A 56313-nucleotide genomic window follows, 5' to 3' on the forward strand; every position below is an offset into this window, starting at 1 on the left:
CGGCCCGGTCCGCGCCAACTTCAAGATCGTGCAGGAGCTGGAGGCCCAGTTCCGCGGCGCCGGCTGGAACGTGGTCAAGTCCCTGTGGGGCAACGCCTGGGACGAGCTGTTCGCGCTCGACACCACCGGTGCCCTGGTCCGCCGCCTCCGCGAGGTGCCGGACGCGCAGGTCCAGACGTACCAGACCCGCGACGCCGCCTACATCCGCGAGGACTTCTTCGGCAAGGACCCGGCGCTCGCCGAGATGGCGAAGCTGCTGAGCGACGACAAGATCCTCGAGTGCTTCCACCTCTCCCGCGGTGGCCACGAGCCGCGCAAGGTGTACGCCGCCTACAAGGCCGCCCTGGAGTTCAAGGGCGCGCCGACGGTCATCCTCGCGCAGACCGTCAAGGGCTTCACCCTCGGTGAGGGCTTCGCGTCGAAGAACGCGAACCACCAGATGAAGAAGCTCTCCACGGACGAGTTCAAGAACATGCGCGACCTTCTTGAACTGCCCATCTCCGACAGCCAGTTCGTCGACGGCGTGGTCCCCTACGGCCACCCCGGCGCCGACTCCCCCGAGGTCCGTTACCTCCAGGAGCGCCGCGCGGCCCTCGGCGGCCCGGCCCCGGCCCGCCGCGTGCACCCGCTCGCCCCGCTGCCGGCCCCGGCCGAGAAGGCCTTCACCGCCTTCGACAAGGGCTCCGGCTCGCAGTCCGTCGCCACCACCATGGCCTTCGTGCGCCTGATCAAGGACCTGGTCCGCGACAAGGAGACGGGCAAGCGCTGGGTCCCGATCGTCCCGGACGAGGCCCGCACCTTCGGCATGGAGTCGCTGTTCCCCTCGCTCGGCATCTACTCGCCGAAGGGCCAGACGTACGAGCCGGTCGACCGCGACCAGCTGATGTACTACAAGGAGGCCGTCAACGGCCAGATCCTGAACGAGGGCATCACCGAGGCCGGCTCCATGGCCGACTTCATCGCCGCTTCGACGTCGTACGCGACGCACGGCGAGGCGATGATCCCGTTCTACATCTTCTACTCGATGTTCGGCTGGCAGCGGACCGCCGACCAGATGTGGCAGCTCGGTGACCAGCTCGGCCGCGGCTTCCTCGTCGGCGCGACCGCCGGCCGCACCACCCTGACCGGTGAGGGCCTCCAGCACGCCGACGGCCACTCCCCCGTCATCGCGGCCACCAACCCGGCGGCGCTGACGTACGACCCGGCGTTCGCGTACGAGGTCGCGGCCATCGTCAAGGAGGGCCTGCGCCGCATGTACGGCGAGGCGGCCGAGGGCGAGGACCGGGACGTCTTCTACTACCTCACCGTCTACAACGAGCCGATGCCGCAGCCGGCCAAGCCGGCCGGTGTCGACGAGGGCATCATCAAGGGCCTGTACCGCTTCAACACCGCCGAGTCGGCCGGTCTGGAGCTGCCCGCCAACGCCGCGCGCATCCAGCTGCTCTCCTCCGGCACGGCCATCCACTGGGCCCTGCAGGCGCAGAAGCTGCTCGCCGAGGAGTGGGGCGTGGGCGCCGACGTGTGGTCCGCCACCTCCTGGACGGAGCTGCGGCGCGACGCGCTGGAGGCCGACGCGGCGCTGCTGCGGGGCGAGGAGCGCGTGCCGTACGTCCGCAAGGCCCTGGAGGGCGTCGAGTCCCCGGTCCTCGCGGTCTCCGACTACATGCGCCAGGTCCCGGACCAGATCGCGCAGTGGGTCGAGCAGGACTGGTCCTCGCTGGGCGCCGACGGCTTCGGCCTGTCGGACACCCGTGACGCGGCCCGCCGGCACTTCGGTGTCGACGCGCAGTCGATCGTCGTCGCGGCGCTGGCGCAGCTGGCGCGGCGCGGCGAGGTCGCGGCGACGGCCGTGAAGGAGGCGCGCGAGCGCTACGGCCTGTAGGCCGGAGCCGGGAGGACCGGCTGTCGGTGGCGGCGCGCATGATGGGGTCATGCGCGCCGCCCGCCTGATCAAGATGGTCCTGCTGCTCCAGTCGCGTCCCTCCATGACCGCCGCCGAGCTCGCCGCCGAGCTGGAGGTGTCGGAGCGGACCGTCACCCGTGATGCCCTCGCCCTCTCGGAGGCGGGGGTTCCGGTGTATGCGGACCGGGGCAGGAGCGGCGGATACCGGTTGGTCGGCGGGTACCGCACGCGGCTGACCGGGCTGGCCCGCGGTGAGGCGGAGGCCCTGTTCCTGTCGGGGCTGCCGAGCGCGCTGCGGGACATGGGCCTGGAGGACGCGGCCTCGGCGGCCCGGCTGAAGGTGTCGGCGGCGCTGCTGCCCTCGCTGCGGGACGCGCCCGCGTCGGCGGCCCGCCGCTTCCACCTGGACGCGCCCGGCTGGTACCAGGAGCCACAGACGCCCGAGCTGCTCGCCCCGCTGGCCGAGGCGGTCTGGGACGACCGCAGGGTCGAGGCCCGCTACCGGCGCGGGGACGGTACGGAGGTGGAACGGGACCTGGAACCGTACGGGCTCGTCCTGAAGGCGGGCGTCTGGTACGTGTGCGCCCTGGCCGGCTCCTCGCACCGCACCTACCGGGTGGACCGGTTCACCGGGGTGGCGGTCGGCGAGGAGCGTTTCGTCCGGGATCCGGAGTTCGACCTGGCGGCGTTCTGGGCCGAGCGCGCGGCCGAGTTCGCGCGCTCGCTGCTGCGCGCGGAGGTCGTGCTGCGGCTGACGGAGGCGGGGGCGGGCCGGCTGCCGTACGTGACGGATCGCGCGGCGGCCGAGGAGGCGCTGGCCTCGGGGACGGCCGACGCGGAGGGCCGGGTGACGGTGCGGCTCGCCGTGGAGGACGAGGAGGTCGCCTTCGCGCAGCTGCTGGCGCTCGGCCCGGAGGCGGAGGTGCTGGCCCCGGCCGCGCTCCGCGAGCGGTTCGCGGAGGCGGCGCGGGGCCTGGCGGCGCTCTACCGGTAGTCGTCCACGGAGACGGCCGGGTCGGTCTCCTTGGCGATGATGTAGCCCCAGGCGTCCGGCCGGGAGCCGTCGGCGTCGGTGAAGCCGTACTCCTTCGCGAGCTGTCCGCTGGAGAGCGACTGTCCGTTCCAGCGCGCCCGGCCGGGGTCGGCGGCGAGGGCGGCGACCGCCCGTCCGACGTAGACGGGGGACTCGGAGCTGGCGAAGTCCGGCAACTGGGCGACGGCGTCCCGCCAGTTCTCCTCGGTGACGCCGAAGTGGTCCAGCATCTGCTCGGAGCGGAGCCAGCCGGGGGTGAGCGCGACCGCCGTGCAGCCGGCCTCCTTCAGGTCCTCGGCGAGACCGAAGGCCATCCGGATCGGGGCGTTCTTGGCCAGGTCGTAGAAGACGTTCTCGCGGAAGCGGGTGCCGTTGTACGCGGCGGTGCCGTCGGTGACCTCGATGTGGAGGCCGCCGGGGTGGCGTACGAGCAGCGGCACCGCGAGCCGTGCGGTGATGAGGTGGGTCCGCACGCCGAGTTCGAGCATGCGCAGGCCGCCCGCGAGGTCGGTGTCCCAGAACCGGTCGCCGAACTTGATCAGGTGCTCACCGCCCCACACGTCGTTGACGAGGACGTCGAGCCGGCCGTGGTCCCGGTCGATCCGCTCGACCAGGGCCCGCACCTGGTCGGGTTCCAGGTGGTCGGTGGGGACCGCGACGCCCTCGCCGCCGGCGGCCGTCACCAGTTCGGCGGTCTCCTCGATGGTCTCGGTGGACCGGCCGACCTCGCTGATCCGGTCGCGGGTGGTGCGGCCGGTGACGTACACGGTGGCTCCGGCGGTCCCGAGCTGGACGGCGATGGCCCGTCCGGCGCCCCGGGTGGCCCCGGCGACCAGGCAGACGCGTCCCCGCAGGGGTGTGTTCTCTGTCGTCATGGTCCCAGGCTGACAGGGAAAGGAGACATCTTCTGTCCGGATTCATTTCGGGCATTCCGGGTGCGTCGCACCGGCCGAACCGTGATGCTGGAGCCGTGATGGACGAGACCGAGTTCTGGGAGATCATCGACGCCGCCCGCGCGGAGGCCGAGGGCGACCCCGAGGAGCAGGCCGAGCTCCTCGTGGAACGGCTGACCCGGCTGGACCCCGACTCCGTGCTCGACTACGCGCGCCACTTCGAGGCCCGCTTCAACCGCGCGTACCTCTGGGACCTGTGGGGCGCCGCGGCCGTGCTGTTCGACGGGGCGGGCGAGGAGACCTTCGACTCCTTCCGCTGCTGGCTGATCGGGCAGGGCCGGGAGGTGTACGAGGGGGCGGTGCACGACCCGGACGCGCTGGCCGAGCTGCTCGACGAGTTCGATCCGGAGATCGACGGGGACGGCGAGGAGATCGGCTTCGCCGCGGACGAGGCGTACGAGACGCTGACCGGCGCCGAGACGCCGGAGCTGGGCGTCCCGATGCCGGGCGGAGAGCCGTTGGGCACCCCGTTCGACCTGTCGGACGACGCGGTGCTGGCCTCCCGCTTCCCCCGGCTCTGGGCCCGCTTCGGCGGCGCCTGAGAGGAAACCGGGGCCGCAGCGGCCCGCGGCCTCAGAAGTGGGTGCCGCCGTCGACACGGACCTCGGTGCCGGTGATGAACGCGCCGTCCTCGGAGGCGAGCATCGCGACGACGCCCGCGACGGTCTCGGGGCCGGCGAAGCCCTGGCCGAGGGCGGGGGCGAGCTTCACGAAGAGGGACATGTCGGCGTCGGCGGGCAGGCCGGGGCCGACCGACCGGCGGCTGGCGCCGGAGCCGTCCGTCATGCCGGAGGAGATGGAGCCCGGCTGGACCGCGGTGAAACGAATGCCCTGCTTGGCGTACTCGGCGGCGAGCGCGTGGGTCATGGACTGGATGCCGCCCTTGCTGGCCGCGTAGGCCGCCATGTAGGGGTGGGCGAACATCGCGGACGTGGACGAGAAGTTCACGACGGCGGGGCCGTGGCCCTCCAGGAGGGCGGGTATCGCCTCACGGATGACGAGGAACGTGCCGGTGAGGTTGATCCGGAGGATCTGCTCGAAGGCGTCGAGACTGGTCTCGTGGGTGTGCGAGGAACGCAGCACGCCGGCGGCGTTGACCAGGACGTCCAGGCCGCCGAGCGTCTCGACGGCGGCGGCGACCCCGGCCCGTACGGAGGCCTCGTCGGCGACGTCCAGGACCAGGGTGGTGAGGCGGTCGGCGCCCTCTCCGGCCCGGGCGGCGGTGTCCTTGAGGCCGTCCTCGCTGATGTCGGCGGCGACGACGCGGCCGCCCTCGGCGAGCATGCGCAGGACGGTGGCCTGGCCGATGCCGGAGCCGCCGCCGGTGACGAGGGCGCGGCGCCCGGTGTAGCGGGTCAGCTGGTTCATGGTGACGACCTCTCGGTGTCGATGTGCGGGAACGCCTGCCACCGTACGCCCGAGTGGCACGTTTTGCCACTATGACAGAACGTGCACACTCGATGCCCGCAGGCGTACGCTTCGTACGGTGAGCACCAAGCCCTCCCTGACCGAGCGCCGCAAGGCGGCCACACAGCTGGACATCGCCCGCGCCGCCGCCGAACTCTTCACCGAGCACGGCCCCGACGGGACCACGGCCGAGGACATCGCCGGGCGGGCCGGGGTCGCCCTGCGCACCTTCTACCGCTACTTCCGCTCCAAGCAGGACGCGGTCGCCCCGCTCCTGTCGGTCGGCGCCGACCGGTGGCGCGAACGGCTCGCGGAGGCCCGGCCCGGCACCGCCGTGCCCGAGGCCCTGGAGCGTTCGATCGCCGAGTCGCTGACCCCCGCGACCGGCGCGGACGAGGAAGGGCTGCGCTGGACCCGGGGCCTGCTGCGGGCCTCCGCCGGAGACCCGGCCCTGCGGGCGGTCTGGTACCGGGTCAACCAGGAGTCGGAGGAACGGCTGCGCGACATCGTCGCCGGGCTCGCCGGGCCGGACGCGGACCTCCTGGAGGTCCGCCTGGCGGCCGCCGCCGCCACCGACGCCATCCGGATCGCCCTGGAGACCTGGGCCGAGACGGACGCCCCCCTGCGCGGCGAGGGCTCCCCGGCCGCCCTCGCCGTGCGCTGCCTGCGCGAACTGACCGACGGCACGCGCCTCCTGGGGCGGTCACGGGACGCCTAAGGGGTCAGCGAACGGCCCATCAGGACGTCGTCGACCGAGACTCCGTCGATCAGGAACTCCCCCGGCAGCACACCCTCCACCACGAAGCCCTCGGAGGCGTACAGGGCGCGGGCCGGCGCGTTGTGCCCGAGGACCCGGAGGGTGAGACGGACGGCGCCCTCCGCGCGCGCCCGGTCCATGGCCGCCCGCAGCAGCGCCCGCGCCACGCCCTGCCCTCGGGCCGCGTCGGCGACGGCGAGGCCCTGGATCTGGCGGACGTGGGCGTTGGTGGGCAGCCGGGTCGGCGGCACCACCCGCACGTAGCCGAGGATCTCCTCCCCGCGCACGGCGACGAGGTGGTCATCGGGCCGGTGCCGCTCGTCGAAGAAGGGCGCGTACGGCCCCGTGGGCCGGGGCAGCACCGCGTGGAGGGGGGACCAGGTGTCCCGGTCCAGCCGGCCGAGGGCGTCACCGTCCGCGTGGACGGCGGGGCGTATCCGCGTTTCCTGCGTGATCATGCCGGTCACTGTGCCACGACCCGGGCGGCGGGGGCAGGATGGGCCCATGCAGCGATCCGCTCCCCGCACGTCCGCCGCCCGCAGGCGCGTCGCCGTCACCGGCGCCTCCGGCCTCATCGGTTCGGCCCTGGTGCGCTCCCTGCGCGCCGACGGCCACGACGTCCTCCGCCTGGTCCGGCGGCCCGCCCGGACCGCCGACGAGGTGGAGTGGGACCCGAAACGGCTGTACGTGGACGCCGCCGGCCTCGTCGGCGTGGACGCCGTGGTGCACCTGGCGGGCGCCGGGGTCGGCGAGCGCCGGTGGAACGAGGCGTACAAGAAGGAGATCCGCGACAGCCGGGTCCTCGGCACGGCGGCGATCTCCCAGGCCCTCGCCTCGCTCGCGGACCCGCCCGAGGTGCTGGTCTGCGGGACGGCGCTCGGCTGGTACGGGGACACCGGCAGCCGGGCGGTGGACGAGAGCGCCCCGGCGGGCAGCGGCTTCCTGCCCTCGGTGTGCGTGGAGTGGGAGGCCGCGGCGGCCCCCGCGGAGGAGGCCGGCATCCGGGTGACGTACGCCCGGACGGGCCTGGTGGTGGCGCGCGAGGGCGGGGCGTGGGGACGGCTGTTCCCGGTCTTCCGCGCCGGTCTCGGCGGGCGGATGGGCGACGGCCGGCAGTACTGGTCCTTCATCTCGCTGCACGACGAGGTGGCCGCCCTGCGCCACCTCGTCGACACCCCGTCCCTGTCGGGCCCGGTGAACCTCACCGCCCCGGACCCGGTCACCAACCGCGAGGTGACGGCGGCGATGGCCCGCGTCCTGAAGCGGCCGGCCCTCCTCACCGTGCCGGCCCCGGCCCTGAAGCTGGTCCTCGGGGATTTCGCGGGGGACGTGCTCGGCAGTCAGCGGGTGCTGCCGGGACGTCTGACGGAGTCCGGCTTCACCTTCGCCTTCCCGTCGATCGACGACGCGATCCGGGCAGCCGCGCACTGATCCACCGGCCCCCGGCGGGGGCCGGCCCCGGCGCCGCCCGCCCCGAGCTCCCCCGGCACGCGCCGTGTGCTCCCCCGTGCACCGCGCACCCCGGCACGCGCGGACGTCGTCCGTGGGAGCGCTGCCTAGGCTCGATGCCCACCGCCCGGCGTCCACCGCTCGAAACGACGGCGAACTCCGGCATTCCGCAGTCCCGTTGAGGGCATAAGGCCTCCCACCGGTGGCCGCGACCTGGGGAGGGGCACGTGCTCAGTACCGCGAACAGCGCACAGCGGGGGGACGTCGTGGAGGAGGTCGACGTCGTCGTCGTGGGGGCCGGGATCGCCGGTCTCGCGGCGGCCCGCCGGCTGACCGGCGCGGGGCTCACCGTCGCCGTCCTGGAGGCGGAGCCGCGGGCCGGCGGACGGCTGGCCACCGATGCCGTCGACGGCTTCCGGCTCGACCGGGTGGGACCGCTGCTCACCCTCTCGCCCGGGGAACTGCGCGCCACGCCCGGCCTGGACGGTCTCCCGCTGCGGTCCTTCGCGCCCGGGGTGCTCGTCCACAGCGACGGGCGGTACGGGCGGTGGGGGGCGCCCCATCCGCGCCGGGGCGGCGGACACCGGAGCGTGGGGGGAGCGTTCAGCGTGGCGCGCGCCCTCGCGAGCGCCCCGCGAAATCCGGCCGCCTCGCTCGACCAGGCGCGGCTCGGCGCCTCCCTGGTCCGGCTCGCCACGACCCCGCCGCCCCGGCTCCTGGCCCGGCCGGAGCGGACCGCGCGGGAGGCGCTGAACGCCCGGCTGCCCGCCCGGACCGTGCAGGGCGTACTGCGGCCCCTGCTCGCCGCGCTCCTCTCCGACCCGGACCTCGGCATGTCGAGCCGCCAGGCGGACCTGGCGCTGCGGGCCTTCGCGCGGGGACGGCTCGCGGTGCCGGAGGGCGGGTCGGCGGCGCTGCCGGAGCGGCTCGCGGACGCGTTGCCGCCCGGGACGGTCCGTACCGGCGTCCGGGTCACGGACGTGTCCGTCTCCCGGGTCGCCACGGCGGAGCACGGGGTGTTCGGCTGCCGCTCGGTGCTGCTGGCGACCGGGGCGCGCACGGCGGCGGCGCTGCTGCCGGGGCTGCGGGTGCCGGACTTCCACGCGGTCACCGTCCTGCACCACACGGCGCCGGTGGCGCCCACCGAGGAGCCGACGCTGCTCCTGGAGTCCGACCCGGACGGGCCGGTGGCCCACACGGCGGTGATGAGCGCGGTCGACCCGAGCCGTGCCCCCGCGGGCCGGCCCCTGATCACCTCGACGGTGCTCGGTACGCCGCCGGACGACGCGGAGCGCCGGGTGCGCAAGCACCTGGCGACGCTGTACGGCACGTCCACGGACGAGTGGGAGCTGCTGGCCCTGCACCACACCCCGGACGCGGCCCCGGCGATGCGCCCGCCGCACGACGTGCGCCGCTCGGTGCGGCTGCTCGCGGGGCTGTACGTGTGCGGTGACCACCGGGCCACCGCGACCCCGCAGGGCACGCTCGCCTCGGCCCACCGGGCGGCCGACGCCCTCCTGTCGGACCTGGGTGTCCGCCTCCCGGACGGGGCCGGGAGGGCGGAGGAGGAGGCGGCCTGACGCCCCGCCGGGCCGGCCGGCGCGGCGTCAGAGGAGCGCGGAGACCCGGTCCCGGTAGGTGCGGACGGGAGCGGCGTCGCGGTACGGCTCCAGGCGGCGCTCGAAGTCCCGGACGTACTCGAGGGCCCGGGCGGAGCGCATCTCCGAGGCCTGCTGGGCCGCCTCGGCGCCCAGCGCGCAGGCCTGCTCCAGCTCGCCGAGGGCGAGCCGGGCGGTGGCGAGCACGACCCGGCAGAAGAGGCGGCTGCGGGCGAAGCCGGGGGCGCGCAGCTGGAGGGCGCGCTCGGCGTGCTGGGCGGCGGGCCGGTACTGCTGGAGGTCGCGGTGGCAGTGCCCGAGTTCGTCGGCGAGCTGCGCCTCGTCGAAGGTGCGGGCCCAGTACGGCACCTCGTCGCCGGGCCGGGCCCCGTCGAGCGCGCGCTCGGCGCGGGCCAGGGAGGCGCTGCACGCCCGCGCCTCGCCGAGGACGGCGTGACCGCGGGCCTCGACGGCGTGGAGCATCGCCTGGACGACGGGCGGCGCGGCGGGGCCGACGCCCTGCTGCGCGACCCGGGCGAGCTGGACGGCCTCCCGCCCGTGGCCGAGGTAGACGGCCTGGCAGCTCATGGTGAGGAGCACGTACGAGCCGTAGGCCCGGTCCCCGGCGGCCTGGGCGAGGCGCAGCGCCTGGACGAAGTACCGCTGGGCGAGCCCGTGCGCGGCGATGTCGTACGAGGTCCAGCCGGCGAGCCGGGTGAGGTCGGCGGCGGCGGCGAAGAGGCGGCGCCCGGTGGCCTCCCCGTAGGTGCCGCGGAGCATCGGCTCGGCCTCGTGCTCCAGGTAGCGGACGAGGGCCTGGCGGGCGTGGCCGCCGCCGTAGGCGTGGTCGAGGGTGCGGAAGAGTTCGCCGACGGAGCGGAGCGCGGCGATGTCGCCGCTGGAGACCCGCTGGCCGGGGCCCCGGTCCGTGCCGCGCTGGCGCGGGACGGTGAAGCGGCCCTGGGGCGGGACCCTCGGGTCCCGCGCGGCCGTCCCCCGGACCGGCGGGCCGTGCGGCGGCTCGCCGCGGGCCACCCGCTCGTCGGAGCGGCCGATGAGCCAGTCCCGGCTGGGCACGACCAGGCCCGCCGGGGTGAAGGCGATCTTGCGCAGCTCCGCGTGGCTGCCGGAGTCCTTGCGCCAGAGGCCGCTGACGATGTCGACGGCCTCCTCGGGGGTGGCGGCGAACTCCAGGCCCGCGTAGACGGGCGCGCAGGCGTCGAGGCCGAGGTCCTGGGCGGAGAGCCGGCGGCCGAGGCGGCGGGTGAAGACCTCGGCGATGAGGGCGGGAGTGGTGCCGCGCGGCTGCTGGCCGCGCAGCCAGCGGGTCACGGAGGTCTTGTCGTACCGCAGGTCGAGCCCGTGCTCGAGACCGAGCTGGTCGACGCGTCGGGCGAGGCCCGCATGGGAGAACCCGGCTTCGGCGATGAGCGCGGCGAGCTGGCGGTTCGGGATGCGCTGCGGCGGTCGTTCCGTCATCGGCTGTGCGGTCTCCTGCCTTCCGGGCCCAGGTGGCAGCCCGTTCGGACCCTCAAGGAACGGCGCGAATTTAGCGGTCCGCACGGCCCGTACCGCCAGCTTCGCCCCACATTCATCCGATCGTGTGAGGATTGGCAGGCGCTGCTGACGCGCCGCGCGCGGAGGTGCCCCCGTCACCTGCCGGAGGGGCGTCCCGGGCTCCGCCGTACAGTGGCATGGGCGCGTACAACGCAGGGTGCCGGGCCGGCTCCCACCCCGGGACGATCCCCGGAACCCGGCTCGCGGCACCCAGGAGGAGGCATGGCCGTGAGTGAGCTGCGATTCGTCCGCCTGGGCTTCGGCGCGGACGCCGTCGACTACCAGGTGGCCTGGGACAAGCAGCGCGAGGTGCACGCCGCACGGTTCGCCGACGAGATCCCCGACACCTGTCTGCTCCTGGAGCACCCGCCGGTCTACACGGCCGGCCGGCGCACCCTGGACAGCGAGCGCCCGCTCGACGGGACGCCGGTGGTCGACGTGGACCGCGGCGGCAAGATCACCTGGCACGGGCCGGGCCAGCTGGTCGGCTACCCGATCATGAAGCTGCCCCGCCCGGTCGACGTGGTCGCGCACGTGCGCCGGCTGGAGGAAGCCCTGATCCGTACCGCCGCCGACCTCGGCCTGGAGACCACCCGGGTCGAGGGCCGCAGCGGCGTGTGGGTGCTGGGCGACCCGGTCGAGCAGCGCCCCCGCATCGGCGGCCTGTCGCTGGACTTCGACCCGCGCCTCCAGGACGAGGAGTTCGACCCCCGCCTGAACGGGCCCGAGTACGCCCCCTCCAACGCCGGCCAGCGCCGCGAGGACCGCAAGCTCGCGGCGATCGGCATCCGGGTCGCCAAGGGCGTCACCATGCACGGCTTCTCGCTCAACGTGAACCCGGACAACGCCTGGTTCGACCGGATCATCCCGTGCGGCATCCGCGACGCGGGCGTGACCTCCTTCGCCAACGAGCTGGGCCGCGACGTCACGGTCGAGGAGGTCCTCCCGGTCGTGGAGCGGCACCTGCGGGACGTGCTGGAGAACGCGGACCCCAAGCCGCGCGAGATCGAGACCGCCTCCGCCTGACGGAGCGCGGGCGGCGGGCGCCGACAGGGCGCCCGCCGCCCCGGGGACGGGGCACCGACACACACCGGCGCCTCAGGAATGCAGGGCCTTGGCCATGGGTTGGCCACAGGTGAGGCATGAGAAGCAACGGGCGTACCCTGGTGTGCGCCGAAGAATCGAAGCTACAGGAGCCGATGTGTCCGCAGTCGCACCCGACGGACGCAAGATGCTGCGCCTGGAGGTCCGGAACGCCCAGACCCCCATCGAGCGCAAGCCCGAGTGGATCAAGACCCGGGCGAAGATGGGGCCCGAGTACACGAAGATGCAGGGGCTCGTGAAGAGCGAGGGCCTGCACACGGTCTGCCAGGAGGCGGGCTGTCCCAACATCTTCGAGTGCTGGGAGGACCGCGAGGCGACCTTCCTCATCGGCGGTGACCAGTGCACCCGGCGCTGCGACTTCTGCCAGATCGACACCGGCAAGCCGCAGGCCCTCGACCGTGACGAGCCGCGCCGCGTGGGCGAGTCCGTCGTCACGATGGACCTGAACTACGCCACGATCACCGGCGTCGCCCGCGACGACCTGGAGGACGGCGGCGCCTGGCTGTACGCGGAGACCGTGCGCCAGATCCACCAGCAGACCGCGGGCCGCGCCGACGGCCGTACCAAGGTCGAACTGCTCGCCCCCGACTTCAACGCGGTGCCGGAGCTCCTGGAGGAGGTCTTCGCCTCCCGCCCCGAGGTCTTCGCGCACAACGTCGAGACCGTGCCGCGGATCTTCAAGCGGATCCGCCCGGGCTTCCGCTACGAGCGCTCGCTCGACGTCATCACCAAGGCCCGTGACTACGGTCTGGTCACGAAGTCGAACCTGATCCTCGGCATGGGCGAGACCCGCGAGGAGATCAGCGAGGCGCTCCAGCAGCTGCACGACGCGGGCTGCGAGCTCATCACCATCACGCAGTACCTGCGCCCCTCGGTCCGGCACCACCCCGTGGAGCGCTGGGTCAAGCCGCAGGAGTTCGTGGAGCTGAAGGAGGAGGCCGACGAGATCGGCTTCTCCGGTGTCATGTCGGGCCCGCTGGTCCGCTCCTCGTACCGCGCGGGCCGCCTGTACCAGCAGGCGATCGAGAAGCGCGGCACGGCGGTCGACGCCTCGCAGGCGGTCTGACACCCGCCCGGTCCCCCGCGGGGGCCGGGCCGATCCGGCCGGGGTCTCCCTACGGTCGCTCCGGTGGGGTCCGTACCGCCCCTCCGGAGCCCCGGGGCCGGGCCCGGCGGAGCCCCGCTTCCGCTTGAGGCGCGCTTGAGCGCCGCACGAGGCCGGCCGGGCGCCCGTGTGAGTCGCCGCACACGTCCTGACCGGCCGGTCGCGGCCGGTCGCACGCGGCCCGTACGCCCTCCGCAGCTCAGCGGGGCGTGCGGGCCGCGCGGCCGTTGCGGGGGCTGGGCCGCATGGCCGCATCGGCGTTTCATCAGTGTTTGACCGCCCGGCCATGCCCTGGTAACACCAGTGAGTGAGCCTGGTTTCACGCACCGCCACCACCGCTCCTACCCCCCGCCACGTCTCTCACCCCTATCGAGGGAGGACCCCGAGATGCCGGCCGCACCGACGCATCTTCGCGTCACCGCGATCCCGTCCGTCACCGACGCCCTGAAGGCCGTGGAGTCCCTTCTCCTCGGCGCGGGCCAGCGCACCGCCCGGCGCAACGCCTGGACCTCCGTCCTGGAGGACCGCCGGCGCGCCAAGGACCGCGTGGAGGCCCAGCACGTGCTGGAGGCCGTGTCGGGCCGGACGTCCCGGGCCACGTAAACTTCAGGACATGGCGAGGAAGGCAAACACGGGCGGCGCTGACGCCGCGAACCCCGGGCGACTGAAGCAGATCGCCCTCACGTACCAGATGACCCGGAAGGCCGACCCGAAGGTCGGACTCGTCGTCGCGGGCGTGGGCATCGTCGTTCTCGGTGTCCTCCTCGGTATCGGCTTCCTGATCGGACACCCGGTCTACCTGGGCATCCTGGGCTTCGTCCTGGCGATCCTGGCGATGGCCATCGTCTTCGGGCGGCGCGCGGAGAGCGCCGCCTTCGGGCAGATGGAGGGCCAGCCGGGCGCGGCGGCGGCGGTACTGCAGAACGTCGGACGGGGCTGGACCACCACCCCGGCCGTCGCGATGAACCGCAGCCAGGACGTGGTGCACCGCGCGGTGGGCCGCGCGGGCATCGTGCTCGTCGCCGAGGGCAACCCGAACCGGGTCAAGAGCCTGCTGGCGGCCGAGAAGAAGAAGATGAACCGCATCGTGGTGGACGTGCCGGTGCACGACATCATCGTCGGTGACGGTGAGGGCCAGGTCCCCCTGAAGAAGGTCCGCACCACCATGCTCAAGCTCCCCCGCGTGCTCACCGGCCCGCAGGTCACCGCGGCCAACGACCGGCTGCGCGCGATGGGCGACCTCATGAGCAACATGCCGCTGCCCAAGGGGCCGATGCCGAAGGGCATGCGGATGCCGCGCGGCGGAAAGATGCGCTGACGCGCCCGAGAGCACAGACGGAGAACGGCCCCGGACCTCAGTGGTCCGGGGCCGTTCTCCGTGTGCGCGGTACGTGTGCGGCGGCGCCGCTCAGACGCGGACCTGGACGGCGCCGGAGAGGCGGTCGTGCAGGCCGCGTCCGTCCCGGTCCCAGATGAGGGCCGGAATCGCCAGGCAGACGAGGAGCGAGCGGAGCGCCACGCGCGGGAGGCTCAGCCGGCCGCCGTGCGCCGACGCGACCCGCAGGCCGAAGATCCGCTTGCCGGGGGTGGAGCCGATGGTGCCGACGGTCAGCACGCTCATGACGAGCAGGATGCCGAGCGCCCAGTTGCCGGTGGCCTGGCTGTAGCCGTCGGTGATCAGACCGTATGCGATCAGAAGGCACAGGCCCCAGTCGACGGCGAGGGCACCGAGGCGCCGCCCGGGGCGGGCGATCGAGCCGGGCCCCTCCTCGGGCAGCCCCAGCTGCTGCCCCCGGTACCCGAAGTCCACGCCTGCTTGCTCCGCCGCGGCACGGGGGCCGGAGAGCCACGATCCGAGTGCTTGCCTGTTGTCCACCCGACCACGGTACTGCGCCCCTTTTCGATCACTTCGGCCCGGGTGGGGATGGGACCCGACACGGCGGGGTACGAGCCGTCCCGGTTAACTTCGACGAAACAAATGGGTCATGCTGGAGAAATCCCGTCTGCCTATGGTCGGGACCGAGCGTGTGCCACCGCACCGGCCGCACGACCGAGCTGCAACCCCCGCCCCTCCCCGGGCCGGGAGTAGGAGGAGTTGGATGTCCAAGCACGGGTTCCAGAACGCCGACGAGGTCGCAAAGTTCATCAAGGACGAGGACGTCAAGATGGTCGACGTCCGCTTCTGCGACCTGCCCGGCGTGATGCAGCACTTCTCGATCCCGGCGACCGCCTTCGACCCGTCCGAGGAGCTGGCCTTCGACGGCTCGTCGATCCGCGGATTCCAGGCCATCCACGAGTCCGACATGGCGCTGCGCGCCGACCTGTCGACGGCCCGCCTGGACCCGTTCCGCCGGGACAAGACGCTCAACATCAACTTCTTCATCCACGACCCGATCACGGGCGAGCAGTACAGCCGTGACCCGCGGAACATCGCGAAGAAGGCGGAGGCGTACCTGGCCTCCACCGGCATCGCCGACACCGCGTACTTCGGCCCCGAGGCCGAGTTCTACGTGTTCGACTCGGTCCGCTTCGAGACCTCCGCGAACCAGGGCTTCTACCACATCGACTCCGAGGCCGGCGCCTGGAACACCGGCAAGGAGGAGGACAACCGGGGCTACAAGGTCCGCTACAAGGGCGGCTACTTCCCGGCCCCGCCGGTCGACCACTTCGCCGACCTGCGCTCGGAGATGTCCCTGGAGCTGGAGAAGGTCGGCCTGCAGGTCGAGCGCCAGCACCACGAGGTGGGCACCGCCGGCCAGGCGGAGATCAACTACAAGTTCAACACGCTGCTCGCGGCGGCCGACGACCTGATGCTGTTCAAGTACATCATCAAGAACGTCGCCTGGCGCAACGGCAAGACCGCGACCTTCATGCCGAAGCCGATCTTCGGTGACAACGGCTCGGGCATGCACGTCCACCAGTCGCTGTGGTCGAACGGCGACCCGCTGTTCTACGACGAGGCCGGCTACGCGGGCCTGTCGGACACCGCCCGCTACTACATCGGCGGCATCCTCAAGCACGCCCCGTCGCTGCTCGCCTTCACCAACCCGACGGTGAACTCCTACCACCGCCTGGTCCCGGGCTTCGAGGCGCCGGTCAACCTGGTCTACTCGCAGCGCAACCGCTCCGCCGCCATGCGCATCCCGATCACGGGCTCGAACCCGAAGGCCAAGCGCGTCGAGTTCCGCGCGCCGGACCCGTCCTCGAACCCGTACCTCGCCTTCTCCGCCCTGCTCCTCGCGGGCCTCGACGGCGTCAAGAACAAGATCGAGCCGATGGAGCCGATCGACAAGGACCTCTACGAGCTGGCTCCCGAGGAGCACGCGAGCGTCCCGCAGGTCCCGACCAACCTCGAGGCCGTCCTCAAGGCCCTGGAGGAGGACAACGAGTACCTGCAGGCCGGCGGTGTCTTCACCTCCGACCTCATCGAGACCTGGATCGACTACAAGCGCACCCACGAGATCGCCCCGATCCAGCTCCGCCCGCACCCGCACGAGTTCGAGCTCTACTTCGACCTCTAAGCCGTGAGGCGCACCAGAAGCATAGAGGGCCGCCACCCCGCAGTCGGGGGTGGCGGCCTTTGCCGTGTCCGGGGCGGGAGGCGCCCCGCGCCGGGGTCAGCGGCCGTAGCGGATGAGGGCGCGGACCATGCGGCAGGTGGTGTCGGACGGCGGGTGGATGCCCAGGCTGTGCGCGGTGTTCCGTATGGTCGCGTCGGTCGCCTTCGACGGGATGTACACACCGGAGTCCAGCAGGGCGATGGCCAGACGCATCGCCTTCAGGCGCCGGTTGTGCGTCACGTACCACTCGCGGGGGCGGCCCGGGGGAAGCGGCTTCTTCGGAAGGGGCGTCCAGGGTTCGGGGGACGGTGTCCGGATCACGGCGAGAGCCATGGGCTACCTCCTGGCGAACGGTGGGCGGGGGCCCTCCCCGGGGCCCTCGCTCTCACCCCCCATTTTAGTGGCCCCCACTGACAATCGCCCCTGGCCAGAGGGCGTTTGGGGGGTGGTGGAAGACGGTCGGGGGGGTACCGTACGCCCATGGAGATCTGGATCAATCCCGCCTGTTCCAAGTGCCGTGGCGCGCTCGGTCTGCTCGACGAGGAGGGCGCCCGGTACACCGTGCGGCGCTACCTGGAGGACGTACCGACGCCCGACGAGATCCGGGAGGTCCTGGACCGGCTCGGGCTCGAACCGTGGGACATCACCCGCACCCAGGAGCCGGTCGCCAAGGAGCTCGGGGTGAAGGAGTGGCCGCGGGACGCGGAGCACCGGGACCGGTGGGTGGAGGCGCTGTCCGCGCACCCGAAGCTCATCCAGCGGCCGATCATCACGGCCGACGACGGCACGGCGGTGGTCGCCCGGTCGGAGGAGGCCGTACGGGACGCCCTCTCCCGCTGAGGCCGGTCCGGCCCGCCCGGCGGGAGCCCTTTCCACCGGGCGGAACCGGTCAGGGGGCGGGGGTCGTGTTCTCCGCCTCGGCCAGGATCTCGGTGAGGCGCAGACCGAAGCGGGCGTCGCAGGCGTGCGGGACGCCGGTGCGGGCGGAGGTGACGAGGGCGTCGACGGCCGCGCCGAAGGCGTCCACCGCCCCGTTCCAGCCGGGCAGTTCGGCGCGGCCACGGGTGCCGTGCAGGGTGAGCGAGGCCCCCGCCGCCTGCGCCGGGGCGCCGAGCGTGAGCGTGGCGGTGCTGCTCGCGCCCGAGGCGTGCCGCAGGACCAGATGGTGGAGGTCACCGGGGCCCCGGACGGCGGTGAGGCCGGTGACGTCGCCCAGGACCGGCAGGAGGACGGAGAGGACGTGCGGGCCCACGTCCCACAGGCCGCCCTTGGTGCGCCGCCAGGGCGAGGCCGCGTACGGACTGGCGGACCCCGGGCCGTAGAGGGAGCCGAGCCAGTGCGCCTCGCCCAGGAACCAGCCGCCGGCCCGCGCCTGCGCGTCGATCCAGCCGGCGGTGGGCTCGGCGAAGCGGAGGGTGCAGAAGACGACCGACGCCACCCCCGCGGCCTCCACCGCCCCGGCGACCTCTCGGGCGGCCGGTACCGTCGTGGCGACCGGCTTGTCGAGGAGGACGTGCCGGCCGGCCCGCGCTGCCCGGACCGCCAGCGGCGCCTGCACGTCCGGCGGGAGGGCGAGCGCGACGGCGTCGCAGGCGTCGAGGAGCGCGTCCACGTCCTCGTACGCCCGCGTGCCGGAGGCGGCGGCGAGCTCGCGGGCGGCCTCGGGGCGTCTGCCCCACACGCCCGCGAAGGTGACGCCCGCGTGCGCGGCGAGCGCCGGGGCGTGGGTGCGCGCGGCCCAGGGGCCGGTGCCGAGGAGTCCGATGCGGGGCTTCGCGCCCGGGTGGTCCGCCATGCCCCCCAGTCTGCCGTGCCCCGCCGACAGCGGACGCGGGGGCCGGGCGGCGGCCCCTGGGGCCCCCGGCGCCGGGAGGGTCGAGTAACACGGGGTTCACAAACGGGCAACCGAAGGGAAATCCCGTGTTGCCAAGCTGCGCGCAGAACGAGACCGCAGCTTCTCGCAGCGCAGCGAGCCGCCGCGAGTACGAGAACCCGCAGCAGCACGCCAAAGGATGAGACCCGTGACCTTCAAGGCTGAGTACATCTGGATCGACGGCACCGAGCCGACCGCCAAGCTTCGCTCGAAGACGAAGATCATCGCCGGTGAGGGTCTCGCCCTGGAGGAGCTGCCGATCTGGGGCTTCGACGGTTCCAGCACGAACCAGGCCGAGGGCCACGCCTCGGACCGCGTGCTCAAGCCGGTCTTCTCCTGCCCGGACCCGATCCGCGGCGGCGCCGACATCCTGGTGCTGTGCGAGGTCCTCAACACGGACATGACGCCGCACTCCTCCAACACGCGCGCCGCGCTGGCGGAGACGTACGCCCGTTACGCCGCGCAGGAGCCGATCTTCGGCATCGAGCAGGAGTACACGTTCTTCGAGGGCACCCGTCCGCTCGGCTTCCCGGTCAACGGCTTCCCGGCCCCGCAGGGCGGCTACTACTGCGGCGTCGGCGTGGACGAGATCCACGGCCGTCCGGTCGTCGAGGCGCACCTGGAGAACTGCCTGAAGGCCGGACTCGGCATCTCCGGCATCAACGCCGAGGTCATGCCCGGCCAGTGGGAGTTCCAGGTCGGCCCGCTCGCGCCGCTGGAGGTCGCCGACCAGCTGTGGGTGGCCCGCTGGCTGCTCTACCGCACGGCCGAGGACTTCAACGTGGCCGCGACGCTCGACCCGAAGCCGGTGAAGGGCGACTGGAACGGCGCGGGCGCGCACACCAACTTCTCCACCAAGGCCATGCGCGAGGGCTACGACGCGATCATCACCGCCTGCGAGGCGCTCGGTGAGGGCTCGAAGCCGCTCGACCACGTCAAGAACTACGGCGCGGGCATCGACGACCGTCTGACGGGCCTGCACGAGACCGCTCCGTGGGACCAGTACTCCTACGGCGTCTCGGACCGCGGCGCCTCGGTCCGCATCCCGTGGCAGGTCGAGCAGGACGGCAAGGGCTACATCGAGGACCGCCGCCCGAACGCGAACGTGGACCCGTACGTGGTGACCCGCCTCATGGTGGACACCTGCTGCGAGGCCCTGGAGAAGGCCGGCCAGGTCTGATCCGCACCCGCCCGACAGGGAGAGGGCGTCCGCCGTACGTGACGGCGGGCGCCCTCTCGTCATGGGCGGGGCCGTACGGCGGCGGACGTGGCCGGTCCGTTGCGGTCGTGTGTCCGCCGCGTGGCCCGGGGCGTCTTGCTCTGCGGACGGTACGGGACCGATCCGGTTCCCCAGTAGTAGAGTAGGGATATGGCCGCCACGAAGAACGACACCGCGACGGGTCGCGACGACCTCCAGCCGTTCTGGCCTTCCCGCCAGCACCACGATTTCGACCGGGTGTGTTGCCGCGCGACGAACGCGCCGGCCCTCTAAAGCCTCCGATCGGCAAACGGTCCGATCCTCCGGCCTTCGGCCGCCGCGCATGACACGTACGACGTCTGACCGTCCGTCATTTCGCGCGAAAGAGCTGAGACTTCCATGGTCCCCACCCCGACCGCCCCTGCCCGCGTGCCCGTCGCCTCCTCCCTGACCGCCGCTCCCCTGTCCGGTTCCCCGCTGTCCGCCGGGGTCCGGCCCGGCCGGCACCGGCTGCGGGCCGTCGACCCGAGCGAGGCCGCGGGACTCGCCCGGGTCGCCGACTTCCTGCCGCCCGGCGCCCAGTTGCTGCCGGCGCCGCCGCACGCGCTGCCGGTGCTGCCCGGTCGCCCGCCGATGGTCGGCTACCTCGTCCTCGTCCCCGCCGACGAACAGCCCCCCGTCCAGGGCGGCTTCCCGTCCCAGCAGACGTACGCCACCCGGCCGCAGCCCGGGCCGTCGCCGGCCGCGCCGGTGGCCGCGGAGGCGACGGGCCCCGTCGTCATCGACGGCGAGCGGCGGATCGCCGTCGTGGACGGGCGGGCGCTCGACCTCACGTACCTGGAGTTCGAGCTGCTCGCCCACCTGGTCGCGCACCCCCACCGGGTGCACAGCCGGGACCGGCTGGTCACGACGGTGTGGGGATACGGGCACGTCGGCGACGGCCGTACCGTCGACGTCCACGTGGCGCGGCTGCGCCGCAAGCTGGGCGCCGAGCACCGCCGTACGATCCAGACCGTACGGCGGGTCGGCTACAAGTACGTGCCCTGATCAGGCCGTTCGCCGGGCCCGGTACCGGGACCTCAGCCTCGCCTTCAGGGCGAGGCCGAGGTCGACGGCGAGGAACAGCAGCAGGCTGACGCCGAGCAGCGGGACGAACCAGGCCACCAGGGCGGTGGCCGCCGCGCAGGGCAGCAGCAGGGTGACCGGGATCCGCCGCCAGGTGCCGCGCGCGACCGGGCGGCCCGGGCGGCGCAGCCACCACATGCGATAGCCCCACAGGATGAGCAGGACGAGGGCCAGCGCGAGGGCGGCCAGGGCCAGTTGGTTGAACAGGCCGAGGAAGACCCCGGTGTGGGCGTCGATGCCGATCCGGGTCAGCTGGGCGAGCAGCGGGTAGTCGGTGAAGCGGAGGCGGTCGACGACCGTGCCGTCGGCCGGGTCCAGGGCCACGGCGTCCAGCTCGACCGGGAACTGCGTGTCGGTCTCCTTGACGACGTACCCCTTGCCGTCCGCCGGCGGGGCGACCGATATCGAGGGGCTGTCGATGCCGGCGGCGCGGGCCGCGGCGACCGCCCGGTCGATGCCGATGTCCGTGGCCGGGGCCTGCCCCTCCCCGCCCGTGCCGCGGCCCTCGTGGCCCTCGTGCCCCTCGTGGCCGGTGGCACCGCCGGCGCCCCGGGCGGGCGTGAGCTCCGCCGCGAGGGTGGGCGTGGCGCCGCCGAGACGGTCCTGGACGGTGCCGATGTTCTCCCCCGCGTACCGCGACCAGGTCAGGCCGGTGGCGGAGAGCAGGAGCAGGCCGAGGGCGGCCCACAGGCCGACCGAGCCGTGCCAGGAGAGGGTGCGGCGGCGGGACCTCGGCCCGCTCTCGGGCAGGACCAGGGTGCGGCGCTTCGCCCGGCGCCGGCCGAACCAGAGGAACAGGCCGCCGAGGACGACCACCCACAGCCAGCTCGCGGCGAGCTCGCTGTAGTTCCGGCCGAGGTCCCCCAGGTGCAGATCGCGGTGGAGGCCGTCGATCCAGGTGCGCAGCGGGAGCGCGCCGGAGCTGCCGTAGCTGGGGAGCTGTCCGCGGATGTCACCGGTGTACGGGTCCACGAAGACGGCGAGCGAGGTGCCCTCCGGGACGTCGGGGTCGGCCATCAGGACGCGGGTGGTCGCGCCGGGTTCGGCGCCGGGGCGGACGGCGGTGACGGTGCCGTTCGGGTTGGCCTCGCGGGCGAGGCGCACCTGCTGTGCGAGCGGCAGGACGGTGTCGCCGACGGGGACCTCCAGTTCGTGGGCGTACACCACCTTCTCGGCCTGGAAGGAGAGGGCGTAGAGGAGGCCGCTCACGGCGGCGACGAGGAGGAAGGGGGCGACGAGGACGCCCGCGTAGAAGTGGACGCGCAGGACGAGGGGGCGCAGGGCGGCCCAGGTGCCGGGCCGGGTGGCGGGACCGGCGGCGGCCGGACCGGTGGATCCGCCGGCGGGGCGCGGGTCCGCCGGGGGTGGCGTGCCGGGGGTTTCCGGGCGCGCGAGGTCGTCGAGGGTCATGACGGTCCTTGGAAACGGGCGCGCGTCGGCGTACGACGCGTGCGGTGGTCTGCGCCGGCGTGTGCGCCGGCAGGGGTGGGCGACCCCCGGTCAGACGTGTGCCGTGCGTGCTCCGAGGGCCGTGGTGCGGGGTGCCGGCGGCCGGGGCGGGCCGCGCCGCGAGAGGCTGTGGGCGAGACGGACGGAGTGCGGCTCGCGGGCGTCGCGCCGGGTCCGGCGCACCGGCCCGCGCGGGGCGTCCGGCACCGGGACGGGGGCGAGCGGCGGGCGCAGCGGGGTGAAGGCGGACGCGAGGGCGGCGCGGGCGACGGTGAAGAGGGCGGCCTCGCCCCGGGCGAGCCAGAGGCCGCAGAGGAGCGCGGCGAGGAGGTGGGCGGCGAGCATGCCGGAGCCGGCCGCGGCCTCGGGGACGGCGCCCGCCACGTCCGTGACGGTCCGCCCGCCGTGCCCGTGACCGTGACCGTGCGCGCCGTGGGTGGCCGGGGTGGCGGCCGGGACCGGCGCGTGGCCGCCCATGGCCGAGAAGGTCAGGTGCAGCGCGCCCTGCAGGACGAGCAGCGCTCCGGCGATCGCCGCCGGGCCCCGGCGGCGGCCCGCCCCGGCCCAGGCGGCGCCCGCGGTCACCGCGAAGGCGGCGAGCAGGGCGAGCGGCGGCAGCGGGTGGGCAGACATGGACGAATGCCCCACCGCGGACAGTGCCACGCACACCACCGCGAAGAGCGCGGCTCGCAGGGCGCGCAGCGGCGACCGGACATCCGTCATCGCCCGCCATGGTGTCACCCGGCCGCCGGCCCCAGAAGACCGCCTCCCCAGGAACGCCCTCCCCCACGGCCCCGCCCCGGGGGAAGGACCGGGCCGCCACCGGCCGGTACCGCTGACCTGCCCCGACCCGCCCCATCCACTACGGTCGGCGCAAGAGCGTCCGTACGCACCGTCCCGAGGAGCCGACGCCATGCCCGCCCTTCCCGCCGTCTCCGTCGCCAACCTCCGTGATCTCGGCGGCCTGCCGCTCGGCCCGGGCCGCAGCGTCCGTCCCGGGCTCGTCCTCCGCTCGGCGCAGCTCGACCGGCTGGACGCGGCGGAGCCGGTGGTGGCCGCGCTGGGGATCCGTACCGTCGTGGACTTCCGGACGGACGCGGAGCGGGCCGAGCGGCCCGACCGCCTGCCCGAGGGGGCGCGGCTGCTCGTCGCGGACGTGCTGGCGGACCGGCTGGCCACCAGTGGCCTGCCGCCCGCCGCGCGGCTCAAGGAGCTGCTCACCGATCCGGCCCTCGCCGAGGAGCACCCGGGCGGGGGACGGGCGCGCGAGGCCTTCGCGCGCACCTACCGGACCTTCGTGTCGGGGGCGTCGGCGCGGGCCTCGTACCGCGCGCTCCTGGGCGAGCTGGGCCGGCCCGGCGCCGGGCCGCTGCTGTTCCACTGCACGGCGGGCAAGGACCGCACGGGGTGGGCGGCGGTGGTGCTCCTGTCGCTGCTCGGCGCGGACGAGGAGACGGTCCGGGGCGAGTACCTGGCCGTGAACACGGCGGTGCGGCAGGCGTTCGCGCCGATGATCGAGGGGTTCATCGCCCAGGGCGGCGATCCCGAGCTGGCCCTGGAGCTGATCGGGGTGCTGCCGGAGTACCTGGACGCGGCGCTGGACGAGGTGGCGGTGCGGCACGGGTCGATGGAGGCGTACGTACGGGACGGGCTCGGCGTGCCGGACGAGGTGACGGAGCTGATCCGGGAGCGGCTCACGGTCCACGCCGCCTGAGGGGCGGCCGGACGGCGGGCGGGGCTCCGGGGCGGCCGCCGCCCCCAAGGTGACCATCGCAAGAATCGCTCGTTCTGCTGAATGTGAGCATCCAGGATGTCGCCCCCTCGTCCATCGGCCCCGTCGACGTCGAGCAGGCCGAGGCCGCGCTCGTGGAGCGCTATCCGCGCCTCGTGCGCATCGCCTATCTGGTCCTGCCGCCGACGCTGGGACGCAACCGCCGGGTGCTGACGGCGCACGCGCTCGTCCAGCGCGCGTTGCCGCGCCGGCGCGTGCCGGGGGCGGCGGTGCCGGGTCCCCGGCGCCCGGAGGACGCGGTCGATCCCGGGTACGCGTACGTACGGGGGGAGGTGCTGCGGCAGGCGCTGGTGGCCGGACTGCCGCTGCGGCGGTGGGCCCTGCCGCGCCGGGCGCAGTTCCCGCCGCTGCTGCCGCAGGTGTGGGGGCTCCGCCTCTTCCCCCGGGTGGGCGGCGCGGACGAACTCGCCCTGGACCAGCTTCTGTCGGCGCTGTCCGGGCCGGGGCGGGCCGCGTACGTGCTGCGCGGTCTGGAGCGGCAGGGTGACGCGGAGGTGCTGCGGGTGCTGGCCGCGGCGGGCGTGGCGGACCCGGCGGCGGCGCTCGCGGAGGCGGACGGGGTGGGCGCGGCGGTGGCCGGGAAGGCGGGGGCGGCGGACCGGGCCGGCGGGGCGGCGCTCCTGGAGTCCCCCGAGTTCGACCCGTGTTCGCTCCAGGCCCGGCCGACGGACCTGATGCGGCGCCGCCGGCACGGGCGGGCGGCGCTGGTCGCGGCGGCGGCGCTGGTGGTGTGCGGGACGATGCTGGGGCTGCCGGGGGACGGCTGGGGCAGGAACGGGGCCGCCGCGCCGTCGTACGCCCGCCACCCGGCGGCGGAGGCGGCGCTCGACCCGGGGCAGGTGAAGCGGGTCCCGGCGGCGCTCTGGGAGGGATCCACCCGGCGGGACTTCTCGGTGTGGCCCGCGCGGGGCGCGCTGGCCGGGGACCGGGCGCTGCTGCGGCGGGCCCTTGCCGTGTGGGCGCGGCCGAGCGGCGCGGTCCGTTCCGCGGCGACGCCGGGCACGCCGGTGGGGCCGCCGATGGGGCCGCCGCAGCTGCTGTTCGCGGGGGTGCTGGACGGGGTCAGGGTGGTGCTGTTCCACGACGGGTTGCGGGTGGTGCGGTACGCGGAGCCGGTGGAGGGGACGGCGGGCGCCGCGCTGGACTTCGCGCGGACGGACGCGGCGGACGCGGTCGGCGCGGCGGCGCTGGTCGTCTCCCGCACGGCGGAGAACGTCCGCTATCTGACGGCGCCGTGGGTGCGGGAGACGGCGGTACGGGACCTGCTGATGCCCGCGAAGGAGCCGTGGCCGCTCGCGCGGGACGCGTCCGGGGTGACCGAGCCGATGCCGAGTCCGGCGCGGGCCCGGGAGTGCGTCCGCTGGAACGCCCTTCAGGTGGGGGACGGTTCGGGACGGCGGCTCCTCACGGACCTGGGCGAGGTGGCGCCGGCCCGGCTCCTGTGGGGTCCGCCGGCCGCGCCGGTGGACGCGACGGGGGCGGAGGCGCGGCGGGAGTGGGCGCGGACGGCCTGCGCCCTGGCGGCGGTCCGGGGGCACGGGGTGCGGTCGGTGCAGGCCTGGCGGTTCGCCCGGCAGCCGCTGCCGGAGGGGGCGGGGCGGGCGTCCTGGGTGTGCGCCCGGGCGGAGACGTGGCGGGGTACGGGCAGCCGGGTCCTGGCCCAGTTCGCGCCCCCGCTGCCCGCCGGGACGAAGCCGTCCGGGGCGCCGGCCGTGACCGTGGCGCGCTCCGACGGTTCCCCGGCCTGCGGCGTGCGGGACCCGCGCGTGCTGGCCGGCGTCCTGTGGCGCGCCCCGAGCGGGGCCTGGCACGTGCTGGCGGCGGGCACGGAGGACGTCGCCTCGCTGGACCTCTCGGGCGGGGTCCGGGGGCACGCGGAGGGGCACCTCCTCGCCGTGCCCGCCGCACAGGGCAGCCGGGCGGAGGTGACGGGCACGCTGCGGGACGGGACGCGGGTGACGGCGTTGCGGTGAGGGCGGGGCGTCGGCCGGACCCCGGCCGGGCAGGGGGAGCAGCCCGGGCGGGCGGCGGCGGGCGGGGGCAAAAAGCGCCCGCACGCCCCTTGGCCGCCCGTCTACCGCTCAGTACATTGACGCCATGTCTAATACGCAGCCCGCACCGGTGGCGTCGGAACACGTCGAACTCAAGGCCCGCAAGGTCGCCTTCGACTGGCGGGAGACCCCGCTGCACTGGGTCCCCGGCGACCCCTTCACCACCCACACCATCAACGTGCTGCACCTGCTGCTCCCGGCCGGGGAGCGGTGGTTCGTGCACGTGTACAAGCAGGCGCTGCCGTACATCACCGACGACCGGCTCCGCGAGGACGTCATCGGCTTCATCGGGCAGGAGGCGGTGCACTCCCAGGCCCACGACGACGTCCTCCCCCACCTGCGGGAGCTGGGCCTCGACCCCACCCCCTACACCGCGCAGGTGGACTGGTTCTTCGAGAAGCTCCTCGGCGACCGCACGCTGCCGCCCGGCCGGCCGCGCCGCTGGTGGCTGAAGGAGCGGGTCGCCCTCATCGCCGCCATCGAGCACTACACGGCCTTCCTCGGCGACTGGGTCCTCAACGCCGACGAGCTGGACCGGCGCGGCGCCGACCCGATGATGCTGGACCTGCTGCGCTGGCACGGCGCGGAGGAGGTCGAGCACCGCGCGGTCGCCTTCGAGCTCTTCCTCCACCTGGACGGCGGTTACCGGCGCCGCGCCCGCACCTGGGCGCTGGCCTTCTCCGCGCTCGTCTTCCTCTGGCAGCGCGGGGTCCGCTTCTTCCTGGAGAACGATCCGAGCCTGCTCGATCCCAAGGCCTCCTTCGCGGACTTCGTCCGCCGGGGCCGCGAGGGCGTGCTGCCCTCCACCCCGGCCATGCTGCGCTCGATCCCCCGGTACCTCAGCCGCTCCTACCACCCGTCCCAGGAGGGCGACACCGCGCAGGCCCTCGCCTACCTCGCCTCCTCCCCCGGCGCCAACGGAGGCCGCTGATGCCCCGGTTCACCACCGTCGCCCTGGCCGCCGGGGCCGCGCTGCTGGTCCGCCGCGCGGTGCGCCGCCGGATGGGCACCGCCCCGCTGTGGCCGATGCCGGCCCTCGACGAGCCGGTGTCCGGGTACGGGCGCGGCGCCACCGTCCCCCGGCGCGTCCTGGTCACCGGCCGCTCCACGCCCGCCGAGGGGGTCGTGGAGCTCCGTCTCGAAGGCGAGCGGCTGCCCTCCTGGCAACCGGGTGCCCACGTCGACCTGGTGCTGCCCTCCGGGCTCGTCCGGCAGTACTCGCTCTGCGGCGACCCGGCCGACAGCGGCGCGTACACGATCGCGACCCGGCTCGTCGAGGAGGGGCAGGGCGGCCGGGGCGGCTCCCGCGAGGTGCACGAGCAGCTCCACCCGGGGGTGGAGGTCGAGATCCGGGGTCCCCGCAACCGCTTCGCGCTCGCCGCCGCGCCCTCGTACGTCTTCGTCGCCGGCGGCATCGGCATCACCCCGGTCCTGCCGATGGCGCGCGCCGCCGAGGCGGCCGGGGCGGACTGGCGGCTGGTGTACGGCGGCCGGAGCCGGGCCACCATGCCGTACCTGGCGGAGGTGGAACGGCTCGGCGGCGACCGGGTGACGGTGGCGGCCGAGGACGAGTCGGGCCGCCCCGACCTCGCGTTCCTCGCGCAGCTGCCCCCGGAGACGGCCGTGTACTGCTGCGGGCCCGACGGGCTGATGGCGGCCGTGGCGGCGGCGATGCCGGAGGGCCGGGAACCGCGCCTGGAGCGCTTCACGGCCTCCGCGCCGGCCGGCGGCAGCGCCTTCGAGGTCGAACTGCGGCGCACGGGCCGGACGGTGACCGTACCGGCGGACCGGTCGGTCCTGGCGGCCGTACGGGAGGAGCTGGCGGACGTGGCGTACTCCTGCCGGCAGGGCTTCTGCGGCAGCTGCCGGCAGCGGGTCCTCGCGGGCGAGGTCGACCACCGGGACGAGCTGCTCACCGACGCGGAACGGAAGGACTCGATGCTGATCTGCGTCTCCCGGTCGGCGGGCGGGCGGCTCGTGCTCGACCTGTAGCCCCGCCGCCCTACGGGAGGATCAGCCAGTCGAAGGCGAGCGCGGCGAGGAGACCGCCGACCAGGAGCCAGGTGCCCAGGCGGGTACGCCCGTTGCGGGACAGCTCGATCACCACACCGCAGAGGATCATCGCCAGGCCGTACACGCCGACGACCAGGACGGAGGTGCGGCTCGCCAGCCGGACCACCAGGACGACGGCCATCGCGACGAGCAGGACGGAGGCGGCGGCGACCCGCAGCCGCCGGGCCTGCTTGGGGGTGAGCCCGCCGGCCGCACCGGCCGCTCCGCCGTCCCGGTCCTGGTCGTCGTCCCGGTCCCGGTCCTGCTCGTGGTCCTGCTCGTCGCCCTGGACCTGGTCCCGGCCCTGCTCGTGGTCCTGATCCCGGCCCCGGTCCCCGTCCTCCGGGGCCTCGGCCGCCGGGGTGCCCTGCTCGGAAGCGCTCATGGACCAGGAGCGTAACGGACCCCGTTAGGCTGTTCGCATGACGACCGGGGTGCGCCGCAGGATGGGCGTCGAGGAGCGCAAGCAGCAGCTGATCGGGGTGGCCCTCGAACTCTTCAGCCACCGCTCTCCCGACGAGGTGTCCATCGACGAGATCGCGGCGGCCGCCGGGATCTCGCGCCCGCTGGTGTACCACTACTTCCCCGGCAAGCAGAGCCTGTACGAGGCGGCGCTGCGGCGCGCGGCCGACGAGCTCGCCGCCCGTTTCCTGGAGCCCCCCGACGGCCCGCTGGGGGCGCGGCTGCTGCGGGTGATGGGCCGGTTCTTCGACTTCGTGGACGACCACGGGCCGGGGTTCGCGGCGCTGATGCGCGGCGGCCCGGCCGTGGGCTCGTCCACGACGAACGCGATGATCGACGAGGTGCGGCAGGCCGCCTACGAGCAGATCCTCGCGCACCTGGAGGTCCGCAGCCCCTCGCCCCGGCTCGAACTGGTCGTCCGTTCCTGGGTGTCGCTCGCCGAGTCGACGGCCCTGCTGTGGCTGGACGGCCGCCGGGTGCCGCGCGCGGAGCTGGAGCTGCAGCTCGTGCACGACTTCGCGGCGCTGGCCGCGGTGAGCGCCGCGTACGACACGGAGGTGGCGGACGTCCTGGTCGGCATCCTCGCCGGCGAGGATGCCGACGGGCCCTTCGCGGACCTGGTGACGCGGCTCTCCGCGCTGCTGCCGCGGGTGCCGGATCAGCGCTTGCGGTAGGACGGTTCGAGGTCGCGGACCTCGACGGAGAGCCGTACGCCGTCGGTCGTCTTCAGGTGGCGGGGCAGCAGGCCGAGCACGGCCTCGGAGAGCCGCGCCCGTACCTCGTCCGTGCGGCCGGCGAGCAGGGCGATCTCGACGTGGACGACGGCGTCCTCGGTGGAACCGTCGCCGACGACCGTCTCCTCCACCTCGCGGAAGCGGGTCTTGCAGGCCTCGAGCTGCGTGTCGACGGTCTCCACGACGAGCGGGTGCAGGGCGAGCGCGAAACCGCGCCGGTCGAGGGGCGCGGAGTAGTCGACGGTGATCTGCGGCATGGGGTCACTCCTGGTGAGGATGGTGTCGGGCCACACCCTGACGGGAATCGCCCCGACCGCACAAGTGACCTTCCGACGGGCGGACACGGGGGGGCCGGCGGCGCCCGTCCGACGCGCCGCCGCCCCGGCGCCGGAGGGTTCCGGTGCCGGGGCGGCGGTCGCGCGTGAGGGGCCGGTCAGCCGGTGGCCTTGAAGACCGCGACCGTGCGGGCCGGGACGGTGAAGGTGCCCGAACCGGCCTCGTACGAGGCGGACCTGGTCACCGGGTCGGAGCCGTTCGCCTGGACCGGGTGGAGCGCGTACGCCTTCCCGGCGAGGCCGGGGACCGTCTGCGCGTGGGTCCGAGGGGCGGCGTTGAAGACGACCACCAGGTCACCGAGGCGCATGGTGATCACGCCCGGGGTCTCGGCGGGCCCGGAGAGCGGGAAGGACAGGGCATCCTGCACCTGACCCGCCGTGGCCAGGGAGAACGCCGGCTCGCCGGTACGGATCTTCTGGAGGTCCCGGTAGGCGGCGGAGGCACCCTCGATCTCGGCGCACCCGACCGTCAGGGACGGCTGGGTGAGCAGCGGCTTGCCGTAGGGCCACTTGGCCTTGTTGTCGGCGGCCGGCGGGAGGCCGCGGCCGAAGCCGTTGCCGTCGCGGCAGTCCCAGTGGAGGGCGTTGAACCAGTCGCCGCTGTCGTAGGAGTTGCGGTCGAGGGACTTGGAGCGCAGCAGGTCCGAACCGGCCTGGGAGAGCGCCGGGCCCTGCGAGAGGGTGGCCGTCGCCATGGCGAGGACCTGGGCGCGGGCCCGGTCCGCCGGGGACGTGTCCGCCGGGAGCTTGAAGGCGAGCGCGTCGTAAAGGGTCTCGTTGTCGTGGGCGTCGGCGTAGGCGAGGGCCTCTCCGGGGGCGGCGGCGTAGCCGGCCGGGGAGCCGTTGTAGTCGACCTCGGAGCCCTTGACCGTACGCCCGGAGGTGTCGGTGAAGGTGTAGGAGGCGAGGTTGCCGGACAGGCCGACCTTGATGAGGTCCTGGTAGTGCAGGAGACGGGCCTTCTGCTGCTCCGGGGAACCGTTGGCGGGCGAGGAGTTGGGGTCGGTGGCGAGGCCGGAGGCGAAGCCCTGGACGCCGGGGTCCTCGTCGAAGGGGCCGCCGCCGCGCACGGCGTCGCGGGCCCGGTCGGAGAAGGTGGCGATGCCGGTGCCGGCCATGTTCTTCTGGGTGGCCTGGACGAAGCGGGCGTCGTCGGCGATCTCGCCGAAGTTCCAGCCCTCGCCGTAGAGGATGATCGCCTTGCCGTCGACACCGTCCTTCTCGACGGTGAGCGCGTCGAGGGCCTCGCGGACGGCGAGGATGTTCTCCTTCGGGTGGTGGCCCATGAGGTCGAAGCGGAAGCCGTCGACCTTGTACTGCTTGGCCCAGGTGACGACCGAGTCGACGACGAGCTTGCCCATCATCGCGTTCTCGGGCGCGGTGTTGGCGCAGCATGTGGAGGTGGCGACGGTGCCGTCGGCCTGGAGGCGCTGGTAGTAGCCGGGCACGATCCGGTCGAGGACGGACTTGTCGGACTGTCCGGCGGCGACGGTGTGGTTGTAGACGACGTCCATGACGGTGCGCAGGCCCTGGCCGTTGAGGGCCTGGACCATCCGCCGGAACTCGACCGTGCGGCGGGTGCCGTTCGGGTCGGTGGCGTAGGAGCCCTCGGGGACGGTGTAGTGCAGCGGGTCGTAGCCCCAGTTGTAGGCGTCCTTGGCCGCGGCGGCGGCCACGCAGGCCTGCTGCTCCTCGGAGTCGGGGGCGTAGACCTTCAGGTCGCAGGCGGGGGCGGTCTGCGCGGACTTCTTCTCGGGGACGGTGCCGATGTCGAAGACCGGCAGCAGGTGGACGTGGGAGGTACCGGAGTCGGCGAGCGCCTTGAGGTGCTTCGAGCCCTTGCTGTCCTGGTCGGTGAAGGCCAGGTAGGTGCCCCGGTGCGCGGCGGGCGTGGTCGGGTCGGCGACGGAGAAGTCGCGGACGTGGAGTTCCTGGATCTGGGCGTCGCGCAGGGGCACGGCGGCCGGCTTGCGCAGGTCCTTCCAGCCCTTGGGGGCCAGCGCCGGGGAGGTGAGGTCGACGGCGAGGCTGTGGGTGGAGTCGGTGGTGAGGGCGGTGGAGTAGGGGTCGGTGACCTTGTTGAGGACGACCTTCTGGACGGTGGGCGCCCAGACCTTCACCGCATACCGGTAGGGCTTGCCCGCCCAGGACTTCGGGCCGGTGACCGACCAGACGCCGGTGGCCTCGTCGCGCCGCATGGGCACGGTCCTGCCGTCGAGTTCGAGCGCGACGGACTGGGCGGTGGGGGCCCAGACGGAGAGGGTGACGCGGCCGTCGCGGAAGACGGGGCCGAGGGCGGCCTTCGTCGCCTTCGGCGCGTACAGGTCGTCGAGGACACCGGCGGTCTGCACGCCGGTGGCGGCGAGCAGGGCGCCGTTGGCGGCCCGCTGGGTGGCGACGAGCTGGCCGCGCAGGGAGGAGCGGACCCGGTCGGCGTCGCGCGGGTCGACGGTGAAGGCCGGGAAGTCCTTGAGGTGGGGGAACTTCGCCTTCTGGGCGTCGGTGAGGGTGCCGGGGTTCAGGCGCAGCCAGCGGCCCTCGTCGCTCAGGGCGCCGTCGGTGACGGTGATGCCGCCGTTCTCGGCGTACACCAGCTGCTGGCTGGTGGCGTCGGTGGCCTTGACCTTCCAGACGACGGTGTTCCGGTCGATCCACTGGGCCTCGGCCTTGCTGAGGTCGAGGTTCGGGGTGCCGCCGGCCATCGGCAGGAGGTACTTCTGCTGTCCGCCGAGCAGCCAGACCTCGTGGCCGTGGGTGGCGAGGTCGAGGGACTGGTCGGTGGGCAGGTCCTTCTGGTCGCCCTTGTGGAGGATGTACGAGAGGGAGGTCGCGCCCGGGGCGAGCGGCACCTCGAAGACGGCGCCGTACGCGTCGACGCGGACCGGCAGGAGCGGCTTGGACCAGTCGGTCGGCTGGGCGGCGCCGGTCCAGGTGTGCAGGCCCCAGCCGTCGTAGTCGCCGTCCGCGCGCTGGTAGTGGAGGACGGCCTTGCCCTTGTCCTGGGGCGCGGGGGCGGGGGCGGTGTCGGACTGGCCGTCGCGGCCCTGCGTGATCCAGACCTCGCCGGTGCGGCCGAGGGTGATGCTTCGCTGCGGGCCGTCGGCGGTGCCGTCCTTCTCGACGGTGTACGGGAGCGAGGAGGCGCCCTCGGGGACCTTCACCCAGGCGAAGGCGCCGTGGGCGTCCCGTCCGGTGAAGGCGGCTTCCTGGCCGGCCGCCTTCAGCTTCCAGCCGTCGTAGTCGCCGCCGGGCCGCTGGTAGTGGACGACGGCGTAGGGCCGCTCGACGGCCACGGGCTTCTCGGGGGCGGGGGGCGCGCCTGCCGTGGTGGCGGCGGTGGCGCTCGCGGTGCGTCCGGCGGCGTCGACGGCGACGGCCTTGTAGCGCAGCGGGGTGCCGGCGGGCGCGGTGACGTGGTGGGTGACCTTGTAGGGGGCGTGGTCGGCGGTGCCGAGGGTCTGCCAGCGACCGTCTCCAGTCTGCGCGGCGAAGACGACGCGGTTGAGGCCGCCGCCGTCGACGCCGGCGGTGATCTCGACGGTGCCGGTGGCGCCGGCGGCCGGGGCCTTCAGGGTGACCGACGGGCCGGTGGCGGGGACCGGGAGCGGGGCGCCGGCCCGCAGGACCAGGGAGGAGAGGGCCGGGACGGTGACGGTCACGGCCCCGTCCTTCGCGGTGACGGCGCCCCGGCCGCCGTACAGGGTGGTGAAGGCGGTGGCGTCGACGGGGACGGTGACGGTCCTGGGCGCGGTGGAGCTGTTGGCGGCGACCAGGTACTCGGTGCGGTCCTTCGCGTCGGTGCGGGTGAAGGCGTAGACGGGGCCCTCGGCGTACCGTTCCCGCTGGATGCCGTCGCGCAGGGCGGGGTGCGCCTTGGTGAGCTTCGACAGGGCGGCGATGGACCGGTAGACGGGGTGGCCGGTGTCGTACGCGTCGGTGGCGTGCGTCCGGTCGGTGCCGAGCTGGTCGTCGTCGAGGTAGTCGGCGGTCTTCGAGGCGAAGAGGGTCTGGCGGGCGTCCTTGTCGCCGCCGGGGCCGGTGAAGCCCTGCTCGTCGCCGTAGTAGATGACCGGGTTGCCGCGCGAGAAGAACATCAGCTCGTTGGCGAGGGTGGCCCGGCGGACGAGTTCGGCGTCGGAGGCGTTCGGGTTGTCCTGCTTGAGGAAGGCGCCGATGCGGCCCATGTCGTGGTTGCCGAGGAAGGTGACCTGCTCGTAGGCGTTGGCCTTGTCGGTGGTGTAGCGGTGGTCCTCGGCGAAGACCCGGGCGAGCCGGTCGGCGCCGGCGCCCTGGGAGGCGAAGGCGCGGGCCGCGTCCTGGAAGGGGAAGTCCAGGGTGGCGTCGAGCCGGCCGCGGGTGACGTAGGGGGCGGTGACGGCGGGGTCGGCGGAGTAGACCTCGCCGAACATGAAGAAGTCCTCGCGGCCCCGCTTCTTGGCGTAGGCGTCGAGCGCGGTGGCCCACTGGGTCCAGAAGTCCAGATCCACGTGTTTGACGGTGTCGACGCGGAAGCCGTCGATCTTGAAGTCGTGGACCCACTTCTCGTAGATCCGCTTCATGCCCTCGACGACCTCGGGGCGCTCGGTCCACAGGTCGTCCAGGCCGACGAAGTCGCCGTACTCGGCGGATTCGCCGGCCCAGGTGGAGTCGCCCCGGTTGTGGTACATCGTCGGGTCGTTGAGCCAGGACGGGACCTTGGTGTTCGCCTTCTCGACCGGGGTGTACGGGAAGGAGTCGGCGTCGACCCGGCCGACGGCCGTGCGGTCGTCGAAGGGGCGGCCGTCCTTGTCGAGGTACGGGTAGGCGCCCTTGGGCCGGTAGCCGTACTTCTTCTCGGCGTAGTCGACGGTGTCGGCGGTGTGGTTGGTGATGACGTCGAAGAAGACCTTCATGCCCTTGGCGTGGGCGGCCTCGATCAGCCTCTCCAGGTCCTCGTTGGTGCCGAAGTGCGGGTCGACCTGGGTGAAGTCGGTGATCCAGTAGCCGTGGTAGCCGGCCGAGGCGTCCTTGCCGGTGCCCTGCACGGGCCGGTTCTTGAAGATCGGCGCCATCCAGATGGCGGTGGTGCCGAGGCCCTTGATGTAGTCGAGGCGCCGGGTGAGGCCCTTGAGGTCGCCGCCCTGGTAGAAGCCCTTGTCGGACGGGTCGAAGCCGGTGTCCAGGCGTCCGCCGGTCAGGCCGCCGCGGTCGTTGGCGGTGGAGCCGTTGGCGAAGCGGTCGGGCAGGACGAAGTAGAACTGCTCGCGGGTGAGGTCCTGGCGGGCGGGCTGCGCCGCGAGGGCCCGGTCGGAGGGCGGGGCGGGCGGGCGGGGGGCCGCGCCGGCCGGGAGGGCGGGCACGAGGGCCGCGCACAGGGCGGCGGCCAGGGTGACCGCCGTTCTCTTGCGTATCACGGGGGAGCTCCCTGGAGGGACGGGAAGAGGGGGCCGCCCGGGCGGGGCGGCCCCTGGGGTGGACGGCTCAGTTGCGGAAGGTGTCGTTCAGGACGACCTGGCCGGAGGCGGGGACGGTCGCGGTGCGGTTGGCGCCGGACTCCCAGGTCACGTTGCCGGCCGCGTCCTTGCGGACGTACTTGTACTCGAAGACCGTGCCGGCGGGCAGGTTCACGGCCAGCTTCCAGACGGGGTAGGCGGCCGGGTCGAGCTTGGGGGCGGCGGCCGGGTTCCAGTTGCCGAGCTCGGCGCGGTTGCCGGTGACGTAAATGTTCTGGCCGGTCACCGTGGTGGCGGTGACGTTGAAGGAGGCGCCGGCGGTGGCCGGGGGCGGGGTGGTGCCGCTGCCGCAGCTCGTGGCGCCGGTGTGCAGGGCGAGCGCGGTGTGGGCGCCGAGGGTGGCGGTGAACTGGCCGGCGGCGTTCACCGTGACGGGGTTGCCGGACTGGACGTCGCAGTAGGTGCCGGCGGGCAGCGAGGTCTGGAAGGTGCGGCCGAGGGCCGAGGACTCGCGGTTGATCACCACGTAGGCCTTGGAGCCGCGGCCGAACGCGATGGCGTTGTTGCCGTTGTCCCACCAGTCCGTGACGCCCTGGCCGCGGGCGGTGTTGCGGAAGCCGACCATGGAGGCGATCTCGCGCCAGGCGTGCTGGCACTTCCAGCCGTTGCTGTAGCAGGCGTCGACCCGGTTGCCGTTCGGGGCGCCGGCGTCCTTGTCGGTCCACTCGTAGCCGGAGTGGACGTCCGGGGAGCCGTACGGCCAGGCGAGCATGAAGACGGAGGCGAGGGTGTAGTTCGCGCCGTCCTTGTAGTTGAGGGTGTCGCCGCCGCGCTCGGTGTCGTGGTTGTCGACGAAGACGCCGGACTGACCGGAGGGCATGTAACCCCAGGCCTCGCCGAAGTTCTTGAGGTGGGCGAGCTTCTCGTTCTGCAGGACCCGCTTGAGGTCGCGGGCGTAGCGGAACTCCTGGACGTCGCCGTTGCCGAGGTACTCGCTCGGCGAGACGGCCTCGCCCGCGCCGAAGATGGCCTCCTGCTTCCAGTGGACGGAAGGGTTCGTCAGCCGGGACTTGATGTTCGCGAGGTCGGCGGCCGGCATGTGCTTGGCGGCGTCGATGCGGAAGCCGTCGACGCCGAGCGTCAGGAGGTCGTTCATGTAGGCGGCTATCCGGCCGCGCACCCAGTCCTCCCCGGTGTCGAGGTCGGGCAGGCCGACCAGCTCGCAGTTCTGGACGTTGGCCCGGTCCTGGTAGTTCGAGATGACCGTGCGGCAGTCATCCATGTCGGCGCCCGAGTAGAGGCCCGGGTAGGCGTACTTGGAGAACGAGGTCCCGCCCGTTCCCGTGCCCGAGGCGTTCGCCATGTGGTTGATGACGGTGTCGGCGACCACCTTCACGCCGGCGGCGTGGCAGGTGTCGACCATGCTCTTGAAGGCGGCGCGGTCGCCGAGCGGGCCGGCGATCTTGTAGCTGACGGGCTGGTACGCGGTCCACCACTGGGCGCCCTGGATGCGCTCCTGGGGCGGGGAGACCTGGACGTATCCGTAACCGGCGGGGCCCAGCTGGTCGGTGCACGCCTTGGCCACGGAGGCGAAGTTCCATTCGAACATCACGGCGGTGACGTCCTTGGGGCCGGGCGCGGCCGCCTGCGCGGCGGGCGGTGCCGTGACGGCCACAGCGGCTCCTGCCACAAGGGCGAGGGCAGCGGCCACGGTCTTCCTTGCCATGTTTCCTCCTGTACGACGTCCCTGTCGCAAGAGCGGATCCGCACGAGCGGTTCGCAAGAAGTTGCCGCAAGAGACAGCAACTGTTTTCAGCCGTGACCGTAGGGGCGCACAGGCGTGCGGTCAATACATCGCACAACCGAACGCAAAAGGTTGCGCAAGGAGTTACGAACGGACGGCCCGTCAGGCGGCGGGCTGCGGCGGCTGCGCCGTGGAACCGCGCACCACCAGCTCCGGCTGGAACACGAACTCCGTGCGCTGCACCGGGTTGCCCTCGATCTCCTCCAGGAGCGCGCCGACGGCGGCCGTCGCCATGGCCTGCACGGGCTGGCGGACGGTGGAGAGCGGCGGGCTGGTGAAGGCGATGAGCGGCGAGTCGTCGAAGCCGACGACGGAGACGTCCCCGGGCACGTCGAGACCGCGGGCCCGGACCGCGCGGATCACGCCGAGCGCCATCAGGTCGGAGCCGCAGACGATGCCCGTGCAGCCCTCGCGCAGCAGGACGTCGGCGGCGGCGTGGCCGCCCTCGACACCGAACAGGGTGGGCCGGATGAACCGCTCGGCCTCGTCCCGTTCGACGCCGAGGAGTTCGCGCAGCTCGGCCGTGAACCCCTCGGCCTTGCGGCGCGAGGGCACGTACCGGGTGGGGCCGATGGCGAGGCCGATCCGCTCGTGGCCGAGTTCGACCAGGTGCCGTACGGCCATGCGGGCGGCGGCCCGGTCGTCGGGCGAGACGAAGTTGGCGTCGATGCGCTCGTTGTAGCCGTTGATGAGGACGAAGGGCACGCCGCGCTCGGTCAGCCGCGCGTAGCGGGTGGGGTCGGCGGAGGCGTCGGCGTGGAGCCCGGAGAGGAAGACGATGCCGGCCACACCGCGCTCGACGAGCTGGTCGACCAGCTCGTCCTCGGTGGCACCGCCGGGCATCTGGGTGCAGAGCACGGGCGTGTAGCCGTGTCCGGCCAGGACCTGCTCGACGACCTGCGCGAAGGCCGGGAAGATCGGGTTGGTCAGCTCGGGCACGACGAGGCCGACGAGCCCGGCGCTGCGGCGTTTGAGCCGTACGGGACGCTCGTAGCCGAGCACGTCGAGCGCCGCGAGCACCTTGTGCCGGGTCGCGCCGGCCACCCCCGCCTTGCCGTTGAGGACGCGGCTGACGGTGGCCTCGCTGACCCCGGACTGGGCCGCGATGTCCGCGAGCCGCGGGGCGCCGTTCCCGGCGCCCCGCGGCAGGGGGATCGTCACGCCGCCCACCAGACGGTGGTGTCGGCGGGGAGCTCCACGACGCCGTCGCCGGGGGCGACGGGCTCGTTGGAGAGGAGATACCGGCCGGGCAGCGGGACGGAGATGGCCCGGCCGGTGGTGTTGGCGGTGCAGACGAATCCGCCGCGGCGGAAGGAGAGCACACCCTCGGGTGCCTCCAGCCACTCGACGAAGTCGCCCGCACCGAGCTCGGGACGCTCGCGCCGGACGGCGAGCGCGCTGCGGTACAGCTCCAGGGTGGAGCCGGGGTCGCCGGTCTGCGCCTCGACGCTCAAGCTCCCCCAGGTGGCCGGCTGCGGCAGCCAGGAGCCGCCGTCGCCGAAGCCGTACGAGGAGCCCTCGACGGTCCACGGGATCGGCACCCGGCAGCCGTCGCGGAAGCCGTCCTGGCCGCTGGCCCGCCAGAACGAGGGGTCCTGGCGGACCTCGTCGGGCAGGTCGGTGACGTCCGGCAGGCCGAGCTCCTCGCCCTGGTAGACGTAGGCGGAGCCGGGCAGGGCCAGCATCAGCAGGGTCGCCGCCCGGGCCCGGCGCAGGCCCAGCTCCCGGTCGCCCGGGGTGCGCAGCTGGGTGCCGAGGCCCGCCGGGTTGGCGAAGCGGGTGGCGTGGCGGGTGACGTCGTGGTTGGACAGCACCCAGGTGGTGGGGGCGCCGACCGGGCGCATCGCGGCGAGCGAGGCGTCGATGACGGTCCGCAGCTCGGCCGCGTCCCAGTGGGTGCCCAGGTACTGGAAGTTGAACGCCTGGTGCATCTCGTCGGGGCGCACGTAGTTGGCGGTGCGGTCCACGGTCGGGGTCCAGGCCTCGGCGACGAGGACGCGCTCCCCGTCGTACTCGGCGAGGACCTTCCGCCAGGAGCGGTAGATCTCGTGGACGCCGTCCTGGTCGAAGAAGGGCATGACGTCGTTGCCGAGCAGCTTCAGCTGGTCGTGGGCGCCGATGTCGGGCAGGCCCTCGGCCTTGACCAGGCCGTGGGCGACGTCCACCCGGAAGCCGTCGACGCCCATGTCGAGCCAGAAGCGCAGGATGGAGCGGAATTCGTCCCGTACGGCCGGGTGCTCCCAGTTGAAGTCGGGCTGCTCCGGGGCGAAGAGGTGCAGGTACCACTCGCCGGGGGTGCCGTCCGGGTTCTCGGTACGGGTCCAGGCGGGGCCGCCGAAGATCGACTCCCAGTCGTTCGGCGGCAGTTCGCCGTTCGCGCCCTTGCCGGGGCGGAAGTGGTAGCGCTCGCGCAGCGGGGACCCGGGGCCCTCGCGCAGCGCCCGCTGGAACCACTCGTGCTGGTCGGAGGAGTGGTTGGGCACCAGGTCGACGATGACGCGCAGGCCCAGGGCGTGGGCCTCGCGGATCAGGGCGTCGGCGTCGAGGAGCGAGCCGAACATGGGGTCGATGGCCCGGTAGTCGGCGACGTCGTACCCGGCGTCGGCCTGCGGGGAGGCGTAGAACGGGGAGAGCCACACGGCGTCGACGCCGAGCTCCTTGAGGTACGGCAGCCGGCTGCGGACACCCTCCAGGTCACCCATGCCGTCGCCGTTGCCGTCGGCGAAGCTGCGCGGGTACACCTGGTAGATCACCGCGTCTCTCCACCAGCCCGTGTGCGTGCCGGTGGTGGGGGCGTCGGCGGGGGTGGCGAGGTGCTGGGTCATGTCTTCCCTGGGAGGTAAGGAGGGGCGTACAGGTGGGGCGCCCAACGGTCAGCCCTTGACGGCACCGGCGGACATGCCGGTGACGAGGTGACGCTGGGCGAAGAGGAACACCAGGGCGGCGGGGACGGCGATGAGGACGGAGGCCGCGGCCATCGGGCCCCACTGGGCGCCGTACTGGTTGACGAACTTCTGCAGTCCGCCGGCCAGCGTCAGGTTCTCGTCGCCGACCATGAAGGCGGAGGCGTAGGCGACCTCGCCCCAGGCGGTGATGAAGGAGTAGAAGGCGGTGACCGCGATGCCCGGCTTGGCGAGCGGCAGGATCAGCCGCCAGAAGGTGCCGAAGGGCGTGAGGCCGTCGACGTACCCCGACTCGTCGATCTCGCGCGGGATGGTGTCGAAGAAGCCCTTCATCATCCACGCGCAGAACGGGACGGCGATGGTCAGGTAGGTGATGACCAGGCCGGCCGGCTCGTTGAGCAGCCCCATCGACGACATGATGTTGTAGATCGGCACGATGAGGACGGCGACCGGGAACATCTGCGTGATGAGCAGGGTCCACATCAGGCCGCGCTTGCCCGGGAAGCGGAAGCGGCTGACGGCGTAGCCGGTGGTGGCGGAGATGAAGACGCCGACGACGGTGGTGAGGCCGGCGACGAGCAGCGAGTTCCAGAACCAGGTGAGGAACGGGGTGTCGTTCAGCAGGTTCGTGTAGTTCTCGAGCGTCGTCTCCTTCACGAAGTCCGTGGTGGTCGCGTACTTCGCGGGCTTGAGCGAGGTCAGCAGGACCCACAGCACCGGGAAGACGGCGATCGCGGAGGCGACGATCAGGGTGAGGTGCAGGCCGGCCGAGGCCAGCGGCGAGCGGCGGCCGCGGACCGGGGCGTTCACGGGCCGGGCGGTGGGGGTCGTGGTGGTCACCAGACTTCTCCCTGCTTGCGGAGGACTCGCTGGTAGAACGCGGCGAAGACCATCAGGAGGACCAGGATGAGGACGCCCCACGTGGACGACTGGGCGAAGTCGCGCGGGCTGATCTCGAAGGAGAACTTGTAGGCCTGGGTGACGAGGATCTGGGTGGCCTCGCCGGGCCCGCCCCGGGTGAGCAGGAAGATCACCGGGAACATGTTGAAGGTCCAGATGGTGGAGAGCAGGATCACCGTGGTGCTGACGGACCGCAGTCCGGGCATGGTGATGTGCCGGAAGCGCTGCCAGGCGTTGGCCCCGTCCATCTCGGCGGCCTCGTAGAGCTCGCCGGGGATGGACTGGAGCCCGCCGAGGAGGGCGACCATCATGAACGGGACGCCGAGCCAGACGTTGACGGCGATGACCGAGAACTTGGCCCAGGTGGGGTCGTTGAGCCACGGGACGGCGTCGATGCCGCCGCCCGCCAGGATCTGGTTGAGGATGCCGCGGCGCTCGTCGTACAGGAAGCGCCAGGCGAAGACCGACACGAAGCCGGGGACGGCCCAGGGCAGGATCAGCAGCATCCGGTAGAGGGAGCGGCCGGCGATCCTGCGGTTGAGGATGTTGGCGAGGGCCAGGCCGAGGCCGAAGGTGAGCGCCACGCAGGACACGGTCCAGACGATCGTCCAGCCGAGGGTGCCGAGGAACTGGTTCCCGGAGATCGCCTCGGTGTAGTTGTCCAGGCCGACGAACTCGTAGGTGGCCGGGATGTTGTTGACACCGATCGACCGCGCGACGTTCCGCTCGTTGGCATCGGTCAGCGACAGGTAGATGCCGCGGATGAGCGGATAGCCGATGATCACGGCGATCACGACGACGACGGGCGCGACGAGCGCCCAGGCGTACCAGTGGGTCGAGAGGGAGCGCTTCGAGGCGCCCCTCGGCTTGCCCGTGCCAGTTCCGCGGCCCCGGCCGCGGGCGACGCTGTCGCCCGCGGCCTTCGCCACCGACTGGCTGGGGGTGTCCACAGCCATCAGCCGGCCTGCCTTCCTCTTACTTCCAGTCCTTCAGGAGCTTGCGGTAGGCGTCGGCGACAGCCTTGGCGCCGGCGTCCGGGGTGGTCTGGCCGGTGAGGACCTTGGTGTACTCGACCTTGACCGGCTCGAAGAGGCTGCCGCCCTCGGGGATCCACGGGCGCTCGACGGCCTTGTCGACGACCGGCTTGAAGAAGGTGATCATCTCGTTGCTCGCGACGTCCGGCTTGATGTAGACGGACTGGCGGGTCGGCAGGAGGCTGAGCTCCTTGGCGACCTGGCGCTGCGTCTCGGCCGAGGTCATGTACTCGGCGAAGGCGTAGGAGGCGTCGAGGTTCTTGGAGCCCGCGTAGACGGCGAGGTTGTGACCGCCCTGCGGGGCGCCCTGGCCGGCCGAGCCGGCCGGGACGGGGGCGATGCCCAGGTTGGCCTTGTCGCCGAACTCCTTGCCCGCGAGGGTGTCGGAGACGGCCCACGGGCCGTTGATCATCATGGCGACCTTGCCGTCCTTGAAGGCGGCCTGCATGTTGTCCCAGCCGTTGGTCGCGTCGGTGATCGCGGCCTTGGAGTCGACCAGGTCCTTGACGGTCTTGAAGGCCTTCACACCGGACTCGTCGCCGATGGTGATCTTCTTCTGCTCGGCGTCGACCAGGTCGCCGCCCTCGCCGTACAGGAAGGAGAGGAACCAGTAGGCGTCGTCGCCGCGCAGGTACAGGCCGGTCTTGCCGGTCTTCTGCTTGATCGTGGCGGAGACGGTCTTGAGCTCGTCGATGCTCTTGGGGACCTGGACACCGGCGTCCTTGAAGATCTTCTTGTTGTAGAAGATGCCCATGGAGTCGATGACCTGCGGCACGGCGTAGGTCTTGCCGTTGTACTGGGTGGAGGCGGCGGCCTGCTTGAGGAAGTCGTCCTTGTCCTTCAGCGCCGCGGTGCCGTCGAGCGGGGCCAGGTAGCCGAGGTCCGCGAACTCGGGGGTCCAGGCGACCTCGGAGCGGATGACGTCGGGGGCGCCGGAACCGGACTGGGCCGCGTTCTTGAACTTGTTCTGCGCCTCGCCGAACGGGACGTTCACGTACTTGACGGTCACCTTGGGGTGCTTCTTGGTGAAGCCCTCGGCGAGCTTCTTGAAGACCTTGTCCTCGGAACCGACCGTCGAGGTGTCCCACCAGGTCACGGTGCCGGAGAGCTCGCCCGAGCCCTGGGTACCGCCGCCGTTGGAATCGCTGTCGCTGCCGCACGCCGCCAGGGTCACGCCCAGGGCCGCGACCAGCGCGGTCGCCGCTATGCCACGCCGCATGTGAACTCCTTCAACTGATCCCGGGGGACGAGGGGCTGGAACCTTCCTCATGCGACCGCTCCCTCGCGGCGCTCCGGGTTGCCAGGAACGTAACAGGGATGAAAACGAGCCGAAAGACCTTGCGAGAAATTTCTGCAAGGACCGGGGATCGTTACATCCACGTGTCCCGAAGGTTGCCGACGGGTCGCTTGACACCAGGCCACAGGCGCCCTCCGCGCGCCTCCCCGCCCCCACTCACCCCGTACGCGCCCCCGCAAACCCTGCAAGACTTTGCGGAGCCGCTTGCGCTACCCGCGCGGTGGGCAATACGCGCGGTGACCGGTACAGTCCACTCTCATGACCGCGCGGCTTGCCGACATCGCAGCCCAGGCGGGGGTCAGTGAAGCCACAGTCAGCCGCGTGCTCAACGGCAAGCCCGGTGTGGCCTCGGCCACCCGTGAATCCGTGCTTGCCGCGCTCGACGTGCTCGGGTACGAGCGGCCCGTACGCCTGCGCCAGCGCAGCGCGGGGCTCGTCGGGCTCATCACCCCCGAACTGGACAACCCGATCTTCCCCGCCCTCGCGCAGGTCATCGGGCAGGCCCTGACCCGTCAGGGCTACACCCCGGTCCTCGCGACGCAGACCCCCGGCGGGTCCACCGAGGACGAGCTCACCGACATGCTGGTGGAGCGCGGGGTCGCGGGCATCATCTTCGTCTCCGGGCTGCACGCCGACACCACGGCCGACATGACCCGGTACGACCAGCTGCGCGGCAAGGGCGTCCCTTACGTCCTGCTCAACGGCTTCTCCCCCAAGGTCCAGGCGCCCTTCGTGTCGCCCGACGACCGGGCGGCGATGCAGCTGGCGGTGACGCACCTGGCCGCGCTCGGTCACACCCGGATCGGCCTCGCGGTGGGCCCCAAGCGGTTCGTGCCGGTGCTCCGCAAGATCGAGGGCTTCCAGCGGGGCATGCGGGACCGGCTCGGCCTGGAGCCCGAGGAGTCGGAGCGGCTGATCCAGCACTCCCTCTTCACCCTGGAGGGCGGCCAGGCGGCCGCCGGGGCCCTGATCGCGGCCGGCTGCACGGCGGTCGTGTGCGCGAGCGACATGATGGCGCTCGGCGCGATCCGGGCCGCCCGGCAGCAGGGCCTGAGCGTGCCCCGGGACGTCTCGGTCGTCGGTTTCGACGACTCGCCGCTCATAGCCTTCACCGACCCGCCGCTGACGACCATCCGCCAGCCCGTGCAGGCGATGGGGCAGGCGGCGGTCCGCGCCCTCCTGGAGGAGGTGGGCGGCACGCCCGCCCCGCACTCGGAGTTCGTCTTCATGCCCGAGCTGGTCGTCCGCGGCTCCACGGCCTCGGCTCCCCCGCCGCGCGGCTGAGCCCGGCCCCTCGCGGCCCCGATGCCCCCCGGGGGCGGCATCCCCCTTGAGGGGGACCGGGTGCGCCCGGAACCCGTCGGAGGGATGATCGGTCGGAGGAAGAGGATCTGGCACACTCTCTGCCTATGGGTGAAACGACCGTGAAGAGTTTGGACGACCGGACGACCCCGTCGTCACCCATCGTGGCCGGCGGCGGACGGTCCTGGCTGCGCGCGCGCAGCCCCCGGCGTCCCCGGATCTGGTTCGAGATCCTGCTCATCGCGGTCAGCTACTGGGTGTACTCCCTCATCCGCAACGCGGTGCCGGAGCAGAAGGCGCAGGCCCTGCGGAACGCCGACTGGATCTGGCGCACCGAGGAGTCCCTCGGGCTCGCCTTCGAGCACACGGTCAACCACGCCGTGAACTCGGTGACGTGGCTCATCGTGGGGATGAACTACTACTACGCGACGCTGCACTTCGTCGTCACGATCGGCGTGCTGGTGTGGCTGTACCGCCGGCAGCCGGGCCGTTACGCCGCGTTCCGCACGGTCCTGTTCGCCACCACCGGTGTGGCCCTGGTCGGTTACTACCTGTACCCGCTCGCGCCGCCCCGGCTGATGAACGGGCAGAACTTCATCGACACGGTCCTGGTGCACCACACCTGGGGCTCGATGGCGTCGGGCGACCTGAAGCAGATGTCGAACCAGTACGCGGCCATGCCGTCGATGCACATCGGCTGGTCGCTGTGGTGCGGACTCACCATCTTCTTCCTGGCCCGGGCCCCGTGGGCGCGCATCCTCGGCCTGCTCTACCCGACCGCCACCCTCGTCGTGATCGTGGCGACCGCCAACCACTTCTGGCTGGACGCGGTCGGTGGCATCGTCTGCCTGGGCTTCGGCTTCGCCGTCGCGTTCCTCCTGTACGGCGCCTGGCCGCACCGCCTGCCGAAGCTGGTCGGACCGGTGGAACCGGCGGGCGTGCCGGTGACCGGCGACGGCACCGGGCAGGCCCCCGCGGAGGCCCCGTCCCAGGACGCCGAGGTACGGGCCGGGGACCGGGACGCCGCGGAGGCGCGCGAGGAGCGGGTCAGCTCCGGTACGTGATCCGGCCGCCGGCGACGGTCAGGCGGACCGGGATCTGTTCGACCTCGTCGGCCGGGGCCTCCACCGGGTCGGCCGCGAAGGCGGTCAGGTCCGCGCGGAACCCCGGGGCGATCCGCCCGGCCACCGCCTCCTCCCCCGCCGCGAAGGCCGCGTGGGTGGTCATGCCCTCCAGGGCCATCAGGCCGGTGAGCCCGTGCCGGGCCGAGGCGGCGCCGCGCGGGGCCCGGGCGGTGGCGAGGACCTGCCGGGCGTCGTAGTGGGCGATCGGCCAGTCCGAGCCGAGCGCCAGGTGCGCGCCCGCGTCCCGCAGGTCGCGGCAGCGCCAGGCCCGGCCGGCCCGCTCCTCCCCCAGCCGCCGCGACCACTGGTCGGTGTGGTCGGCGCGGGTGTACGCGGTGTGCGGCGGCTGCATGGAGGCGACGACGCCGAGCGCGGCGAACCGGCCGAGCTGGTCGTCGGGGACGGTCTCGATGTGCTCGATCCGGTGGCGGGGGCCGCCGGGCCCGAGCGCCTCCACGGTGTCCAGGACGTGCCGGACGGCGGCGTCGCCGATGGCGTGGGTGGCGGTCCCGACACCGGCGCGGTGGAGGTGGCGTACGGCCGCGGAGTACGCCTCCGGGTCGGGCCAGAAGGCCTCGGTGCCCCGGCCGTGGCAGTCGGCGTGCTCCAGCCAGGCGGTGCCGCCCTCGACGGTGCCGTCCATGAAGAACTTGACGCCGCCGACCCGCCAGAGCCGGCCGGCCCGCTCCTGGAGCCGTACGAAGGCGTCCAGCTCGCCGGCGGTCGCGCCCGGCATGCACCAGGGGGCCAGGCGCAGGCGCAGCGGCAGCTCGCCGTCCTCCTCGACGGCGGCGAGCAGGCCGGGGACGTCGTGGCCGCCGAGGTCCATGACGTGTGCGCCGGTCAGTCCGGTGGCGGCCATGGCGCTCAGCAGGCCGACGAGCCGGTCGCGGCGCTCGGCGTAGGGCTGGGCGGGCAGGACCGGGGTCATCAGGTCCATGGCGGCGTGTTCGATCAGGTGGCCGGTCGGGCGGCCGTCGGGGTCGCAGACGATCTCGGAGCGCTGGTCGAAGGCGCGGGGGCCGTCGATGCCGGCGGCCTTGAGCGCGGCCTCGTTGGCCAGGGCGGAGTGGCCGTCGTAGAGGCGCAGGAGGGCGGGGGTGCCGTCGAGGACGTCCTCGACGAGGGAGCGGTGGACCGGCCGGCCGCCGAAGACGTTGTGGTCGAGGCCGTGGCCGATGATCCAGCCGTCACGGCGTTCGGCGGTGCGCAGGGCGGCCCGCAGCCCTTCGAGGTCGGTGACGGCCGAGAGGTCGGTGCCGGTGAACATCTCCAGGCCCCAGACCGGGTGGCTGTGGGAGTCGGTGAGGCCGGGGGTGAGGGTGGCGCCCGCGAGGTCGACGGTCTCGGTGCCGGGTCCGGCCCAGGCGCGGGCCTCGGCGTCGGAGCCGATCGCGGTGATCAGTCCGCCGTGGACGGCGACAGCGGTGTGGCCGGTGGGGTGGGGGTCGCGGACGCGGGCGTCGACGAGGACGAGGTCGGGTGCGGGCACGGGGTGTCTCCGGGTGCGAGGGGATCGGCGGGGGTGTTCTCGGTGGTGCGGGTGGGGCCGGCTTCGGGCTCGGGCTCGGGCTCGGCGGCGAAGCGGGCGTAGACCTCGGGCCGGGTGCGGCGCAGCCGGTACGCGAGGAGGATCCCGAGGAGGAAGACGGCGGGGGCGAGGGCGACCAGGACGGTGTTGACGGTGGTCGAGGCCCCGGTGAACAGATCGATGTGGGTGGTGACGAGGACGATCGCGCCGGCCAGCAGGACGAAGGCGGTGACCGGTGCGACGACCGTGCGCAGGACGCCCTCGGTGTGCCGGATGCGGCGGAAGAAGAAGGGCACGGCCAGCGCGGCGAGCAGCTGGAGCAGCATGAGGCCGAGCATGCCGGGGGTGTTCACCCACAGCAGCAGTTGCTGGTACGGGTCGGCGCCGGCGAGCGCGAAGGCGAGGACCACCAGGGCGCCGAGCACGGTCTGGGCGGCTCCGGCGACGTACGGGGAGCGGTGGCGGGGGTGGATCCGGCCGAGGGCCTTCGGCAGGACGCCTTCCTCGGAGAGCGAGAGGGCGTACCGGTTGATCGCGTTGTGGAAGGCGAGGAGGGAGGCGAGGACGCTGGTGACGATGAGGACGTGCATCAGGTCGGCGGCCCAGGCGCCGACGTAGGTGGTGACGGCGGCGAAGAAGAGGCCGCCGGGGTCGTCGGCCGCGGCCCGGACGACCTTGTCCTCGCCGAAGGCCTGGACCACGGTCCAGACGACGAAGGCGTAGAAGAGGCCGAGGAAGGCGACGGCGAGGTAGGTGGCGCGGGGGACGGTCCGGGCGGGGTCGCGGGCCTCGCGCCGGTAGATGACGGTCGACTCGAAGCCGGTGAAGGCGGCGAAGGCGAAGGCCAGGACGGCCGCGGTGCCGCCGGTGAGGACGTGCGCGGGGGCGAGGCCGCCGAGGGAGAGGCCCTGGGCGCCGCCGTCGAGGAGGACGCCCGCGGCGAGCAGCACGAGGATGCCGGTCTCGGCGACGAGGAGGACGCCGAGGAGCTTGGCGCCGAAGTCGATGGAGCGGTAGCCGCCGTACCAGATCAGCAGGAGCCCGGCGAGGGAGACGGGCAGCCAGGGGATGTCGGTACCGGTCAGGGCGGTGCTCGTGTCGGAGGTGGCGGTGCCGAGGAGGCCGTAGACACCGATCTCCATGCCGTTGTAGCCGAGCATGGCGACGAGGGCGGCGGCGATGCCGACGGGCTTGCCGAGTCCCCGGGTGATGTACGCGTAGAAGGCACCGGCGCTGCGGACGTGGCGGCTCATGGTGGTGAAACCGACCGCGAAGACGGTGAGGGTGAGGCCGGCGAGGAGGTATCCGGCGGGGGCGCCGATGCCGCCGAGTTGGATCGCGACGGGCGCGACACCGGCCATGACGGTGAGCGGAGCGGCGGCGGAGACGACGAAGAAGGCGATGTCGGCGGTGGTGAGCGTGCCGGTGCGCAGTCCCGGGGGTTCGTCGGGGGCGGGCGGGGAGACGGATGGCATGGGTGGGGAAGCCCTTCCACGGCAGAAAACCTAAAGGCTTTTGGTTGCGGCAATGTAACCTCGCCTCCGACGATTCGGGAAGACCTGAACAGGGAGTGACGTTTCATGGGCCGGCCGCGCAGACCCCTCCTCGACCGGGAGCGGATCACCACCACGGCTCTCGAAATCGTCGACGAGCAGGGGGAGTTCAGCGTCCCCCAGATCGCCAGGCGGCTCGGTGTGCAGACGGCGTCCATCTACCACCACGTGGACGGCCGGGACGGGATCGTGGAGCTGCTGCGCGAACGGGTCGCGTCGGCCATCGAGACGGAGACCCTCGACCTGGAGCCCTGGGACCGCGGCATGGCGGCCTGGGCCCGGTCCTACCGGGCGGCGTTCGCCGCCCACCCGCGCACGATCCCGCTGCTCACCACCTCGCCGGTCCGGGCGCCGAAGGTCCTCGACCAGTACGAGCGGGCCGTCGGCCGGCTCCTCGAAGCGGGGTTCGCGCTGGCCGACGTCATGCCGGTGATCATCGCCCTGGAGAACCTGGTCCTCGGCTCCGCGCTCGACCTGGCCGCGCCCGAGGCCATGTGGGAGCTCGCGGACGAGACGGCCACCCCGCGCCTGGCCCGCGCCCTCGGAGCCGTACCGGAGGGCCGCGCCGACCAGGCCTTCGAGCTGGCGCTCACCGGCTACCTGACATATGTGCGGGCCCTCCTCGGGGAGGACGACCCGGCCGGCGCGGCCCCGGCGGACGGCGACCGGGCGCGGGACGCGGCTCCCACGCCGTAGGCGCCGGGCCCTTCCGCGGCGGCGATCCGCCGCGGGGGCGCGCGGCCCGGGGCCCGCGCACGCGCCCGTCGCGGACTACGCCCCGTAGAAGAGGTCCTCCACCACGGCCCGCGCCCGGCGGGTGACCCGGCGGTAGTCCTCGACCGCCTCGCCGACGTGACCGGGGCCGTACCCCAAGTACCGCCCCACGGCGGCCATTTCGCGCGGATCACCGGGGAAGGTGTCGCCGGGGCGGCCGCGGACCAGCATCACCGCGTTGCGGACCCGGGTGGCGAGGACCCACGCCTCGTCCAGGATCTGCGCCTCGTCCGATGCGATGAGCCCGGCCGCGCACGCGGCGGCGAGGGCCTGCCGGGTGCGGGTGGTGCGCAGTTCCGGCCGGGCGTGGCCGTGCCGCATCTGGATCAGCTGGACCGTCCACTCGACGTCGCTCAGACCGCCGCGGCCCAGCTTGGTGTGGAGGGTCGGGTCGGCGCCGCGCGGCAGCCGCTCGGACTCCATGCGGGCCTTCAGGCGGCGGATCTCCCGGACCGCGTCCTCGCCGAGACCGTCAGCCGGGTAGCGCAGGGGGTCGGCGAGCGCGAGGAACCGTTCCCCCAGCTCCTCGTCCCCCGCGACGGCCTGGGCCCGCAGCAGGGCCTGGCTCTCCCAGCCGAGCGACCAGCGGCGGTAGTAGGCCTCGTACGACTTCAGGGTGCGGACGAGAGGGCCGCTCCTGCCCTCCGGCCTGAGGTCGGCGTCGATGAGCAACGGCGGGTCGGTCGTGGGGAGTTGCAGCAGCCTGCGCATCTCCGAGACCACCCGGTTCGCGGCCCGGGCCGCTTCCTGTTCGTCCACTCCCTCGCGCGGCTCGTGCACGAAGAGGACATCGGCGTCGGAGCCGTACGCGAGCTCGTGACCGCCGAAGCGGCCCATGCCGATGACGGCGAACCGGGTCGGCAGCCGGTCCCCCCACTCGGCCCGCACGGCGGCCCGCAGCGCGCCCGCGATCGTCGCCGCGGTGAGGTCGGTGATCGCGGCGCCGACCCGGTCGACCAGGGGGCCCGGTTCGGTGGCGCGGGGGCTGTCCTCCGTGCCGTACGAGCCGATGAGATCGGCGGCGGCGGTACGGAACAGCTCCCGGCGGCGCACCCCGCGGGCCGCCGCCACGGCCTGCTCGGGACCGTCCGCGCGGTTCACCGCGGCGAGGACCTCCTGCTCCAGGTGGCCCCGGTCACGCGGCTTCAGGCCCTCCGGGTCGCCGAGGAGGGCGACCGCCTCGGGGGCGCGGAGCAGCAGGTCGGGGGCGAGCCGGCCGGCGGAGAGCACCCGGGCGAGGTTCTCGGCGGCGGCGCCCTCGTCGCGCAGCAGCCGCAGGTACCAGGGGGTCTTGCCCAGGGCGTCGGAGACCTTGCGGAAGCCGAGCAGTCCGGCGTCGGGGTCGGCGGAGTCCGCGAACCAGCCGAGCAGCACGGGCAGCAGGGTCCGCTGGATCGCGGCCTTGCGGGAGACGCCGGAGGCCAGCGCCTCCAGGTGGCGCAGGGCGGCGGCCGGGTCGGCGTACCCGAGCGCTTCGAGGCGCTGCCCGGCGGCTTTGGGGCTGAGCCTGATCTCGCCGGGGGCGAGCTGGGCGACGGCGTCGAGCAGCGGCCGGTAGAAGAGCTTCTCGTGCAGGCGGCGGACGACGGCCGCGTGCCGCTTCCACTCGCGGTTGAGTTCCGCGACCGGGTCGGTGCGCAGTCCGAGGGAGCGGCCGAGGCGGCGCAGGTCGGCCTCGTCCTCGGGGACGAGGTGGGTGCGGCGCAGCCGGTGGAGCTGGATGCGGTGCTCCATGGCGCGCAGGAAGCGGTACGCCTCGTCGAGCTGGGCCGCGTCCGCGCGGCCGACGTAGCCGCCGGCGGCGAGGGCGGCGAGCGCGTCGAGGGTGGTGCCGCTGTGCAGGGTGGCGTCGCTGCGGCCGTGCACCAGCTGGAGGAGCTGGACGGCGAACTCGACGTCGCGCAGGCCGCCGGGGCCGAGCTTGAGCTCGCGCTCGACCTGGGCGACGGGGATGTTGTCGACGACCCGGCGGCGCATCTTCTGCACGTCGGCGACGAAGTTCTCGCGCTCGGCGGCCTGCCAGACCATCGGGGAGACGGCGTCGATGTACTGGGCGCCGAGCTCCTCGTCGCCGGCGACCGCGCGGGCCTTGAGGAGCGCCTGGAACTCCCACGTCTTCGCCCAGCGCTGGTAGTAGGCGAGGTGCGAGGCGAGGGTGCGGACCAGCGGGCCGTTGCGGCCCTCGGGCCTCAGGTTGGCGTCGACCGGCCAGATGGAGCCCTCGACGGTGGTCTCGGAGCAGATCCGCATGAGGTGGGCGGCGAGCCGGGTGGCCGCCTGGAGCGCTTTGGCCTCGTCGGCGCCGTCGGCGGCCTCCCCGACGAAGATCACGTCCACGTCCGAGACGTAGTTCAGCTCGTTGCCGCCGCACTTGCCCATCGCGATGACGGCGAGCCGGCACAGGGCGGCGTCCTCGGGAGCGGCTGCCCGGGCGAGGGCGAGGGCGGCGCGGAGGGTCGCGGTCGCCAGGTCGGCGAGCTCCGCCGCGGTCCGGGCCACGCCGCTGGTGCCGCACACGTCTCGGGCGGCGATGGCGAGCAGGCAGCGGCGGTAGGCGACGCGGAGCGCGACCGGGTCGTCGGCGTCGGCGAGGCCCCGCTCGAAGTCGGCGAGCCCGGGGCGCAGGTCGGCCGCCTCGTACGTGACGAGGGACCGCCAGTCGCCGGGGTGCCGGGCCAGGTGGTCGGCGAGCGCCTCGGAGGTGCCGAGCACGCCGAGGAGCCGGTCCCGGAAGGGCTTGGCGGAGAGCAGGGTGGTGGTGAGGGCGGGCCGCTCGGCGTCGGACTGCGCCTCGACCAGCCTGACCAGGCCGCGCAGGGCGAGGTCGGGGTCGGCGGTGGCGCCCAGGGCTTCGAGGAGGACGGGGTCCCCGCGCAGGGCGGAGAGCTCGGGCACGTCCAGGAGCCGTTCGGCCGCGGAGGGGTCGGTGAACCCGTGCCGCAGCAGCCGGGTGAAGGTACTGCTCCTGCGCCCCGGCACCGTCATTCCGCAAGCTCCTTCCGGCAGGTCGGCTCCCGGGGGCGGACCCCTCCTCGTCCCCCGGGTCGGACCCGTGGCGCGGCCCGCGGATCGAGCCTATCCGGAGCCGTGCGGGCGGGCGCCCACGCCTTCGGATCGAAGCAGATCACACGTGACATCTCGCACATCATGCGATTTTCAGACCGGATGCACCGTACTTCTTGAAAGTCCGTCTTGAGTGCGGGGCCGGTTCCGTGTGCGCGGGACGGGCCCCTCCTCCCCGTCGTCCCCACCGAAAGCGCGCCTCCACCGATGCCCGTCCGCCTCCGCCGTCCCGCCCGCCCGTCCCGCCGCCGGCTCCTCCGGCCGGTGGTCGCGACCACCCTGGTCGGCGGCGCCTTCGCCGGGCTGCTGTCGGTGACGGCGACCACGGCCGGGCCGGCGGGGGCCGCACCACGGCCGGCCGGGACGAAGCCGCCGGCGGCCCGCCCCGCCTCCCCCGCACCGGCCACCGCGTCCCCGGCCCCGGCGGCGCCGTCCGCCGCCGCGCCGGCCGCTCCCGCCGGACGGGCGCCGGCCTCCGTGGTGCAGGTCGTCGCACACCCCGACGACGACCTCTTCTTCATGAACCCGGACATCTCCCAGTCCCTGCGCTCCGGGAACCCGCTGACCTCCGTCTACCTCACCGCCGGCGAGTCCGACGGCGTCAACGCGCGCCCCGCCGACGCCGCCGCGACCGAACCCGACAAGGCCCGCTACGCCGAGGCCCGCCAGAACGGCATACGCGCCGCGTACGCCGAGATGGCCACCGGCGACCGCACCAGCGCCTGGGACCGCGAGGCGATACCCACGGCCGGCGGCGGGGCGGCCGAACTCGACACCCTCCGGGCGAAGCCGCAGGTCAAGCTCGTGTGGCTGCAGCTGCGCGAGGCCGGCTCGATCAGCGACGACCGGCCGCACAGCCTCAACGGCCTCTGGCACGGGCGCGTCGGCGTGCTCGCCTCCCAGCGCTCCTCCGGCACCCCGGTCCGCGCCGACTTCTCGTACACGAAGGAACAGGTCGTCGCCACGATCGCCGGCATCCTCGACCGCTTCCGGCCCACCTTCGTCCGCATGCAGGACCCGACCCCCGGCACGTACCCGGAGACCGGGCGGCTGCGGGACCACCAGGACCACCTGTACGGGGCGCGCTTCGCGCAGGCCGCGCTCGCCCGCTACGCGGACACCCCCGGGCACGCCCGCGTCGGCGTGCAGAACTACCTCGGTTATCCGACCAGCACCCTGCCGCACACCCTGGACCCCGAGACCGCCGACGCCAAGCTGCGCACCCTCAAGACGTACGCCTGGCTGGACGAGGTCAACGACTGCGCCGACCTCGCGGGCTGCGGCGACCTGAAGGTCGCCGCCAGGCCCGCCGGGCGCGGCTGGGCGCAGACCGTCCGGTACGCGCGCGGCACCTCCACCTCCTGGGTGCAGCGCGGCGCCGACGGCGGCCTGTACGCCTTCTCCGTTCTGGACGGGCGGCTGGCGACCTGGCGGAAGCCGGCCGGCGGCGGCTCCTGGCGGGGCCCCGTCCTGCTGCCCGGGGGCGGCCTCGACAGCGGCGTCACCTCCATCCGCCTGCCCGGCGGCCGGATCGCCGTGTACGGGACCCGCACCGCCCTGGGCGCCGGCCCCGCCGCGTACCGCCGCGAGGTGGTGACCACCGTTCAGGCGGCGCCCGGCGGCCCCTTCGGGCCGTGGCGCTCCCTGGGCACGCCCGAGCGGGACGACGCGCGGGGCACCTCGGACATCAGCGCCCCCGCCGTGACCGTGGGTCCCGGCGGCCGGACCACCGTCTTCGTCCGGGACAGCGCCCACCGCCTGACCGTCCGCGAGCAGCGCGCCGACGGTGGCTGGGGCCCGTGGCGGGCGCTGGGCGGCGGGGACGTGTACGGCGACCCGGTGGCGGCGACGGACGCCCGGGGCCGCGCCTACGTGTTCGCGAGCACCCCGACCACCGTCCTGGCCTGGACGCGCGAGCGCGCCGGCGGTCCGCTGAGCGGCCCGGTGCGGACCGGGCTGCCGGCGACGACGCTGGCGCTGAGCGCGAGCGCCGCGCCCGGCGGCGACGGGGTACGGCTCTGGTTCCGCAAGCCGGCCTCCGGCGATCTGCGCCTGGCCGACTTCTCCGGGACGGGACTCGTCGCGCCGGTCACGGAACTCGCCGGGGGCGTGGCGGGCTTCGGCCCGGTCAGCGGCGGCGCCGAAGGCCTGCTCGCGGTGCGCTCCCGCACCGGTTTCCTGGCGACCGCCCCGCTCGGCGGGACGGGCACCCGGCCGGTGTGGAGCCTGGAGCGGTTCCTCTTCGCGGGCGCGCCGGACGCGGGCACGGACGGTGTGGCGGCGATCGGTCTCGACGGCCGGCTGCACTGGACGCCCGCCGTCCGCTGAGCCCGTCCGAGCCCATTTCGTACGCCAGTTCGGCGGTTCGGCGTGCGCGGGGGCGGTCCGTGGGTGAGGGTGGTACGGGCCCGCGCACGGCGGGCCCTGCTGAAGGAGCGCGCATGAACTGGACGCTGGAAGTCGTCCCGGTCCCCGTCACCGACATCGACCGGTCCAAGGAGTTCTACGGCGAGAAGTGCGGTTTCACGATCGACCTGGACGACGAGGTCGCCCCCGGCATGCGCATCGTGCAGGTGACGCCGCCGGGCTCGCGCTGTTCGATCGCGATGCTGCAGGGCATGCCCCCGATGCCGGGCGCCAAGGAGATGTCCCCCGGCACGCTGCACGGCCTCCAGCTGTGCGTCACCGACATCGAGGCGGCGCGCGAGGAGCTCGTCGGCCGCGGCGTGGAGGTCTCCCCCGTCATGCACGTCGGGGCGACGGGCTGGGAAGAGGGCAAGGGTGAGACCTGGAACTCGTTCATGACCTTCGAGGACCCGGACGGCAACGGCTGGGTGGTCCAGGAGGCCCCGTCGGAGCTGTCGGAGCGTTAGGGGGCCCTGCCTGCGGTCCGTCGCTCAGAACTCCAGGCGGAAGCGGCGGAGCGTGTCGCTCCCGCCCTCGGGCCGCAGCCCGGCGGCCTCCATCACCCGGTGCGAGGCCGTGTTGGCGAGGTCGGCGTCCCCCCGCACCCCGGCGGCGCCGGCCTCCCGGGCCACCCCGACGAGCGCCCGCAGCGCCTCGGTGGCGTACCCCTTCCCCCGCGCCGAGGGCACGACCCCGTACCCCACGGTGGCGAAGCCCTCCGCGTCGGGCGGCCCGTGGAACCCGATCCCGCCGACGGTGGCCCCGCTGTCCCGGAGCCGTATCTGGTACACCTGGTACACCCCGGGCGCGCCGCGCTCGGCGACCCCGCGCAGGAACGCGGTGCTCGACCGGACGTCCCCGTCCCCCGGGTATCCCTCCGCCCAGTCGTCCTCGGCGTGGGGCGTGCGCGCGACGACCCGCTCGGCCTCGTCGACGGTCATCGGATGCAGGAGGAGCCGCGCGGTGGCGACGGAGGGGATCTTCACCCCGGCAGTCTGTGCGCCCGCCGCCCCCCGGACAACGGCTTTTCCCGGGGCCCGTTCACCCGGCCCGGCCCGGCTCCGCGGGCTCGACCCGTCCGAGCGTCTCGGCGAGCGGCACGCCGTCCCGGGCGGCGGCGATCCGCCGCGCCCGCACCTGCGCCCGCGTCCGGGGCCGGAACTTCGGCTCCCGCCCGCACCCGCACGCCTCGAACCCCTCGTAGCGCAGCCCCGCACCGAGCACCACCCCGACGACGGACCACGCCTTCCGGTCCCGGCGCCGCGGCGCCGCGAAGTCCCGCCCGGCACACACCATCGGCCGGGAACAGTTGGGACACCGGTGCCCGTCCCCCCGGACGATCCGCTTGAAGCTGACGCGGCAGGGCACGCACGCGTAGTGCATGGGGTCGGAGGAGCCGTAGACGCACATGCCACGACGGTAGGGACGGACCCGGGCCGGCCGCCACCGGTTTACGGGCGGAAGGGGGCCGGCCGCGCGCCACGCTCCGGCCCGGGGTCACTCGCTCGCGGAGACGGCGGTCACGACGTGGCCGGCTCCGTCGAGCCAGACACGTTCGCCCTCACGCGAGACCGACAGGCCGAAGCGTTCGAAGCCGGGCCGGCCTTGTTCCTCCCACCAGCGGAAGGCGCTCTCCGTCTCGTCCCAGAGGCGTCGGGGCCCCGACTGGGCGACCTCGAAGGTCGTCGCCCCG

49 protein-coding genes (2 of these 49 cut by a window edge) are annotated in these 56313 nt (G+C 73.6%); 25 read left to right on the forward strand and 24 right to left on the reverse strand.

All coding sequences use genetic code 11. The annotated features are described in order from the left end of the window. Both aceE and ABTY40_RS22470 read left to right on the forward strand, forming a co-directional pair. Positions 1-1882 carry the 3' portion of a pyruvate dehydrogenase (acetyl-transferring), homodimeric type gene (gene aceE / locus ABTY40_RS22465; protein WP_352061159.1) on the forward strand. It extends 833 nt beyond the left edge of the window, so 1882 of the gene's 2715 nt are visible here — the last part of the coding sequence; its start codon lies beyond the left edge, outside the window; its stop codon occupies positions 1880-1882. A gap of 49 nt (positions 1883-1931) precedes the next feature. Further along, a complete protein-coding gene (locus tag ABTY40_RS22470) occupies positions 1932-2897 on the forward strand; it encodes a helix-turn-helix transcriptional regulator (protein WP_352061160.1) in 966 nt (321 codons plus the stop codon). Here the strand turns inward: ABTY40_RS22470 and ABTY40_RS22475 are convergent. Then, positions 2888-3811 (reverse strand): SDR family oxidoreductase, encoded by a 924-nt coding sequence (locus ABTY40_RS22475; RefSeq protein ID WP_352061161.1) that lies wholly within the window; start codon positions 3809-3811, stop codon positions 2888-2890. The genes ABTY40_RS22470 and ABTY40_RS22475 overlap by 10 nt on opposite strands. Before the next feature lie 98 nt (positions 3812-3909). Between ABTY40_RS22475 and ABTY40_RS22480 the strand changes: the two genes are divergently transcribed. Next, on the forward strand, positions 3910-4431 hold the full coding sequence (locus ABTY40_RS22480; protein WP_352061215.1) for a DUF4240 domain-containing protein: 522 nt from the start codon (positions 3910-3912) through the stop codon (positions 4429-4431). Between the two features lie 31 nt (positions 4432-4462). Here the strand turns inward: ABTY40_RS22480 and ABTY40_RS22485 are convergent, their stop codons facing one another. After that, positions 4463-5257, reverse strand: coding sequence for an SDR family NAD(P)-dependent oxidoreductase (locus tag ABTY40_RS22485; RefSeq protein ID WP_352061162.1), 795 nt, complete (start codon positions 5255-5257; stop codon positions 4463-4465). Between the two features lie 118 nt (positions 5258-5375). Here ABTY40_RS22485 and ABTY40_RS22490 point away from each other — a divergent pair, with 118 nt between their 5' ends. Further along, positions 5376-6014, forward strand: a complete 639-nt coding sequence (locus ABTY40_RS22490) for a TetR/AcrR family transcriptional regulator (protein WP_352061163.1) — start codon at positions 5376-5378, stop codon at positions 6012-6014. Here the strand turns inward: ABTY40_RS22490 and ABTY40_RS22495 are convergent. After that, positions 6011-6511, reverse strand: coding sequence for a GNAT family N-acetyltransferase (locus ABTY40_RS22495; protein WP_352061164.1), 501 nt, complete (start codon positions 6509-6511; stop codon positions 6011-6013). The genes ABTY40_RS22490 and ABTY40_RS22495 overlap by 4 nt on opposite strands. 46 nt (positions 6512-6557) lie before the next feature. Here ABTY40_RS22495 and ABTY40_RS22500 point away from each other — a divergent pair, with 46 nt between their 5' ends. Both ABTY40_RS22500 and ABTY40_RS22505 read left to right on the forward strand, forming a co-directional pair. After that, positions 6558-7484: a TIGR01777 family oxidoreductase gene (locus ABTY40_RS22500; protein WP_352061165.1), complete on the forward strand. Its 927-nt coding sequence runs from the start codon at positions 6558-6560 to the stop codon at positions 7482-7484. 245 nt (positions 7485-7729) lie between these two features. Then, positions 7730-9082 (forward strand): NAD(P)/FAD-dependent oxidoreductase, encoded by a 1353-nt coding sequence (locus ABTY40_RS22505; RefSeq protein WP_352061166.1) that lies wholly within the window; start codon positions 7730-7732, stop codon positions 9080-9082. A 27-nt stretch (positions 9083-9109) separates the two neighbouring features. On the opposite strand, the gene ABTY40_RS22510 is transcribed toward ABTY40_RS22505, so the two are convergent. Then, positions 9110-10579 (reverse strand): NsdA family TPR-like regulatory protein, encoded by a 1470-nt coding sequence (locus ABTY40_RS22510; RefSeq protein ID WP_352061167.1) that lies wholly within the window; start codon positions 10577-10579, stop codon positions 9110-9112. 306 nt (positions 10580-10885) lie between these two features. Here ABTY40_RS22510 and lipB point away from each other — a divergent pair, with 306 nt between their 5' ends. The 4 genes from lipB to ABTY40_RS22530 all read left to right on the forward strand — a co-directional run bounded on the left by lipB (position 10886) and on the right by ABTY40_RS22530 (position 14184). Next, positions 10886-11683, forward strand: coding sequence for a lipoyl(octanoyl) transferase LipB (lipB, locus tag ABTY40_RS22515; RefSeq protein WP_352061168.1), 798 nt, complete (start codon positions 10886-10888; stop codon positions 11681-11683). 175 nt (positions 11684-11858) lie between these two features. Continuing rightward, positions 11859-12827, forward strand: coding sequence for a lipoyl synthase (gene lipA / locus ABTY40_RS22520; protein WP_309052908.1), 969 nt, complete (start codon positions 11859-11861; stop codon positions 12825-12827). 426 nt (positions 12828-13253) lie between these two features. Beyond that, a complete protein-coding gene (locus ABTY40_RS22525) occupies positions 13254-13469 on the forward strand; it encodes an SCO2195 family GlnR-regulated protein (RefSeq protein ID WP_309052907.1) in 216 nt (71 codons plus the stop codon). A gap of 10 nt (positions 13470-13479) precedes the next feature. Next, on the forward strand, positions 13480-14184 hold the full coding sequence (locus ABTY40_RS22530) for a DUF4191 domain-containing protein (protein WP_352061169.1): 705 nt from the start codon (positions 13480-13482) through the stop codon (positions 14182-14184). A 90-nt stretch (positions 14185-14274) separates the two neighbouring features. Here ABTY40_RS22530 and ABTY40_RS22535 read toward each other — a convergent pair whose 3' ends face one another. Continuing rightward, the gene (locus ABTY40_RS22535; protein ID WP_352061170.1) at positions 14275-14742 is read right to left on the reverse strand and encodes an RDD family protein; all 468 of its coding nucleotides are present in this window, start codon (positions 14740-14742) and stop codon (positions 14275-14277) included. 223 nt (positions 14743-14965) lie between these two features. On the opposite strand from ABTY40_RS22535, the gene glnA reads away from it, so the two are divergent. Further along, a complete protein-coding gene (glnA, locus tag ABTY40_RS22540; protein WP_309049672.1) occupies positions 14966-16387 on the forward strand; it encodes a type I glutamate--ammonia ligase in 1422 nt (473 codons plus the stop codon). Positions 16388-16483: 96 nt separating this feature from the next. Here the strand turns inward: glnA and ABTY40_RS22545 are convergent, their stop codons facing one another. Continuing rightward, positions 16484-16759, reverse strand: coding sequence for a hypothetical protein (locus ABTY40_RS22545; RefSeq protein ID WP_345285839.1), 276 nt, complete (start codon positions 16757-16759; stop codon positions 16484-16486). A 147-nt stretch (positions 16760-16906) separates the two neighbouring features. On the opposite strand from ABTY40_RS22545, the gene ABTY40_RS22550 reads away from it, so the two are divergent. Continuing rightward, positions 16907-17266, forward strand: a complete 360-nt coding sequence (locus ABTY40_RS22550; protein WP_352061171.1) for an ArsC/Spx/MgsR family protein — start codon at positions 16907-16909, stop codon at positions 17264-17266. A gap of 49 nt (positions 17267-17315) precedes the next feature. Here ABTY40_RS22550 and ABTY40_RS22555 read toward each other — a convergent pair whose 3' ends face one another. Beyond that, positions 17316-18221, reverse strand: coding sequence for a Gfo/Idh/MocA family protein (locus ABTY40_RS22555; RefSeq protein ID WP_352061172.1), 906 nt, complete (start codon positions 18219-18221; stop codon positions 17316-17318). Positions 18222-18447: 226 nt separating this feature from the next. Here ABTY40_RS22555 and glnII point away from each other — a divergent pair, with 226 nt between their 5' ends. The 3 genes from glnII to ABTY40_RS22570 all read left to right on the forward strand — a co-directional run bounded on the left by glnII (position 18448) and on the right by ABTY40_RS22570 (position 20544). Next, positions 18448-19479: a glutamine synthetase gene (gene glnII, locus ABTY40_RS22560; protein WP_352061173.1), complete on the forward strand. Its 1032-nt coding sequence runs from the start codon at positions 18448-18450 to the stop codon at positions 19477-19479. A 189-nt stretch (positions 19480-19668) separates the two neighbouring features. Beyond that, the gene (locus ABTY40_RS22565; RefSeq protein ID WP_345285847.1) at positions 19669-19791 is read left to right on the forward strand and encodes a hypothetical protein; all 123 of its coding nucleotides are present in this window, start codon (positions 19669-19671) and stop codon (positions 19789-19791) included. 105 nt (positions 19792-19896) lie between these two features. After that, positions 19897-20544: a winged helix-turn-helix domain-containing protein gene (locus ABTY40_RS22570; RefSeq protein ID WP_352061174.1), complete on the forward strand. Its 648-nt coding sequence runs from the start codon at positions 19897-19899 to the stop codon at positions 20542-20544. Here the strand turns inward: ABTY40_RS22570 and ABTY40_RS22575 are convergent, their stop codons facing one another. Beyond that, on the reverse strand, positions 20545-22032 hold the full coding sequence (locus ABTY40_RS22575; RefSeq protein WP_352061175.1) for a PepSY-associated TM helix domain-containing protein: 1488 nt from the start codon (positions 22030-22032) through the stop codon (positions 20545-20547). Positions 22033-22122: 90 nt separating this feature from the next. Continuing rightward, positions 22123-22794 carry a hypothetical protein gene (locus tag ABTY40_RS22580; RefSeq protein WP_352061176.1) on the reverse strand — a complete coding sequence of 224 codons (672 nt, stop codon included), beginning with the start codon at positions 22792-22794 and terminating at the stop codon, positions 22123-22125. Positions 22795-22984: 190 nt separating this feature from the next. On the opposite strand from ABTY40_RS22580, the gene ABTY40_RS22585 reads away from it, so the two are divergent. From ABTY40_RS22585 to ABTY40_RS22600, 4 genes are all read left to right on the forward strand, one after another. Beyond that, positions 22985-23785: a tyrosine-protein phosphatase gene (locus tag ABTY40_RS22585; protein ID WP_352061177.1), complete on the forward strand. Its 801-nt coding sequence runs from the start codon at positions 22985-22987 to the stop codon at positions 23783-23785. Between the two features lie 83 nt (positions 23786-23868). Continuing rightward, positions 23869-25836 carry a hypothetical protein gene (locus tag ABTY40_RS22590; RefSeq protein ID WP_352061178.1) on the forward strand — a complete coding sequence of 656 codons (1968 nt, stop codon included), beginning with the start codon at positions 23869-23871 and terminating at the stop codon, positions 25834-25836. Between the two features lie 124 nt (positions 25837-25960). Then, positions 25961-26845 carry a metal-dependent hydrolase gene (locus tag ABTY40_RS22595; protein WP_352061179.1) on the forward strand — a complete coding sequence of 295 codons (885 nt, stop codon included), beginning with the start codon at positions 25961-25963 and terminating at the stop codon, positions 26843-26845. Next, complete coding sequence (locus tag ABTY40_RS22600; protein WP_352061180.1) at positions 26845-27906, forward strand: PDR/VanB family oxidoreductase; 1062 nt, start codon at positions 26845-26847, stop codon at positions 27904-27906. The genes ABTY40_RS22595 and ABTY40_RS22600 overlap by 1 nt, the downstream gene beginning before the upstream one ends. A 10-nt stretch (positions 27907-27916) precedes the next feature. Here ABTY40_RS22600 and ABTY40_RS22605 read toward each other — a convergent pair whose 3' ends face one another. Continuing rightward, on the reverse strand, positions 27917-28351 hold the full coding sequence (locus ABTY40_RS22605; protein WP_352061181.1) for a hypothetical protein: 435 nt from the start codon (positions 28349-28351) through the stop codon (positions 27917-27919). A 37-nt stretch (positions 28352-28388) separates the two neighbouring features. On the opposite strand from ABTY40_RS22605, the gene ABTY40_RS22610 reads away from it, so the two are divergent. Continuing rightward, positions 28389-29102, forward strand: a complete 714-nt coding sequence (locus tag ABTY40_RS22610; protein WP_352061182.1) for a TetR/AcrR family transcriptional regulator — start codon at positions 28389-28391, stop codon at positions 29100-29102. Here ABTY40_RS22610 and ABTY40_RS22615 read toward each other — a convergent pair. The 8 genes from ABTY40_RS22615 to ABTY40_RS22650 all read right to left on the reverse strand — a co-directional run bounded on the left by ABTY40_RS22615 (position 29087) and on the right by ABTY40_RS22650 (position 42789). After that, positions 29087-29419, reverse strand: a complete 333-nt coding sequence (locus ABTY40_RS22615; protein ID WP_352061183.1) for a 5-carboxymethyl-2-hydroxymuconate Delta-isomerase — start codon at positions 29417-29419, stop codon at positions 29087-29089. The genes ABTY40_RS22610 and ABTY40_RS22615 overlap by 16 nt on opposite strands. 176 nt (positions 29420-29595) lie before the next feature. Then, positions 29596-34890: a pullulanase-type alpha-1,6-glucosidase gene (pulA, locus tag ABTY40_RS22620; RefSeq protein ID WP_352061184.1), complete on the reverse strand. Its 5295-nt coding sequence runs from the start codon at positions 34888-34890 to the stop codon at positions 29596-29598. Between the two features lie 67 nt (positions 34891-34957). Then, on the reverse strand, positions 34958-36655 hold the full coding sequence (locus ABTY40_RS22625) for a carbohydrate-binding module family 20 domain-containing protein (RefSeq protein ID WP_352061185.1): 1698 nt from the start codon (positions 36653-36655) through the stop codon (positions 34958-34960). Between the two features lie 180 nt (positions 36656-36835). Further along, entirely contained in the window at positions 36836-37903 is a 1068-nt protein-coding gene (locus ABTY40_RS22630) for a LacI family DNA-binding transcriptional regulator (RefSeq protein ID WP_352061186.1), read from the reverse strand. Then, positions 37891-39558 (reverse strand): glycoside hydrolase family 13 protein, encoded by a 1668-nt coding sequence (locus ABTY40_RS22635; RefSeq protein ID WP_352061187.1) that lies wholly within the window; start codon positions 39556-39558, stop codon positions 37891-37893. The genes ABTY40_RS22630 and ABTY40_RS22635 overlap by 13 nt, the downstream gene beginning before the upstream one ends. A gap of 48 nt (positions 39559-39606) precedes the next feature. Then, positions 39607-40479 (reverse strand): sugar ABC transporter permease, encoded by an 873-nt coding sequence (locus ABTY40_RS22640; RefSeq protein ID WP_502990642.1) that lies wholly within the window; start codon positions 40477-40479, stop codon positions 39607-39609. Beyond that, positions 40473-41492, reverse strand: a complete 1020-nt coding sequence (locus tag ABTY40_RS22645) for a carbohydrate ABC transporter permease (protein WP_352061189.1) — start codon at positions 41490-41492, stop codon at positions 40473-40475. Before ABTY40_RS22645 ends, ABTY40_RS22640 begins: the two co-directional genes overlap by 7 nt. 19 nt (positions 41493-41511) lie before the next feature. Next, entirely contained in the window at positions 41512-42789 is a 1278-nt protein-coding gene (locus ABTY40_RS22650; protein ID WP_352061190.1) for an extracellular solute-binding protein, read from the reverse strand. A 336-nt stretch (positions 42790-43125) separates the two neighbouring features. On the opposite strand from ABTY40_RS22650, the gene ABTY40_RS22655 reads away from it, so the two are divergent. Both ABTY40_RS22655 and ABTY40_RS22660 read left to right on the forward strand, forming a co-directional pair. Further along, a complete protein-coding gene (locus tag ABTY40_RS22655; protein ID WP_352061191.1) occupies positions 43126-44151 on the forward strand; it encodes a LacI family DNA-binding transcriptional regulator in 1026 nt (341 codons plus the stop codon). A gap of 125 nt (positions 44152-44276) precedes the next feature. Further along, a complete protein-coding gene (locus ABTY40_RS22660; RefSeq protein WP_352061192.1) occupies positions 44277-45233 on the forward strand; it encodes a phosphatase PAP2 family protein in 957 nt (318 codons plus the stop codon). Here ABTY40_RS22660 and ABTY40_RS22665 read toward each other — a convergent pair. Both ABTY40_RS22665 and ABTY40_RS22670 read right to left on the reverse strand, forming a co-directional pair. Further along, positions 45217-46785: an amidohydrolase gene (locus ABTY40_RS22665; protein WP_352061193.1), complete on the reverse strand. Its 1569-nt coding sequence runs from the start codon at positions 46783-46785 to the stop codon at positions 45217-45219. The genes ABTY40_RS22660 and ABTY40_RS22665 overlap by 17 nt on opposite strands. Then, a complete protein-coding gene (locus tag ABTY40_RS22670; RefSeq protein ID WP_352061194.1) occupies positions 46695-48299 on the reverse strand; it encodes an APC family permease in 1605 nt (534 codons plus the stop codon). The genes ABTY40_RS22665 and ABTY40_RS22670 overlap by 91 nt, the downstream gene beginning before the upstream one ends. A gap of 105 nt (positions 48300-48404) precedes the next feature. Between ABTY40_RS22670 and ABTY40_RS22675 the strand changes: the two genes are divergently transcribed. Continuing rightward, entirely contained in the window at positions 48405-49073 is a 669-nt protein-coding gene (locus ABTY40_RS22675; protein ID WP_352061195.1) for a TetR/AcrR family transcriptional regulator C-terminal domain-containing protein, read from the forward strand. 75 nt (positions 49074-49148) lie between these two features. Here the strand turns inward: ABTY40_RS22675 and ABTY40_RS22680 are convergent, their stop codons facing one another. Continuing rightward, a complete protein-coding gene (locus tag ABTY40_RS22680; protein ID WP_352061196.1) occupies positions 49149-52136 on the reverse strand; it encodes a bifunctional [glutamine synthetase] adenylyltransferase/[glutamine synthetase]-adenylyl-L-tyrosine phosphorylase in 2988 nt (995 codons plus the stop codon). Positions 52137-52421: 285 nt separating this feature from the next. Between ABTY40_RS22680 and ABTY40_RS22685 the strand changes: the two genes are divergently transcribed. Both ABTY40_RS22685 and ABTY40_RS22690 read left to right on the forward strand, forming a co-directional pair. Next, on the forward strand, positions 52422-54542 hold the full coding sequence (locus ABTY40_RS22685; protein WP_352061197.1) for a PIG-L family deacetylase: 2121 nt from the start codon (positions 52422-52424) through the stop codon (positions 54540-54542). 113 nt (positions 54543-54655) lie between these two features. Beyond that, positions 54656-55087 carry a VOC family protein gene (locus ABTY40_RS22690; RefSeq protein ID WP_352061198.1) on the forward strand — a complete coding sequence of 144 codons (432 nt, stop codon included), beginning with the start codon at positions 54656-54658 and terminating at the stop codon, positions 55085-55087. A 24-nt stretch (positions 55088-55111) separates the two neighbouring features. Here the strand turns inward: ABTY40_RS22690 and ABTY40_RS22695 are convergent, their stop codons facing one another. From ABTY40_RS22695 to ABTY40_RS22705, 3 genes are all read right to left on the reverse strand, one after another. Then, the gene (locus ABTY40_RS22695; RefSeq protein WP_352061199.1) at positions 55112-55606 is read right to left on the reverse strand and encodes a GNAT family N-acetyltransferase; all 495 of its coding nucleotides are present in this window, start codon (positions 55604-55606) and stop codon (positions 55112-55114) included. A gap of 55 nt (positions 55607-55661) precedes the next feature. Then, positions 55662-56030 (reverse strand): hypothetical protein, encoded by a 369-nt coding sequence (locus ABTY40_RS22700; protein WP_352061200.1) that lies wholly within the window; start codon positions 56028-56030, stop codon positions 55662-55664. Between the two features lie 87 nt (positions 56031-56117). Beyond that, positions 56118-56313: the 3' end of a methyltransferase domain-containing protein gene (locus tag ABTY40_RS22705; RefSeq protein ID WP_352061201.1), read on the reverse strand. 986 nt of this gene lie beyond the right edge of the window; the window shows 196 of its 1182 coding nt (coding positions 987-1182); its start codon lies off the right edge, out of view; its stop codon occupies positions 56118-56120.

Origin of the sequence: Streptomyces sp. NPDC126503, from assembly GCF_040302405.1 — a bacterium.
Taxonomy (GTDB): Bacteria; Actinomycetota; Actinomycetes; order Streptomycetales; family Streptomycetaceae; genus Streptomyces; species Streptomyces gulbargensis.

Coding starts and splice junctions, on each gene's coding strand:
- ABTY40_RS22685 (WP_352061197.1), top strand. CDS start 52,422: ATGCCCGTCCGCCTCCGCCGTCCCGCCCGCCCGTCCCGCCGCCGGCTC.
- ABTY40_RS22690 (WP_352061198.1), top strand. CDS start 54,656: ATGAACTGGACGCTGGAAGTCGTCCCGGTCCCCGTCACCGACATCGAC.
- ABTY40_RS22670 (WP_352061194.1), bottom strand. CDS start 48,299: ATGCCATCCGTCTCCCCGCCCGCCCCCGACGAACCCCCGGGACTGCGC.
- ABTY40_RS22645 (WP_352061189.1), bottom strand. CDS start 41,492: ATGGCTGTGGACACCCCCAGCCAGTCGGTGGCGAAGGCCGCGGGCGAC.
- ABTY40_RS22550 (WP_352061171.1), top strand. CDS start 16,907: ATGGAGATCTGGATCAATCCCGCCTGTTCCAAGTGCCGTGGCGCGCTC.
- ABTY40_RS22610 (WP_352061182.1), top strand. CDS start 28,389: ATGACGACCGGGGTGCGCCGCAGGATGGGCGTCGAGGAGCGCAAGCAG.
- ABTY40_RS22545 (WP_345285839.1), bottom strand. CDS start 16,759: ATGGCTCTCGCCGTGATCCGGACACCGTCCCCCGAACCCTGGACGCCC.
- ABTY40_RS22635 (WP_352061187.1), bottom strand. CDS start 39,558: ATGACCCAGCACCTCGCCACCCCCGCCGACGCCCCCACCACCGGCACG.
- ABTY40_RS22650 (WP_352061190.1), bottom strand. CDS start 42,789: ATGCGGCGTGGCATAGCGGCGACCGCGCTGGTCGCGGCCCTGGGCGTG.
- ABTY40_RS22700 (WP_352061200.1), bottom strand. CDS start 56,030: ATGTGCGTCTACGGCTCCTCCGACCCCATGCACTACGCGTGCGTGCCC.
- ABTY40_RS22660 (WP_352061192.1), top strand. CDS start 44,277: ATGGGTGAAACGACCGTGAAGAGTTTGGACGACCGGACGACCCCGTCG.
- ABTY40_RS22485 (WP_352061162.1), bottom strand. CDS start 5,257: ATGAACCAGCTGACCCGCTACACCGGGCGCCGCGCCCTCGTCACCGGC.
- ABTY40_RS22480 (WP_352061215.1), top strand. CDS start 3,910: ATGGACGAGACCGAGTTCTGGGAGATCATCGACGCCGCCCGCGCGGAG.
- ABTY40_RS22615 (WP_352061183.1), bottom strand. CDS start 29,419: ATGCCGCAGATCACCGTCGACTACTCCGCGCCCCTCGACCGGCGCGGT.
- ABTY40_RS22625 (WP_352061185.1), bottom strand. CDS start 36,655: ATGGCAAGGAAGACCGTGGCCGCTGCCCTCGCCCTTGTGGCAGGAGCC.
- ABTY40_RS22680 (WP_352061196.1), bottom strand. CDS start 52,136: ATGACGGTGCCGGGGCGCAGGAGCAGTACCTTCACCCGGCTGCTGCGG.
- ABTY40_RS22525 (WP_309052907.1), top strand. CDS start 13,254: ATGCCGGCCGCACCGACGCATCTTCGCGTCACCGCGATCCCGTCCGTC.
- ABTY40_RS22570 (WP_352061174.1), top strand. CDS start 19,897: ATGGTCCCCACCCCGACCGCCCCTGCCCGCGTGCCCGTCGCCTCCTCC.
- ABTY40_RS22500 (WP_352061165.1), top strand. CDS start 6,558: ATGCAGCGATCCGCTCCCCGCACGTCCGCCGCCCGCAGGCGCGTCGCC.
- ABTY40_RS22530 (WP_352061169.1), top strand. CDS start 13,480: ATGGCGAGGAAGGCAAACACGGGCGGCGCTGACGCCGCGAACCCCGGG.
- ABTY40_RS22510 (WP_352061167.1), bottom strand. CDS start 10,579: ATGACGGAACGACCGCCGCAGCGCATCCCGAACCGCCAGCTCGCCGCG.
- ABTY40_RS22555 (WP_352061172.1), bottom strand. CDS start 18,221: ATGGCGGACCACCCGGGCGCGAAGCCCCGCATCGGACTCCTCGGCACC.
- ABTY40_RS22495 (WP_352061164.1), bottom strand. CDS start 6,511: ATGATCACGCAGGAAACGCGGATACGCCCCGCCGTCCACGCGGACGGT.
- ABTY40_RS22470 (WP_352061160.1), top strand. CDS start 1,932: ATGCGCGCCGCCCGCCTGATCAAGATGGTCCTGCTGCTCCAGTCGCGT.
- ABTY40_RS22600 (WP_352061180.1), top strand. CDS start 26,845: ATGCCCCGGTTCACCACCGTCGCCCTGGCCGCCGGGGCCGCGCTGCTG.
- ABTY40_RS22585 (WP_352061177.1), top strand. CDS start 22,985: ATGCCCGCCCTTCCCGCCGTCTCCGTCGCCAACCTCCGTGATCTCGGC.
- ABTY40_RS22675 (WP_352061195.1), top strand. CDS start 48,405: ATGGGCCGGCCGCGCAGACCCCTCCTCGACCGGGAGCGGATCACCACC.
- ABTY40_RS22605 (WP_352061181.1), bottom strand. CDS start 28,351: ATGAGCGCTTCCGAGCAGGGCACCCCGGCGGCCGAGGCCCCGGAGGAC.
- ABTY40_RS22595 (WP_352061179.1), top strand. CDS start 25,961: ATGTCTAATACGCAGCCCGCACCGGTGGCGTCGGAACACGTCGAACTC.
- ABTY40_RS22565 (WP_345285847.1), top strand. CDS start 19,669: ATGGCCGCCACGAAGAACGACACCGCGACGGGTCGCGACGACCTCCAG.
- ABTY40_RS22655 (WP_352061191.1), top strand. CDS start 43,126: ATGACCGCGCGGCTTGCCGACATCGCAGCCCAGGCGGGGGTCAGTGAA.
- ABTY40_RS22580 (WP_352061176.1), bottom strand. CDS start 22,794: ATGACGGATGTCCGGTCGCCGCTGCGCGCCCTGCGAGCCGCGCTCTTC.
- glnA (WP_309049672.1), top strand. CDS start 14,966: ATGTCCAAGCACGGGTTCCAGAACGCCGACGAGGTCGCAAAGTTCATC.
- ABTY40_RS22475 (WP_352061161.1), bottom strand. CDS start 3,811: ATGACGACAGAGAACACACCCCTGCGGGGACGCGTCTGCCTGGTCGCC.
- ABTY40_RS22575 (WP_352061175.1), bottom strand. CDS start 22,032: ATGACCCTCGACGACCTCGCGCGCCCGGAAACCCCCGGCACGCCACCC.